General features: G+C 64.4%; 42 protein-coding genes (2 of these 42 only partly in view). 17 read left to right on the top strand and 25 right to left on the bottom strand.

From position 1 onward, the window contains the following. Positions 1–1,061, bottom strand: the 5' portion of a protein-coding gene (locus tag O3300_RS05960) for a pyridoxal-phosphate dependent enzyme (protein WP_369812263.1). 331 nt of this gene lie to the left of the window's left edge; 1,061 of the gene's 1,392 nt are visible here — the first part of the coding sequence; it begins with the start codon at positions 1,059–1,061; the stop codon falls past the left edge of the window. A gap of 293 nt (positions 1,062–1,354) precedes the next feature. On the opposite strand from O3300_RS05960, the gene O3300_RS05955 reads away from it, so the two are divergent. After that, on the top strand, positions 1,355–1,903 hold the full coding sequence (locus tag O3300_RS05955) for a thymidine kinase (RefSeq protein ID WP_099667472.1): 549 nt from the start codon (positions 1,355–1,357) through the stop codon (positions 1,901–1,903). Between the two features lie 126 nt (positions 1,904–2,029). Here O3300_RS05955 and O3300_RS05950 read toward each other — a convergent pair whose 3' ends face one another. Both O3300_RS05950 and O3300_RS05945 read right to left on the bottom strand, forming a co-directional pair. Next, complete coding sequence (locus O3300_RS05950) at positions 2,030–2,302, bottom strand: putative signal transducing protein (RefSeq protein ID WP_099667473.1); 273 nt, start codon at positions 2,300–2,302, stop codon at positions 2,030–2,032. A 51-nt stretch (positions 2,303–2,353) separates the two neighbouring features. Continuing rightward, positions 2,354–4,324: a methyl-accepting chemotaxis protein gene (locus tag O3300_RS05945; RefSeq protein WP_305052392.1), complete on the bottom strand. Its 1,971-nt coding sequence runs from the start codon at positions 4,322–4,324 to the stop codon at positions 2,354–2,356. Between the two features lie 521 nt (positions 4,325–4,845). On the opposite strand from O3300_RS05945, the gene O3300_RS05940 reads away from it, so the two are divergent. From O3300_RS05940 to O3300_RS05930, 3 genes are all read left to right on the top strand, one after another. Beyond that, entirely contained in the window at positions 4,846–7,113 is a 2,268-nt protein-coding gene (locus O3300_RS05940; RefSeq protein ID WP_289910528.1) for a carboxy terminal-processing peptidase, read from the top strand. A gap of 525 nt (positions 7,114–7,638) precedes the next feature. Further along, a complete protein-coding gene (locus O3300_RS05935) occupies positions 7,639–9,306 on the top strand; it encodes a ShlB/FhaC/HecB family hemolysin secretion/activation protein (RefSeq protein WP_305052391.1) in 1,668 nt (555 codons plus the stop codon). 42 nt (positions 9,307–9,348) lie between these two features. Then, the gene (locus tag O3300_RS05930; RefSeq protein WP_305052390.1) at positions 9,349–15,435 is read left to right on the top strand and encodes a YDG domain-containing protein; all 6,087 of its coding nucleotides are present in this window, start codon (positions 9,349–9,351) and stop codon (positions 15,433–15,435) included. Positions 15,436–15,459: 24 nt separating this feature from the next. Here the strand turns inward: O3300_RS05930 and O3300_RS05925 are convergent, their stop codons facing one another. After that, positions 15,460–16,401: a LysR family transcriptional regulator gene (locus tag O3300_RS05925; RefSeq protein ID WP_305052389.1), complete on the bottom strand. Its 942-nt coding sequence runs from the start codon at positions 16,399–16,401 to the stop codon at positions 15,460–15,462. 114 nt (positions 16,402–16,515) lie between these two features. On the opposite strand from O3300_RS05925, the gene O3300_RS05920 reads away from it, so the two are divergent. Beyond that, positions 16,516–17,730 carry an MFS transporter gene (locus O3300_RS05920; protein WP_305052388.1) on the top strand — a complete coding sequence of 405 codons (1,215 nt, stop codon included), beginning with the start codon at positions 16,516–16,518 and terminating at the stop codon, positions 17,728–17,730. Positions 17,731–17,893: 163 nt separating this feature from the next. Here the strand turns inward: O3300_RS05920 and O3300_RS05915 are convergent, their stop codons facing one another. Next, positions 17,894–18,577: a pentapeptide repeat-containing protein gene (locus O3300_RS05915; RefSeq protein WP_305052387.1), complete on the bottom strand. Its 684-nt coding sequence runs from the start codon at positions 18,575–18,577 to the stop codon at positions 17,894–17,896. Positions 18,578–18,885: 308 nt separating this feature from the next. Between O3300_RS05915 and alaC the strand changes: the two genes are divergently transcribed. Further along, a complete protein-coding gene (gene alaC, locus O3300_RS05910; RefSeq protein ID WP_305052386.1) occupies positions 18,886–20,103 on the top strand; it encodes an alanine transaminase in 1,218 nt (405 codons plus the stop codon). 185 nt (positions 20,104–20,288) lie between these two features. Here alaC and glpK read toward each other — a convergent pair whose 3' ends face one another. The 15 genes from glpK to araD form a co-directional block, all read right to left on the bottom strand. Continuing rightward, positions 20,289–21,779, bottom strand: coding sequence for a glycerol kinase GlpK (gene glpK / locus O3300_RS05905; protein WP_305052385.1), 1,491 nt, complete (start codon positions 21,777–21,779; stop codon positions 20,289–20,291). Beyond that, positions 21,776–23,335, bottom strand: a complete 1,560-nt coding sequence (glpD, locus tag O3300_RS05900; protein ID WP_305052384.1) for a glycerol-3-phosphate dehydrogenase — start codon at positions 23,333–23,335, stop codon at positions 21,776–21,778. The genes glpK and glpD overlap by 4 nt, the downstream gene beginning before the upstream one ends. Before the next feature lie 46 nt (positions 23,336–23,381). Then, positions 23,382–24,143: a TSUP family transporter gene (locus O3300_RS05895; protein WP_305052383.1), complete on the bottom strand. Its 762-nt coding sequence runs from the start codon at positions 24,141–24,143 to the stop codon at positions 23,382–23,384. A 7-nt stretch (positions 24,144–24,150) separates the two neighbouring features. Then, complete coding sequence (locus O3300_RS05890) at positions 24,151–26,172, bottom strand: alpha-glucosidase (protein WP_305052382.1); 2,022 nt, start codon at positions 26,170–26,172, stop codon at positions 24,151–24,153. An 82-nt stretch (positions 26,173–26,254) separates the two neighbouring features. Next, on the bottom strand, positions 26,255–27,652 hold the full coding sequence (locus O3300_RS05885) for a porin (RefSeq protein ID WP_305052381.1): 1,398 nt from the start codon (positions 27,650–27,652) through the stop codon (positions 26,255–26,257). Between the two features lie 65 nt (positions 27,653–27,717). Continuing rightward, on the bottom strand, positions 27,718–29,172 hold the full coding sequence (locus O3300_RS05880; RefSeq protein ID WP_305052380.1) for an NAD-dependent succinate-semialdehyde dehydrogenase: 1,455 nt from the start codon (positions 29,170–29,172) through the stop codon (positions 27,718–27,720). 23 nt (positions 29,173–29,195) lie between these two features. After that, complete coding sequence (locus O3300_RS05875; protein ID WP_092605534.1) at positions 29,196–29,984, bottom strand: SDR family NAD(P)-dependent oxidoreductase; 789 nt, start codon at positions 29,982–29,984, stop codon at positions 29,196–29,198. A gap of 27 nt (positions 29,985–30,011) precedes the next feature. Further along, the gene (locus O3300_RS05870) at positions 30,012–30,920 is read right to left on the bottom strand and encodes an SMP-30/gluconolactonase/LRE family protein (RefSeq protein ID WP_305052379.1); all 909 of its coding nucleotides are present in this window, start codon (positions 30,918–30,920) and stop codon (positions 30,012–30,014) included. Then, a complete protein-coding gene (locus O3300_RS05865) occupies positions 30,913–31,809 on the bottom strand; it encodes an aldose 1-epimerase (protein ID WP_305052378.1) in 897 nt (298 codons plus the stop codon). Before O3300_RS05865 ends, O3300_RS05870 begins: the two co-directional genes overlap by 8 nt. Positions 31,810–31,811: 2 nt before the next feature. Next, the gene (locus tag O3300_RS05860) at positions 31,812–32,642 is read right to left on the bottom strand and encodes a carbohydrate ABC transporter permease (protein WP_034755232.1); all 831 of its coding nucleotides are present in this window, start codon (positions 32,640–32,642) and stop codon (positions 31,812–31,814) included. After that, positions 32,639–33,553: a carbohydrate ABC transporter permease gene (locus tag O3300_RS05855; protein WP_099667487.1), complete on the bottom strand. Its 915-nt coding sequence runs from the start codon at positions 33,551–33,553 to the stop codon at positions 32,639–32,641. Before O3300_RS05855 ends, O3300_RS05860 begins: the two co-directional genes overlap by 4 nt. 76 nt (positions 33,554–33,629) lie before the next feature. Then, positions 33,630–34,892 carry an ABC transporter substrate-binding protein gene (locus O3300_RS05850; protein WP_305052377.1) on the bottom strand — a complete coding sequence of 421 codons (1,263 nt, stop codon included), beginning with the start codon at positions 34,890–34,892 and terminating at the stop codon, positions 33,630–33,632. Positions 34,893–34,940: 48 nt separating this feature from the next. After that, entirely contained in the window at positions 34,941–36,044 is a 1,104-nt protein-coding gene (locus O3300_RS05845) for an ABC transporter ATP-binding protein (RefSeq protein WP_305052376.1), read from the bottom strand. A 75-nt stretch (positions 36,045–36,119) separates the two neighbouring features. Continuing rightward, positions 36,120–36,932 carry an HpcH/HpaI aldolase/citrate lyase family protein gene (locus tag O3300_RS05840; protein ID WP_305052375.1) on the bottom strand — a complete coding sequence of 271 codons (813 nt, stop codon included), beginning with the start codon at positions 36,930–36,932 and terminating at the stop codon, positions 36,120–36,122. Positions 36,933–36,969: 37 nt separating this feature from the next. After that, positions 36,970–38,637 (bottom strand): L-arabinonate dehydratase, encoded by a 1,668-nt coding sequence (gene araD, locus O3300_RS05835; RefSeq protein WP_369812286.1) that lies wholly within the window; start codon positions 38,635–38,637, stop codon positions 36,970–36,972. Positions 38,638–39,067: 430 nt separating this feature from the next. On the opposite strand from araD, the gene O3300_RS05830 reads away from it, so the two are divergent. From O3300_RS05830 to O3300_RS05810, 5 genes are all read left to right on the top strand, one after another. After that, positions 39,068–40,102 (top strand): LacI family DNA-binding transcriptional regulator, encoded by a 1,035-nt coding sequence (locus O3300_RS05830; RefSeq protein WP_305052373.1) that lies wholly within the window; start codon positions 39,068–39,070, stop codon positions 40,100–40,102. Between the two features lie 280 nt (positions 40,103–40,382). Continuing rightward, positions 40,383–42,668, top strand: a complete 2,286-nt coding sequence (gene metE, locus O3300_RS05825; protein WP_305052372.1) for a 5-methyltetrahydropteroyltriglutamate--homocysteine S-methyltransferase — start codon at positions 40,383–40,385, stop codon at positions 42,666–42,668. Between the two features lie 233 nt (positions 42,669–42,901). Beyond that, complete coding sequence (locus tag O3300_RS05820; RefSeq protein WP_305052371.1) at positions 42,902–43,396, top strand: hypothetical protein; 495 nt, start codon at positions 42,902–42,904, stop codon at positions 43,394–43,396. 11 nt (positions 43,397–43,407) lie between these two features. After that, complete coding sequence (locus tag O3300_RS05815) at positions 43,408–43,641, top strand: hypothetical protein (protein ID WP_305052370.1); 234 nt, start codon at positions 43,408–43,410, stop codon at positions 43,639–43,641. Further along, a complete protein-coding gene (locus O3300_RS05810; RefSeq protein ID WP_305052369.1) occupies positions 43,641–45,230 on the top strand; it encodes an aspartate:alanine exchanger family transporter in 1,590 nt (529 codons plus the stop codon). The genes O3300_RS05815 and O3300_RS05810 overlap by 1 nt, the downstream gene beginning before the upstream one ends. Positions 45,231–45,242: 12 nt before the next feature. Here O3300_RS05810 and O3300_RS05805 read toward each other — a convergent pair whose 3' ends face one another. Further along, positions 45,243–46,451 carry an MFS transporter gene (locus O3300_RS05805; protein WP_305052368.1) on the bottom strand — a complete coding sequence of 403 codons (1,209 nt, stop codon included), beginning with the start codon at positions 46,449–46,451 and terminating at the stop codon, positions 45,243–45,245. Positions 46,452–46,603: 152 nt separating this feature from the next. On the opposite strand from O3300_RS05805, the gene O3300_RS05800 reads away from it, so the two are divergent. The 6 genes from O3300_RS05800 (at position 46,604) to O3300_RS05775 (ending at position 51,116) form a co-directional block, all read left to right on the top strand. Then, complete coding sequence (locus tag O3300_RS05800) at positions 46,604–47,191, top strand: TetR/AcrR family transcriptional regulator (protein ID WP_305052367.1); 588 nt, start codon at positions 46,604–46,606, stop codon at positions 47,189–47,191. Positions 47,192–47,288: 97 nt separating this feature from the next. Continuing rightward, on the top strand, positions 47,289–47,639 hold the full coding sequence (locus tag O3300_RS05795; protein ID WP_099667498.1) for a VOC family protein: 351 nt from the start codon (positions 47,289–47,291) through the stop codon (positions 47,637–47,639). 182 nt (positions 47,640–47,821) lie between these two features. Further along, on the top strand, positions 47,822–49,012 hold the full coding sequence (locus O3300_RS05790) for an acyl-CoA dehydrogenase family protein (protein WP_305052366.1): 1,191 nt from the start codon (positions 47,822–47,824) through the stop codon (positions 49,010–49,012). A gap of 16 nt (positions 49,013–49,028) precedes the next feature. Continuing rightward, positions 49,029–50,174, top strand: coding sequence for an acyl-CoA dehydrogenase family protein (locus O3300_RS05785; protein ID WP_305052365.1), 1,146 nt, complete (start codon positions 49,029–49,031; stop codon positions 50,172–50,174). Continuing rightward, positions 50,171–50,668, top strand: a complete 498-nt coding sequence (locus O3300_RS05780) for a MaoC family dehydratase (RefSeq protein ID WP_099667501.1) — start codon at positions 50,171–50,173, stop codon at positions 50,666–50,668. Before O3300_RS05785 ends, O3300_RS05780 begins: the two co-directional genes overlap by 4 nt. Next, complete coding sequence (locus O3300_RS05775; RefSeq protein ID WP_251348291.1) at positions 50,661–51,116, top strand: MaoC family dehydratase; 456 nt, start codon at positions 50,661–50,663, stop codon at positions 51,114–51,116. Before O3300_RS05780 ends, O3300_RS05775 begins: the two co-directional genes overlap by 8 nt. Positions 51,117–51,425: 309 nt before the next feature. Here the strand turns inward: O3300_RS05775 and O3300_RS05770 are convergent, their stop codons facing one another. The 4 genes from O3300_RS05770 to O3300_RS05755 all read right to left on the bottom strand — a co-directional run. Next, positions 51,426–52,349, bottom strand: coding sequence for a diguanylate cyclase domain-containing protein (locus tag O3300_RS05770; protein ID WP_099667505.1), 924 nt, complete (start codon positions 52,347–52,349; stop codon positions 51,426–51,428). Then, complete coding sequence (locus O3300_RS05765; protein ID WP_305052364.1) at positions 52,346–56,785, bottom strand: PAS domain-containing protein; 4,440 nt, start codon at positions 56,783–56,785, stop codon at positions 52,346–52,348. Before O3300_RS05765 ends, O3300_RS05770 begins: the two co-directional genes overlap by 4 nt. Positions 56,786–57,049: 264 nt before the next feature. After that, on the bottom strand, positions 57,050–57,412 hold the full coding sequence (locus O3300_RS05760) for a YgiW/YdeI family stress tolerance OB fold protein (RefSeq protein ID WP_099667507.1): 363 nt from the start codon (positions 57,410–57,412) through the stop codon (positions 57,050–57,052). A gap of 27 nt (positions 57,413–57,439) precedes the next feature. Then, positions 57,440–57,671 carry the 3' portion of a prepilin-type N-terminal cleavage/methylation domain-containing protein gene (locus tag O3300_RS05755; protein WP_289897521.1) on the bottom strand. The gene runs 341 nt beyond the window's last position, so only the last 232 of its 573 coding nucleotides appear in the window; its start codon lies beyond the right edge, outside the window; it ends in the stop codon at positions 57,440–57,442.

Genomic DNA, 57,671 nt, shown 5'->3' with positions numbered 1-57,671 from the left:
ACGCTGACGACGTCGCCCTCGTCGTAGCGGCGTCCGATCAGGTCGCGCAAGTCGCCGGACAAGGCCCGTTGCAACAAACCCTGGTCGCGCATCCAGCCGTCGTTGTAGACCTTCGACAGATAGCGCGTCCCCGTGTCGCACACGAAGGTGACGACGCGTTTGGGCGTGGTCTGTTCGCGGCAGTACTTGAGCGCGGCGGCCAGCAGGGTGCCCGTGGACGAGCCCCCTAAAATGCCTTCGGCGAGCAGCAGGGCGCGCGCGGAATCAAAGCTTTCCTGGTCGCTGATGGTGTAGGCCTTGGTGACGCTGTCCATGTCGGCGATCGAGGGAATGAAGTCTTCGCCGATGCCTTCCACGGCCCACGAGCCGCTCGTGTCCGATACCTTGCCCGTGTCGATGTATTCGGTGAGGATGGAGCCTTGCGGGTCGGCCAGCACGAATTCCAGCTTCGGCTGCGCCTTGCGGAAGTAGCGCGTCAGGCCCGTCAGGGTGCCGGAGGAGCCGACGCCGACGACGATGGCGTCCACGTCATGGCCGCTTTGCTCCCAGATTTCGGGCGCCGTCGTCGTTTCGTGGGCCAGCGGATTGGCGGGATTGTTGAACTGGTCGGCAAAGAAGGCGCCCGGCAGTTCGCGCGCCAGGCGCGCCGCGTAATCCTGGTAGTACTCGGGATGGCCCTTGCCCACGTCCGAGCGCGTGGTGTGCACTTCGGCGCCCAGGGCTTTCAGGTGCAGTACTTTTTCCGTCGACATCTTGTCGGGCACGACAAGGATCACGCGGTAGCCCTTGATGCGGCCTACAAGCGCCAGGCCGATGCCGGTGTTGCCGGCCGTTGCCTCGACGATGGTGCCGCCCGGCTGCAAACGGCCGTCGGCTTCGGCCGCTTCGATGATGGACAGGCCGATGCGGTCCTTGATGGAACCGCCGGGATTTTGCGATTCCAGTTTCAGGAACAGCTGGCACAGGCCCGTGTCGAGCCTGGTCACTTCGACCAGCGGGGTGTTGCCGATCAGCTTGTATAGCGCTGGCGGCCGGGATGGGGATGGCATTCGATCATTCATGGTGGCTCCTGTCAGAGAAACAGCCGCTCCGGATTGTGTCCCGAGCCGCCTTCCGTGCCGCGCAGTGTAGGCGGGTGCACGGGTGCGGCGAACGAATGTTTGCATGCTTGCATATGCGGCTTTCGCATATCGCTTGTGGCGTGCGCGCTTCGAGTATGCGCCGTTTTCAGCCCGCTTGCCGCGCCAACGGCACGACTATTAAGCTGCCGCAAGCCCGCCATTGCGATTTATAATCACGCCTCGAAAAGGAACTAAACAGTATCCTGAAAACCAGACGAACAGGGCAGGCGGCAGTGGCAAAACTTTATTTCCGGTATTCCGCGATGAACGCGGGCAAGTCGACGGCCTTGTTACAGGTCGCGCACAACTATGAAGAGCAGGGCCAGCAGGTGCGCCTGTACACGGCCGCCATCGACAGCCGCTACGGCGTGGGAAGGGTCACTTCGCGCCTGGGCCCGCAGCGCCAGGTCGATATCTTTCATGCCGACACGAATTTCCTCGACGCAATTCCCCAGGTCGCTTGCCTGTTGGTTGACGAAGCGCAATTTCTCAGCACGGCACAAGTGCAACAATTGCACCAGCTGGCGCAAGTGAAGGGCGTGCCCGTCATCTGCTACGGCTTGCGCACGGATTTCAAGGGCGAACCGTTCCCCGGCTCGGCCTATCTGCTGGCGCTGGCCGACGATATCGAGGAATTGAAGAATATCTGCACTTGCGGCAAGAAGGCCACGATGAACATCCGCGTGGATGAGCAGGGCCGCCGCATCAAGGAAGGCGAGCAGATCAGTATTGGCGGCAACGAGAGTTACCGCCAGGCGTGCGGACGCTGTTTCTATGCCTGATTTACAACACCTAGCAAAACCGTAGCGAGCGGAAGGAAGTTGTGGTTGAGAAGCGCAACTGTACGAAGGTACAGTGAGCATCGCAGACCGCAAATTACGACGCGCAGTAGGTTTTGACAGGTGTTCTTATTCGGCGACGGGCGCGCCTACATCGGCATCGTCCGCCAGCGCCAGGTCGCCCCGTTCGAAGGCGGCGAGGATGTCATTCGCCCGCGCCACGTCGTGTTCGCGCACCATCACGCGGGCGCCGCCGATGGCGGCCGCCAGCAGCATGTCGGCCTGCATGTGCTGGTCATCCGTCAGCAGCACGTCGATGCCGGCGGCGGCCAGGCAGCCGCGGATGACGTGCGCATCCGTGGGGATCATCAGCCGGGCAATTAAAACGTAGTCGTCGTGCATGGTGCCTCCTGGCAAGGTAGATTCATCCCCATCTTAGCACCGGGCCAGTCCTTACAGCTTGAACACGCCTACCACCTGGTTCAGTTCCTGCGCCTGCTCCTGCAAGGCGTCGGCCGCCGCGGCCGCTTCTTCCACCAGGGCCGCGTTCTGCTGGGTCACCTGGTCCATCTGGGCGATGGCCTGGTTGACTTGCTCGATGCCGCTGCGCTGCTCTTCGCTCGCCTGGGCGATTTCGGCCATGATGGTGCTCACTTGCTGCACGCTGGCCACCACCGTGTCCATGGTGGCGCTGGCCTGGCTCACTTGCGCATGGCCCAGGTCCACCGTGCTGGCGGACGCCTGGATCAAATCCTTGATGTCTTTCGCCGCTGCCGTCGAGCGCTGCGCCAGGGTGCGCACTTCCGTGGCGACGACGGCAAAGCCGCGTCCCTGTTCACCGGCGCGTGCCGCTTCCACAGCCGCGTTCAAGGCCAGGATATTCGTCTGGAAGGCGATGCCGTCGATGACGCCGATGATGTCGGCGATCTTGCCCGAGGAACTGCGGATGGCGTCCATGGTGCTGGCCACCTGCGCCACGGCCGCGCCGCCTGCCGCTGCCAGGCTGGACGAGTCATGCGCCAGCCGGCTTGCCTGTTGCGCGTGATCAACGTTCTGGCGCACGGTGGAGCTCAGTTCTTCCATCGAGGCGGCCGTTTCTTCCAGCGAGCTGGCTTGCTGCTCCGTGCGGCTCGACAAATCCAGGTTGCCGCTGGCGATTTCACCGGACGCCGTGGCGATCTGCCCGGCGCTGCCGCGTACATTGCTGACCACTTGCGACAGGTTGTCGCTGATGCGGTTCATGGCCAGCAGCAGGCGGCCGATTTCGTCCAGGCTGCTGGTATCGAGGTGCACCGTCAGGTCGCCGGCGGCGATTTGCGCGGCGGCCGTTTCGGCGGCGGCCAGCGGACGCGACACGAGAGTGCGCACGAGCCAGTACAGCAGCAGGGCGAAGACGAGCAGGGCGATGAAGCCGGAAATGGCCAGCTGGTTGCGCATCTGGCGTGCTTCCAGGGTGATCTCGTCCGTGAACGTGCCGCCCGCGATGATCCATTGCCAATCCTTGAATTGACGGTAAAACAGCTGCTTTTCGCGCGCGCTGGCACTTGTTTCGCCGGGCGCCGTCCACGTATAGCGCATGGCGCCGTCCTTTTGCGCCAGCATTTCCTGGATGAACAATCGGCCGTCGCTGGCCTTGAACTCGAGCGCGCTCTTGCCTTCGCTGTTCGGGTGCAGCACCAGGTGGCCGTAATTGGTGCCGGGCGCCGTGTCGACGATATAGATGTAACCCGTCTGGCCGATCTTGACCTGGCGAATCTTCTCTTTCAGCATGGCCAGATTCTTGCTGATATCGAGGCCGATGAACAGCACGCCCACCACCTTGCCGCCCGCATCGCGCACGGGGTCATATTGCGTGATGTATTGCTTGCCAAACAGGGTTGCCATGCCAACGAAGCGCTGGCCGGCGCGCAGCGGCGCATAGCTGGGGTGGTTGTGGTCGAGCTGGGTGCCGACGGCCCGTTCGCCATCCTGCTTTTTCAGCGAAGTGCTGATGCGCACGAATTCATCGCCGTTGGCGGCAAAAATGGTGGCGATCACGCCCGTCTGGGCCGTATAGCGGTCGACCAGGGACGTATCGAGGTTGAGCACCCTGTTGCCGTTGGCCAGGGCCGGCGTGGCCTTGCCGGCCACGGCCACCATGGCGCCCGTATCGATCGAGAACGGGCCGGGAAATTCGGCCGCGAACAGGCGGGCAAAGCTGGCCGCCTCGTTGACCATGGCGGTATGAAATACTTCCGTGGTCGTCATGACGCTATTGAGTTCGCTGGTGACGGCCGCTTCGGCGCGCTGTTCCAGGGCATTGGAGGTGCGGATGCTGATCAGGGTCGTCAGGCTGGCGAGGATCAGGCTGACCAGCGCAAACGTGAAGACGGTAATCTTGCCGCCGACACTCCAGTGGCGGGGGGAGAAGGAAATTGTAGGCATAGTGTGAGTCTGGCAAAGGGTAATCAGCTCGGCCATTCCTGGTCATGACATGACACGCGGGGAGGGGATCTGGTGGGGAATGCGCTTGAAACGGAGGCGCGCAGGCTGTCGGGCCGCGCACAGGCAAGCTGAATTTCAGGGCGCGATGATAGCATGTTGCTTGTGTTTTGTTACTAAGTGTTTCCCGCAGGAATCATTTCTTTTGCATAAAAACATCACCTGCATCAAGGATTGCAAAGACTGACTATTGACTTTTTTGATTTCAATAATGAATGTTTCTGTTCGTCACTGGCGGATGATGTGATTTTTGTCACGAATGTTTCACTTTGTAATGAATGACACGCTGCCTTTAATCCGCGTTTAAGCTTCCAGGAAGAAACTGATATTCCATGGGAGACTGCCAGGCCGTATCCTGTAGAATAATATGCAGACCAGTCGTGTATTCCCCTTACTGTCTTGCTGGCTGGCGCATGCCTATCTGCGCCGCCTGGAATTGATTCAACTAATTTTCGGAGAAGCCGATGAAGAAGCAAATGATGCTGGTCACCCTGGTGCTTGCCCTGTCAGCCCACGCTGGCGCAGCCCAGACGGACAAGAGCGCCGCTCCTCCGCTACCCATGAAGCCGCTGGCCCAGCAAACGCAGGCCGCCTTGTGGGCATCGCGCGTATTGACACGCGTCCATTACAAGGCCATGCCGCTCGACGACGCCATGTCGGAGAAAATCTTCGATCGCTACTTCAAGTCCCTGGACGCGGAAAAACTGTTTTTCGTGCAAGCCGACGTCGACCGTTTCGCGCCGCTGCGCACCAAGCTCGATGACGCCATCATCAATGAAGACTTGACGGCGCCGTTTGCCATCTACAACCTGTACCAGCAGCGTTTCGACGAGCGCATGGCGTATGCGCGTGAATTGCTGAAAACCAAGTTCGACTTCACGGCCGACGAGAGCTACCAGCTCGACCGCGAAAAGGCTGCCTGGCCGAAGAATGACGAGGAAGTGCGCGACCTGTGGCGCAAGCGCGTCAAGAACGACTGGCTGCGCCTGAAACTGGCGGGCAAGGAAGACAAGGCCATCCGCGAGACTCTGGACAAGCGCTATGAAAGCTACACGACCCGTTCGCGCAAGCTCAACAGCGAAGACGTGTTCCAGATTTTCATGAATTCGTATGCCATGTCGATCGAGCCGCATACCAATTACCTGGGCCCGCGCGCGTCGGACAACTTCGACATCGCCATGCGGCTGTCGCTCGAAGGCATCGGCGCCGTGCTGCAGACGCGCGACGAATACACGGTGGTGCGCGAAGTCGTGCCGGGCAGCCCGGCCGGCCTGTCGGGCAAGCTGAAAGTGGGCGACCGCATCGTCGGCGTGGGGCAGGGCGAAAGCGGCCCCATCACCGAAGTGCTGGGCATGCGCATCGACGACGTGGTGCAGCTGATCCGCGGCGCCAAGGATTCCGTGGTGCGCCTCGACATCCTGCCGGCCGACGCCGGCCCGGACGCCAAGCACGTGGTCTTGCCGCTGGTGCGCAAGAAAATCAGCATGGAAGAGCAGGCGGCGAAGAAATCGATCATCGAAGTGCGCGACAACGGCGTCAAGCGCCGCATCGGCGTCATCTCCCTGCCGACGTTCTACCAGGATTTCGAAGCGCGCCGCCGCGGCGACAAGGACTTCAAGAGCGCCACGCGCGACGTCAGCCGCTTGCTGGCCGAGTTGAAGAAAGACAAGGTCGACAACGTCCTGATCGACTTGCGCAACAACGGCGGCGGTTCGCTGAACGAAGCCGTTGAACTGACGGGCCTGTTCATCGACAAGGGCCCTGTCGTGATGCAGCGCAATGCCGAAGGCAAGGTCGAAGTGGAAAGCGATACGAATGCCGGCCTGGCCTGGGATGGCCCGATGGGCGTGCTGATCAACCGCGGCTCGGCTTCCGCTTCCGAGATTTTCGCCGCCGCCGTGCAGGACTATGGCCGTGGCGTCATCATCGGCGAAGGCAGCTTCGGCAAGGGCACGGTGCAAACCTTGTTCAACCTCGACCGTTTCGGCGGCAGCGAGAAAGCCCGTTTCGGCGAGCTGAAAATGACCATCGCGCAATTCTTCCGCATCAATGGCGGCACCACGCAGTTGCGCGGCGTCACGCCCGACATCAAGCTGCCAGCCATGTCGGACGCGGAAAACTTCGGCGAGTCGAGCTATGACAATGCCCTGCCATGGGTCGCGATCAAGCCGGCGCCCTACATACCGACGGGCGACCTGAAGGAGATCGTGCCGCTACTGGACAAGAAACATGATGCGCGCGTGGCCAAGGACAAGGATTTCCAGTACTTGCTCGATGACATAGCCCTCGTCGTCAAGCAGCGCAAGGAAAACCAGATTTCGCTCAATGAAACCGTGCGCCGCAAGGAGCGCGATGCCCAGGAAGCGCGCGCCAAGGCCCGTGAAAAACGCCTGATCGCGCAGATTTCGAACCCTGCCGACGACCTGGTGGTGATTCCGGATCCGAAGGACGTGCTGAAGGGCGCGAAAGCGGCCAACAAGACGGCCAAGCAGATCGCCGCCGTGAAGGGCGCCTTGCGCACGGACGACGGCTTGCAGGGTGACGAACGGGCGCTGAGTGCCGAACTGGACGCTGAAACGGCCGCGAAGAGCGCGAAGGATGTGCTGCTGAACGAAGCAGCGCGCATCCTGGCCGACGAAGTGGCGCTGATCAAGGCCGATAGCCGCATGGCGTCGAAGGTCTTGCCATATGGCGCGGACGGCAAGGCGACGCCGGTGACGGCAGCGAAATAAGGCTTGTGGTCGCGTAAGAAGCCGGTTCCTTGCGGAGCCGGCTTTTTTTTTGCGCCATCAGTTATCTGTCTGGCGTATTTCTATCATTCCAACAATCAATTGGATTGATATGCCGCGACGCAGCATAATGCACCCGTCTCCTCTATTCTCCTCCAAGAAAATAGATTCAGCCCGCTCCCGCAGCGGGCTTTTTTTTGTCTTGCTTTTTGCGTGGTGCCCGCCGCGTTTCCTCAAGTCTGTCCTCCGCATGCCGCTGCAAGCGTTCAATCCCGACTGAATTTGTCGGGAATCGCTCAGATTTGCTCCGTTATACATTTTCCATTCTTGTTATATTCCCACAAAGAAATTTTCTTTGGCTTTCTGTAATGGCAGCGCGGTCTAGCGCGGCAGCAAAGCGCGTTATCCGCCACGCAGTGCGCCGTCCCATGGCTGCCTGTGCCTGATGCATAGCGCCCGACGCCGGCACCGCATGCTTTTTCCTTTATTCATTCCGTCATGCCGCCAGCGGCGACCGAGAGGCTTATCTTGCGTTGTAAACTTCTTCCCCTGACCCTGCTGCCCTTGCTGGCGCTGATACAGACCGCCTGGGCCGTCGATCCTCCTGGTGCCGGCAGCCAGCTGCAGCAGATTCCCGCCGCCCCCCCGTTGCCGAAAGCGCCGCCCGCCATCCGCGTGCAGCAGGGCAATGTACCCGCCGCCACGGTGGGCGATACGACGCGCATCACCGTGCAGCGCCTGCAGATCGCGGCGCCGCCAGTCTTCACCGAGAGCGAACTGGTGGCCGCCTCGGGATTTACTGCGGGAAGCGAGCTGACCCTGGGCGAATTGCGCGCCATGGCGTCCAACATCGCCAGCTATTACCAGAACCACGGCTATTTCCTCGCGCAAGCCTATTTGCCCGCGCAAGATATCAAGGATGGCGTCGTCACGATCAGCGTCTTGCCAGGCCAGTATGGCCAAGTGCAACTGCGCAACCAGAGCAATCTGTCCGACGGCCTGGCCGGCACCGTGCTGGCGGGCCTGGACGGGCAGGTGATCGCCACGGCGCCGCTGGAACGCCGCTTGCTGCTGCTGTCGGACTTGCCGGGCGTGCAGGTCAGCTCGACCTTGGCTCCGGGGGCCTCGCTGGGCGCGTCCGACCTGATCGTCGACGTGCAGCCGGGCTCGCGCTTCAACGGCAGCATCGACCTGGACAACCAGGGCAACCGCTACACGGGCCGCAACCGCATCGGCGCCACCCTGAACATCAATGAACTGGCCGGCATCGGCGACGTGGCCACCGTGCGCGCGTTCACCTCGGCCGACGGCCTGAACTATGGCCGCCTGGCCTACCAGGGGCAGGCGGGCTTGCTGCGCCTGGGCGGCGCCTACACCTATATGGACTACAAGCTGGGCAAGGAATTTGCCGTGCTCGACGCCAAGGGCACGGCGAAGATCGCCAGCGCCTACGGCAGTTATCCGCTGATCCGCTCGCGCAGCAACAACCTGTATGCACAGGTCAGCTATGACGACAAGACTTTCCAGGACCGCACGGAGTCGACGGGCAGCGTCAACGACAAGAAGGCCAGGGTGTGGATGCTGAATCTGAATGGCGACAGCAAGGATGGCTGGGGCGGTGGCGGCGCCAGCACGTATTCGCTGACCTTTACCACGGGCAAGATCGATATCGGGACGCCGGCAACCTTGGCGCTCGACCGCGCGACGGTGAACAGCAACGGCCACTTCAACAAGCTGGCCTTTAATGGCGCGCGCGTGCAAAGCCTGGGCGGCGAGACGAGCCTGTTCGGCACCGTCAGCGGCCAGGCGGCGTCGAAAAACCTCGATGTGTCCGAAAAGATGGGCATCGGCGGCGTGGGCGGCGTGCGCGCCTATCCGGGCGGCGAAGCGTATGGCGACCAGGGCTATGTGCTGAATGTGGAGCTGCGCCAGAACGTGACGGCGTTCACGGCCTTTCCCGGCCAGCTGCAAGTGCTGGCGTTTGCCGACACGGGCACCGTCAAGCTGAACCGCGATGCCTGGAGCGCCGGCGAGAACCGCCGCACCCTGAGCGGCGCGGGCGTGGGCGTGACGTGGACGGGCGCCAACGCGCTCGTGCTGAAGGCGTATTACGCGCACAAGCTGGGCAATGCCAAGGCGACTTCCGCCCCCGATGCGGCAGGACGCTTCTGGCTGCAAGCCGTCAAGTACTTCTAAATTAATACAAGCTAATACAAGCTAAAACATCAGGACACTGCCATGAACCGCATCTACCGCTCCATCTGGAACCAGGCCACCGGCGCCTACGCCGCCGTTTCCGAAAACGTCAAATCCGCCGGCAAGCGTTCGATGCCGGGTAGCAGCGGGGGCGGCGCGCATTTCGCCCTGACCGGCATGGCGGCGGCGCTGATGCTCGGCTATGGCTCCCTGGCCCTGGCGGGGCCGGCGGGCGGCACGGTGGCGGCGGGCCAGGCGACGATCAACGGCGCGCCGGGCAATACCGTGATCCAGCAGGGCAGCCAGCATGCCGTCATCAACTGGGCCAGTTTCAATATCGGCAAGGGCGAATCGGTGCAGTTCCAGCAGCCCAACAGCAATGCGGTGGCCCTGAACCGCGTGCTGGGCAGCGACGGCACGACCATCCTGGGCAAGCTGTCGGCCAACGGCAAGGTGTTCATCGTCAATCCGAACGGCGTGCTGTTCGGCCACGGCGCGTCCGTGAACACGGCCGGCCTGGTGGCATCCACGCTGGATATCAGCAATGCCGACTTCATGGCGGGCAAGTATCAGTTTTCCGGCAATGGCAGCGGTAAAGTCTTGAATCAGGGCAACATCAGCGCGCCGGGCGGCTATGTGGCCTTGCTGGGCGCGAACGTATCGAACGAAGGCACGATCCAGGCACGCCTGGGCTCGGTGGCCCTGGCGGCGGGCAGGGCCATCACGCTGGACGTGGCGGGTGATGGCTTGCTGAACGTGGCGGTGGACCGGGGCGCCGTGGGCGCTCTCGTGAATAACGGCGGCTTGATCCAGGCCGATGGCGGCAGCGTCGTCCTGACGGCGCAGGCGGCGGGCGACTTGCTGAAAACCGTCGTCAACAACACAGGCGTGATCGAGGCGCACAGCATCGACACGCGCGGCGGCACGATCAAGTTGCTGGGCGACATGCAAAGCGGCACGGTGAACGCAGCCGGCACCCTGGACGCCAGCGCGCCTGTGGGCGGCAATGGCGGCTTCATCGACACCTCGGCCGCGCACGTGAAGATCGACGATGCGCTGAAGGTGAGCACGGCCGCGACGAAGGGCGCGACGGGCATGTGGCTGATCGATCCGACCGATTTCACGATCGCGGCATCGGGCGGCAACCAGACCGGCGCGTTTTACAGCAATGCGCTCAAGTCCAGCAATGTCACCATTGCAACGGTCGCCAGCGGCGGAGCGGCAGGCGATATCCATGTCAACGACACGATCAGCTGGTCGGCCAACAAGCTGACCTTGACGGCGCACAATAATATCAATATCAATGCGCCGCTGCGCGGTTCCGGCACGGCCAGCCTCGCGCTCGAGTATGGCCAGCGCGGTGTCGCGGCCGGCAATTTGTCCACCTACAACGTGAAGGCGGAAGTGGACTTGCCATCGGGTAATAACTTCAGCACCAGGCAGGGCACGGATGGCGCAGTCATCAGCTATACGGTGATCAACAGCGTAGGTACTGCTGGCAGCCTGAGCGCAGCCGATTTGCAGGGCATGAATGCTAACCTGGGAGGCAACTATGCACTGGGCCGCCATATCGACGCCAGTGCCACGCTCAACTGGGGCGGTGGCACGGGCTTCGTGCCTATCGGTGGCACAGGCACGCCATTCACGGGCAGGCTTGACGGCCTTGGCCATGACGTCACGGGATTGTCCCTCACCCGGCTGACGGACTATGCCGATGTCGGCATGTTCGGCGCCATCGGCGCGTCGGGGGTGGTGCGCAACCTCAATCTGGTCAATACCCGGATACAGGCGCCGGAAGGCAAGTACGGGCAGATCCGGATGGGCATGCTGGCGGCAAGAAACGCGGGCTTGATCGATAACGTCAGTGCGTACGGCGAGCTGAAGCTGACAGGGTCGATTTATGCAGGGGGCCTGGTGGGCGTGAATAGCGGCGTGGTCAACAATAGCCGCAGCAGCGGCAGTATCGAACACACTCCCAATTACGGTGGCGGAGCTGCCGGGCTGGTTGCCCAAAATGAACGTGGCGGCAGCGTCAGCAACAGTAGCAGCAGCATGAAAGTGACCGTTGTCAAGGGCAGGGCCGGCGGGCTGGTGCTTGAAAACGCTGGCGCCATCGCGAAGAGCTTTGCCACGGGCGACGTCGCGGGCGATACCTTTACGGGCGGCCTGGCGGCATTCACGTCTGGCAATATCAGCGACAGCTATGCGACGGGCAGCGTGACCAGCAATTCCATCGCCGGGGGATTGGCTGGCCGCATGAGCGGGACGATCAGCAACAGCTATGCGACAGGCAATGTCTATTCTTCCGGCGATGCGCAGTCCGAGCAAGGCTTTGGGGGCCTCGTCGGTGACGTTTATGCGGGCAGGATCAGCAACAGCTATGCCACCGGCAGCGTCAATGCGGGCAACTATGCGGGCGGCATCGTCGGCCGGAACCAGGGGATTGTGGACAATGTCTATTCCGTCGGCGCGGTCAATGCGCAGCACGACAACCGGGGCGGCATCGTTGGCTACAATGATTCCAGCGGCAACGTGAGCAATGCCTATTACAACAGCAGCGCCAACCACGGCCTGACGGGCCTGGGCCAAGGCAATGGCAGAACGAGCAATATCGTCGGCTTGACGGACCTTGCGATGGGTGATCCTGCAAGTTATCCAACATTCAATTTCACGACGACGGCTGGCGCCACGGGCAACAATTGGGTGACGGTGGGATCGAACGGCGGCATGAACGGCAAGGGCGGCACCTTGCCGATGTTCAGCGGCGAGTACTCGACCACCATCAATTCCGCGCACCAGCTGCAGCTGATGGCGATGGACAAGGCGGCTGCCTATACCCTGGGCAGCAGCTTCAGCGCGGGGGCGACGGCCGGCGGCGATATCTGGGGCGGCAAAGGCTTCGTGCCTGTCGGTGACGCCGCGTCGCCGTTCACGGGCAGCCTCAATGGCGCCGGCCACATCATTTCCGACTTGCGCATCTTCCGGCAGGGGAGCGCTGCAATCGGCCTGATCGGCAGTCTCGGCAAAAATGGCAGTATCTCGGACCTGGGCTTGAGCGACGCCCGGATCACCGGCGGCAGCGATGTGGGCGCGCTCGCTGGCGCGAACGCGGGCAAAATCAGCGGCAGTTTCGTTACCGGCAATGTCACGGGCGATGCGCAGGTCGGCGCCCTCGTGGGCAGCAATACGGGCGAAATTGTCGACAGTTACGCGCTGGGCAGCGCGACGGGCGGCGTGAATGTGGGCGGCCTGGCTGGCGACAGCCGCGGCGGCAGTATCCGTAACAGCTATGCGGCCGTTGCCGTCAGCGGCGCAGCCGGGCTGGGCGGGCTGGCAGGCGGCGCCTCCGCCGCCGATGCCACGGGCAGTTACTGGGATACGCAGATCAGCGGGCAGGCCGGCAGCCAGGGCGGCACGGGCTTGAGTTCGGCCGATTTGAAAAAACTGGCCAACTACAACGGCAGCAACGGCGCGGGCAGCCCGGCGTGGGACTTGAACAATACCTGGGTGATTTACGAAGGACAGAGCACGCCCTTGCTGCGTTCCTTCCTGACGCCCCTGGTGGTGACGGTGTCGCATAGCAGCAAGGTCTATGATGGCCTCGCCAGCGATCCGGTCACCGTAAGCTATTCCAGGGTGGTCGATCTTTCCCTGCTGCAAGGCTCGTTGACATATGACAATGCGTCCGGCAGCCCGGTCAATGCCGGCAATTATGTGGTGCGGGCCAGCGGCGTGTATTCCACGGCCCAGAATGGCTACCTGATTAGCTATGTCGATGGCGGCGTGACGATTACGCCGCGCCAGATCAGCCTGAATGGCGTTTCGGCGGGCAACAAGGTGTATGACGGCAACACCTCTGCCGTGCTGGCTGGCGGCAGCCTCAATGGCGTGCTGGGCGATGACGTGGCCAAGCTGAGCTTTTTGCTGTCCGGCTCGTATGCCAGCAAGAATGTCGGCAACAATCTCGCCATTACGGCCAGCGCCACGCTGGGCGGCAGTGCGGCCGGCAACTACACGCTGGCGCCAATCGGCGACTTCAGCGGCGCGATCACCAAGGCCACCATCAGCAGCGTGACGGGCATCAAGGCCGATGACAAGGTGTATGACGGCGGCCTGGGGGCCAGCCTGAGCGGCGCTTCCGCGGTCTTGCACGGCATGGTGAGCGGCGACAGTCTTGCCGTGGTCACTGCCAGAGGCAATTTCGCGGACAAGAATGCGGGCAGCGGCAAAACGGTGTATGTCAGCGATATCGTGCTGGCTGGCGCCGACAGCGGCAACTATATCCTGGCCGCCACGGACGCCGTCATCACGGGCACCATCCGGCCCAAGGCGCTGACGCTCGGCGGCGTCGCCGCGCAAGATAAAGTCTACGATGGCAATGCCGACGCGCGCGTGACGGGCGGCACATTGAGCGGTTTCGTCGGCTCGGAAAACGTGATCTTGTCTGGCCTGAGCGGCTATTTTTCGGACAAGAACGCCGGCAACGGCAAGGCCGTGACGGTGGGCGCCGTGCTGGCCAGCGATACGGGGCTGGCCAGCAACTACACGGTGACCAACCCGGACGGCTTGACGGCCAGCATCACGCCCAAGGCCCTGACGGTGACGGGCGTGGCGGCGCTCGACAAGGTGTATGACGGCACGCGCCTGGCCAGCGTCAGCGGCGGCGTGCTGTCCGGCCTGGTTGAAGGCGAGCGCCTGGACATCGCCGGGATGGCGGCCAGCTTCGGCGACCAGAACGCGGGCAAGGCCAAGGCGGTGACGGTGACGGGCACGACCCTGGCCGACACGGCAAGCGGCTTGGCCAGCAACTACACGGTGGCCAACCCGGACGGCTTGACGGCCAGCATCACGCCCAAGGCCCTGACGGTGACGGGCGCGGTGGCGCTCGACAAGGTCTACGATGGCACGCGCCTGGCCAGCATCAGCGGCGGCGTACTGTCCGGCCTGGTTGAAGGCGAGCACCTGGACATCGCCGGGATGACGGCCAGCTTCGGCGACAAGAACGCGGGCAAGGCCAAGGCGGTGACGGTGACGGGCACGGCCCTGGTCGACACGGCCAGCGGCTTGGCCGGCAATTACACGGTGACCGATCCGAACGGCCTGACGGCCAGCATCACGCCCAAAGCCTTGACGGTGACGGGGGCGGCGGCGCTCGACAAGGTCTACGACGGCACGCGCCAGGCCAGCGTCAGCGGCGGTGTGCTGTCCGGCCTGGTCGAAGGCGAACGCCTGGGCGTGACCGGGATGACGGCCAGCTTCGGTGACAAGAACGCGGGCAAGGCCAAGGCGGTGACGGTGACGGGCACGACCCTGGCCGACACGGCCAGCGGCTTGGCCAGCAACTACACGGTGGCGAACCCGGGCGGCTTGAAGGCCAGCATCACGCCGGCGGCGCTGACGGTGGGTATCACGGGTGTCAACAAGGTTTACGATGCAAGCGTCGCTGCCAGCGTGAACTGGCGCGACGACCGTCTTGCCGGCGACCAGCTGAGCATCAGCAGCAATGCTGCCCAGTTTGCCGACAAGAATGCGGGACAGGGCAAGACGGTACGCGTGGATGGCATACGCCTGAGCGGGCTGGACGCCGGCAACTATGTGGCCAACGCGGCGGCGGCGGCGCGGGCCGATATTACGCAGGCGAAATTGACCGTGACGGTGAACAATGCCGAGAAAGACCAGGGGCGCCCTAATCCTGTCTTTGACGTCGGCTATGCGGGCTTGCTGGGGGGCGACAGCGTGGCATCGGAACTGCGCGGCGAATTGCTGTTCAGTACGGAGGCTGGCGCGGGTTCGCCGGCCGGCAACTACAAGGTTGCCGCCGCCGGGCAGACGTCGAACAACTATGCGATCGGCTATGTCGCCGGCAGCTTGAAGGTGAAGCCGGCCGAAGCCTTGCGCAATGCGCTGACGGCAGCGGCCGCTTCCGTCGCCGCCGTGCCGTTGGCGGGCAATATGGTGGTCGCGGAGCATGCCCATGGCGGCAAAGCGGCAGCCGGCCCTGCCGCGCCTGTCGTGGCCAGCGTGGCCGGCCAGGCATCCCGCCAGGTGCTGCCGGGCTTGCAATTGAGCGTGCTCGACGGCGGTATCCTGTTGCCGGCCGGCATGAGCAGCGGCCCGGCCATGCCGTAACAGCCAGGGCCGTGCTTGTCCCGGCTAGCCGGCCCGTGCGGCAGCCGCCCTGCCAGGAGGCTGCAGATCCGTATTGGCTTCGAACAGGGCCGTGATCCAGCCCGCAAACGCCTGCAGCTTGGGCGTGGCCAGCCGGCCTTGCGGCGTCAGCAGGGACATGGGCATGGGCGTCGGCGGGTGATCCGCCAGCACGGCCACCAGGGCGCCGCTGTCGAGGTGCGCGCGCACCTGGTACACGGCCGCCTGCGCCAGTCCCAGTCCTTGCAGCGCGCAAGCGACGCTGGCGTCGGCGTCGTTGACGGCGATGGGGCCGGCCATCGGCACGCGCACCACCTCCTTGCCTTGCAGGAAATCCCAGTCGAAGGCGCGTCCCGTGCGGCCCGAGTAATGCATGATGCCCCGGTGCGCGGCCAGGTCGGTCAGGGTGTGCGGCGTGCCGTGCCGCGCCAGGTAGGCGGGTGAGGCGCACGTGACGAAGCGCATCAGGCCGACCTGTTTGCCGATGAAGGCGGAATCCTGCAAGGTGCCCACGCGCAAGGCGCAATCGATGCCTTCCTGCGTCAGGTCGACCAGGCGGTCAGTCAGGCTCAGCTGCAGTTGCACGTCCGGCCAGGCGGCGTGGAATTGCGCGATATGGGGCATGACGAGGCGCCGGCCCACCGTGTTGGGCAGGTTGATGCGCAGCAAGCCACGGGGTTTTTTCGCGTCCGGACCGCGGAACGCCAGTTCCGCCGTGTCGACGGCTTTCAAAATATCGAGGCAATGGCGGAAATACTCGGCCCCTTCCGGCGTCAGGGACAAACGGCGCGTGGTGCGCTGCAGCAGTTGCGTGCCCAGGTAGGCTTCCAGCTTTTGCAGGGTGGCCGTCAGCGCGGCGCGCGGCAAATTCAAGGTTTCGGCCGCCTTGGAAAAACTGTTGGCTTCGACGATGCGCACAAAGGTCTGCATGGCCTTGATCTTGTCCATGGGATAGCTTTCATTGTTCATATTATGTGAAAAGTGTAGGGCGATTATGCCCTAATTATCTTTGCCCCGGTTTTGCCTAGAATGGCCACATCCCTACCGAACCGAGGAAACAACATGAACAAGGCCTCACCTTCCGCTCCCCACGACATTGCGCCCGCCATGGTGCTGCTGCTGGCCATCGCTTCCGGCCTGATCGTCGCCAATCTGTATTATGCGCAAACCCTCGTCGGGCCCATCAGCGCCTCCACGGGCCTGTCGGCCAAGGCGGCCGGGCTGATCGTCACCCTGACGCAAGTGGGGTACACGCTGGGCCTGCTGTTTGTCGTGCCGCTGGGCGACTTGCTGGAAAACCGCCGCCTGATCGTCACGGCCTTGCTGGTGACGGCCACGGCCCTCGTGGCGGCGGCCCTCTCCACGGGCGCCATCGTGTTCCTGGCAGCCGCGCTGGCCATCGGTCTCGGGTCCGTGGCGGCGCAAGTGATCGTGCCGTTTGCCGCCCACCTGTCGCAGGAAGCGACGCGGGGCCAGACGGTGGGCAAGGTGGTCAGCGGCTTGTTGCTGGGCATCATGCTGGCCCGTCCCGTCGCTTCGCTGGTGGCGGCCCATGCGAGCTGGCACGTGGTGTTTGGCGGCGCCGCCGTGCTGATGGTCTTGCTGGCGCTGGTGCTGCGCCGCGCCTTGCCCGTGCGCCAGCCGGTGTCGAGCATACGCTATCCGGCCTTGATGGCGTCGCTGTGGCATTTGCTGCTGGGCACGCCCGTGCTGCGCCGCCGCGCCGCCTATCACGCTGGCCTGTTTGGCGCCTTCAGCCTGTTCTGGACCGTCACGCCGCTGGTGCTGGCCAGCCCCGCGTTCGGCCTGTCGCAAACGGGCATCGCCATCTTTGCCCTGGTGGGCATGGCGGGCGCCGTCGCTTCGCCGATCGCCGGCCGCCTGGCCGATGCGGGCCACACCTTGTCCGCCACGGCCGCCGCGCTGGCGCTCGGCATCGTCGCCTTTGCCTTGCCGATGCTGGCGCCCGAGTCGAAACACGTGGCGCTGGGCTTGCTGGTGGTCGCTTCCATCGTGCTCGACATGGGCGTGGCGGCGAATCTGGTGCTGGGCCAGCGCGCCATCTTCAGCCTGGGCGCGGAAGTGCGCGGCCGCCTGAACGGCCTGTATTTCGCCTTGTTCTTCGCCGGCGGCGCAGCCGGCTCGGCCATCGGCGCCTGGGTGTATGCCAGCTATGGTTGGCAAGCAACTTTGCTGACCGGCATGGCGTTTCCGGGCCTGGCCCTGCTGGTATGGCTGGGAGAATTTCTGCCGCTGGCTGCGCGCCGCACGGCTTGAAACCCTGATGGCGGCTCGTTATCACTGGCGGCTATTTCTATCATCATGAAGATAAAGTGGCGTGATATGCCGCGATGCCGCAAGATGCACTTGTCTCCTCTATCTCCTCCAAGGAAATAGATTCAGCCCGCTTCCGTAGCGGGCTTTTTTTTGTCTTTGCAGATTAAATCACCACCAGATCGAGCGCGCGCATGAAGTTCGCCGCCTGCGCATGCGTGATGACGGCGCCTTTCAGCAAGGACGCTTCGCTCAATTTGAACCCGTCGATATCGGCGCCGCGCAAGTCCGCGCCCTGGAACTTCGCCAGTTTGATGGTGGCGTTGCGCAGGCTGCCACCCTCAAAGATGGCGTCGCGGAAGTCGCAGCCGGCCAGGTAGGCGTCGGAAAAGTCCAGCTGTTTTAATATTGCCTTGCGGAACGAGAAGCCGCGCAGGTCGGCGCCCACCAGCAGGCTGTCTTCGAAGGTGAGGCCCAGGTGGGCCACTTCCTCGAACGAGGCGCCCGTCAGCTTGCAGCCGCGGTAGGTGGCCGAGGCCAGCTTGGCGCGCCGCCATTTTGTGTTGTTCAGGTCGCAGCCTTCGAAGCTGGCGTCGACGGCGTCGACGGATTCGAAATCGGCGCTGCCCGCGCGGCAGCGGCGCCAGGTGCTGCGCGCCAGCTTGCTGGCGAACAGATTGGTGTCGGCAAAGGTGCAGCGCTCGAAGGTACAGCCCTGCAAATCGAGGCGCGACAAGTCTTCGCCGTCGAACGCGCAATCGATGAAGTGGCGCACGGGCAGGGCCAGCTGCTGCTCGATGCCGGCGCGGTCCAGGGTCATGTTGCTTACTGCGGTGTCGTGTGTTGCCATCCGTTTTTATTCCTAATCAAAGCAGGGGAGGGATGGCGCGGCGGGAAAATGCACGAACCAGAACACCTCCCCGGCTGGTGTAACAGCCAAGGGTCAGCGCCGTGGGTCCGCGTGGGCGGGAGCATGCCGGACGGTGCCGGGCACTTACCGGGTTACCAACCGGTGCGCTCATTTTCGATCAGCGCGTATTGTAGCTTGTCCGAATCGGCCTTGCCAGTTCTTGCGAAGCCGGGTTAGTATCGTTGCAGGCGCAGCCACTGCGCCAACGTCGCTCGGACGGATCCGGGCGCTTACGTACAGAGATAACCATGACCGACAGCCAAGCTCCGCGCAGCTTTTCGCGCATCAATCGCCTTCCCCCCTACGTTTTCAATATCACCGCCGAACTCAAGATGGCCGCGCGCCGCCGTGGCGAGGACATCATCGACATGTCGATGGGCAATCCCGATGGCGCCACGCCGGCCCACATCGTCGACAAGCTGGTCGAGACGGTGAAACGTCCCGACACGCACGGCTATTCAGCCTCCAAAGGCATTCTGCGGCTGCGCCGCGCGATTGCCCACTGGTACAAGAAGCGCTACGAGGTCGACATCGACCCGGACAGCGAAGCCATCGTCACCATCGGCTCGAAAGAGGGCCTGGCGCACCTGATGCTGGCGACGCTGGACCGTGGCGACACGGTGCTGGTGCCCAATCCCAGCTACCCGATCCACATCTGGGGCGCCGTCATCGCGGGCGCCGATATCCGCTCCGTGCGCATGGGGCCGGGCGTGGATTTCTTTGCCGAACTGGAACGGGCCATCCGCGAAAGCTACCCGAAACCGAAGATGATGGTGCTGGGCTTCCCGTCCAACCCCACGGCGCAATGCGTGGAGCTGGAGTTTTTTGAACGGGTCGTCGCGCTGGCGAAACAGCACAATATCCTGGTGGTGCATGACCTGGCGTATGCCGACATCACTTTCGATGGCTGGAAGGCGCCGTCCATCATGCAGGTGCCGGGCGCGCGAGACGTGGCCGTGGAATTCTTTACCATGTCGAAAAGCTACAACATGGCGGGCTGGCGCATCGGCTTCATGGTCGGCAATGCGGAACTGGTGGCGGCCTTGGCGCGCATCAAGAGCTACCACGACTACGGCAGTTTCACGCCAGTGCAAGTGGCGGCCATCGCCGCGCTGGAAGGCGATCAAAGTTGCGTGACGGACATCTGCGCCCAGTACCAGCGCCGCCGCGACGTGCTGGTGAAAGGCTTGCATGAGGCGGGCTGGATGGTGGAAAAACCGAAGGCTTCGATGTATATCTGGGCGCATATCCCGCAAGCCTACCGCCACCTGGGTTCGCTGGAATTTGCCAAGCTGCTGCTGCAAAAAGCCAAGGTGAGCGTGTCGCCCGGCATCGGTTTCGGCGAATACGGCGATGAATACGTGCGCTTCGCCCTGATCGAAAACGAGGCGCGCGTCCGGCAAGCCTTGCGCGGCATCAAGAATATGTTGCGTTCCGGCGACGCAAAAACGGAAACGGCCACGTAAAAGTTGCCGTATGGAATTGTCTGTTGCCCCTAATATCACTGCTGCGTATTTCTGACATCACGAATATAAAGTGGTTTTATATGCTGCAACGCGGCATCATTCATTTGTCTCCTCTATCTCCTCCAAGGAAATAGATTCAGCCCGCTCCCGCAGCGGGCTTTTTTTTTGCCTGTCATTCCGCGCGGCTATGCGTCGCCGGCACCCGTAAACCGCCGCACCGCCACCTCCCACTGCTGCATCAGGCTGGCCGCCTGGTCGCGGCCGATGGTGGGCAAGAACGTCCTGTCGGCGCGCCAGTGGGATGCCAGCTCGTCGACGCCACGGTACTGGCCGATGGCCAGGCCCGCCAGGCAGGCCGCGCCCAGGGCCGTCGTTTCGATCACTTGCGGGCGCACGACGGGGATGCCCAGCAAGTCGGCCTGGAATTGCAGCAGCAGGTTGTTGGCGCAGGCGCCGCCGTCCACGCGCAGCTCGGTGATGGGCGCTTGCGCGTCGCGCGTCATCGCGCCCAGCAGGGCGGCGCTCTGGAAGGCGATCGCTTCGAGCGCCGCGCGGGCGATGTGGCCCACCGTGCTGCCCCGGCTCAGGCCCAGGATGGCGCCTTTCGCCGAGGGCACCCAGTACGGTGCGCCCAGGCCTGTAAACGAGGGCACGAAGACCACGCCGCCCGAATCGGGCACGGAGGCGGCCAGGCCTTCCGCTTCGCCCGCGTGGCCGATGGCGCCCAGGCCGTCGCGCAGCCACTGCACCACGGCGCCGCCGATGAAGACGCTGCCTTCGAGCGCATACGCGGGCTGCGCGCCCACCTGGCAGGCGGCCGTGCTGATCAATCCATGCTGCGATTGCGCGCACTGTTCGCCCGTGTTGAGCAGCAAGAAGCAGCCGGTGCCATAGGTATTCTTGGCCATGCCCGGCGTAAAACAGGTCTGGCCGAACAGCGCCGCCTGCTGGTCGCCGGCGATGCCGCCGATGATGACGGGGCTGCCCAGCACCGCCGCATCCGTTTCGCCATACACGTGGCTCGAAGGGTGGACGGACGGCAGCAGGCTGGCTGGGATGCCCAGCCAGTCGAGCAGCTGGGCATCCCAGCAGCCTTCATGCAGGTTCCACAACATGGTGCGCGAAGCGTTGGTGACGTCGCTCACATGCAGGCGGCCGCCCGTCATCTGCCATGCCAGCCAGGTATCGATGGTGCCGAAGGCCAGTTCGCCGCGCATGGCGCGCGCGCGGACGCCGGGCACGGCGTCGAGTATCCAGCGCAGCTTGGTGCCGGAAAAATACGGGTCGAGCACCAGGCCCGTCTTCGCATGGATGGCGCCGGCCAGGCCCCGCGCGCGCAAGTCCTCGCACTGGGCTTCCGTGCGGCGGTCTTGCCAGACGATGGCGTTGTAGACGGGTTCGCCCGTGGCGCGGTCCCATACCACCGTCGTTTCGCGCTGGTTGGTGATGCCCAGCGCACCGAGGGCGTCGGCCTGCAAGCCCGTCTTGGCCAGCACTTCGCGGCAGGTAGCCAGCTGGCTGTGCCAGATTTCCATGGGATCGTGCTCGATCCAGCCCGGCTGCGGGAAGAGCTGGCGAAATTCGCGCTGCGCCACGGCGACGATGGCGCCCGTTTCATCGAAGACCATGCTGCGCGAGCTGGAGGTGCCCTGGTCGAGGGCCAGCAAATACGTCATGCCGCCACCTCTTGCGCCGGATGGGCGGCCAGCCATTGCTGCAGGCGCGCCACGTCGGCCGGCGCGCAGCGCAACCCCAGTTTGCTGCGGCGCCACAGGATGTCGTCGCTGCTCCTGGCCCATTCCACCTCGACCAGATAGCACGCTTCGGCTTCGTACAGGCCGGGCGCCAGTTGCGCGCCCAGGTCGGCCATCGACGTGGCGCCCGTCAGCAGGCGTGCGGCGCGGCTGCCGTAGGCGCGCGCATAGCGGCGCGCCAGCGCGGGCGGCAGCCAGGCGTGGTCGCGCTGGAAGCGCGCGAGGAAACCGTCGAAATCATGGCTGTCCACGAGTTGATTCACCTGCTGCAGGTCGCCGCCGGGCAGGGGCGCGTGGGCCGTCCAGGCCGGAGAAGCATTGTCCAGCAGGGGCGCCAGCAGGCCCAGCGCTTCCTCGGCCAGCTTGCGGTAGGTGGTGATCTTGCCGCCCCAGATATTGAGCAGGGGCGCGCCCGTCGCCGCTGCGCCGCGCGCCACTTCCAGCAGGTAGTCGCGCGTGACGGCCGATGCGTTCTGCGCGCTGTCGTCGAGCAGGGGGCGCACGCCGGAATACGTCCACACGACGTCGGCGGGGCCGATTTCGCGCTTGAAATAGCGGTTCGCCGCCTGGCACAGGTAATCGATCTCCGCCTGGCTGATCTTCACCTGGCTCACGTCCCCCTTGTATTCCTCGTCGGTGGTGCCGATCAGGGTAAAGTCATCCTGGTAGGGGATGGCGAAGATGATGCGCTGGTCCGGGTTCTGGAAGATGTAGGCGTTCGGATGCTCGAACAGGCGCGGCACGATGATGTGGCTGCCCTTGATCAGGCGCAACCCCTGCGTCTTGCCGCCGCCGGCCGCGCCGGCAAATTGCGCCGTCCACGGTCCCGCCGCGTTGACGATGGCGCGCGCGCGCAAGCTCTTGCGCTGGCCCCCCTCGGCTTGCAGGGTGGCGTGCCAGGCGTCGCCGTCGCGGCGCGCGTCGACGCAGGCCGTGCGCGTGAGGATGTGCGCGCCGTGTTCCTGCGCGTCGAGCGCGTTGAGCACCACCAGGCGCGCATCGTCGACCCAGCCGTCGGAATACACGAAGCCCTTGCGGTAGCCGGCCTTCAGCGGCGCGCCTGCCGCGTGCTTGTCCAGCGCGATGCCTTGCGAGGCGGGCAGGAAGGCCCGTTTGGCCAGGTGGTCGTACAGGAACAGGCCCGCGCGTATCATCCAGGCGGGGCGCTGGGCGGCATCGTGCGGCATGACGAAGCGCATCGGCCACATGATGTGCGGCGCGGCGCGCAGCAGCACTTCGCGTTCCTGCAGCGCCTTGCGCACCAGCTTGAATTCATAGTATTCGAGGTAGCGCAGGCCGCCGTGTATCAGCTTGGTGGAGGCGGACGAGGTGTGCTGCGCCAGGTCGTGCTGTTCGCACAGCACCACGCGCAAGCCGCGGCCGGCCGCGTCGCGCGCGATGCCGGCGCCATTGATGCCGCCGCCGACGACCAGCAGGTCGCAGTCGGGGGGCAGGGAGGAAAAGCGGGAAGCGGACATGGAAGGTTCGTCTCGTAAAAAAGGTAAACAGTGAAAAGGCGCCGCCTCAGGCGGCCAGGGCCAGCACGGGCGGCAGCACCAGGGCCAGGCCGGCGATCAGCAGCAGCACGAAGACGGCGCGGCGCACGTGTTCGATGGGCAGGCGCGAAGGGTGGCGGCGCGCCAGCCACGTCAGCCCCGTCACCAGCGGCAAGGCTTCCAGGGTCAGCCACAGGGCCGTCAGGCTGAACTGGCCGTGCGCCAGCACGAGGGCCAGGCGCAGCACGGCATTCGCGGCAAACAGCACGATCAGCGAATGGCGGATCATGTCGGCCGGCCATGGCTGGCGGTACAGGTGGTACACCATGGGAGGGCCGGCGCTGGCGAACAGGCCGCCCATCACGCCGGACACGCCGCTGAAAAACAGGAAGGCGGGCAGGCCGGATTGCCGCCGGCGCGCGCTGGCGCGCAGCACCAGCATGAATGCGCAGACGACGATGGCGCAGCCGAGCAGGAAGCGCAGCAGGGTCACCTGTTGCGCGCTGAACCAGCCCAGCAGGGCCACGCCCGCGCCCACGCCCAGCAGGCTGACGGCCAGCGAAGGGCCGAACACGGGCCAGGCCAGCTGCGGGCGCGTGCGGCCAAAGGTGATGGCGGCATTCACCAGCACCAGCACGCTGACGACGTTGGCCACGTCGCCCAGGCTGGCCAGGTGCAGCACGGCCGTCAGGCCCAGCAGGATCAGGCCGAAAGCAAAGCCCGTCAAGTTCTGCGCGACGCTGGCCAGCGCCACGCAGGCCAGGAACAGCAGATGCGACGCCACGCTCATGCCAGGCTCATTTCGCCAGCGACAGGAAGAAATCCTGCTGTGCGCAACCGCGCCGCACGAAGACGGGCGGCTGGCCCAGGGGCGCGTCGACTTCCACGCGCTGGCCGCCTTCGAAGACGGCGCCGCTCCACAGGTGGATCCAGGCGTCGCCCTGCGGCAGGTAGGCGCTCCAGCGCGCAGCGCCCGCCGCATGCACGGGCGCCACCAGCAGGTCGGGGCCGAACAGGTACTGGTCCTGGATGGCGTAGGTGGCGCGGTCATGTTCATAGTGCAGGAACAGGGGGCGCTGCAGCGGCAGGCCGCGCGCCACGGCATCTTCGGCCAGCGCGCGGATGGTGGGCGCCAGCGCCACGTGCAGCCGTGTCATGCGGGCGAAGTGCTGGAACACCTGTTCATCCTGGTAAAACTGGAAGTTTTCGTCCGGGCGGTTGCCTTCGTGCGTGCGCATCATCGACGTGAAGACGGCCATCTCCGTCCAGCGCTGGAACAGTTCGGCCGTGCGCAGGTTGCCGAACAGGCTGGTGTAGCCGCCGATGTCGCTGTGGTGGTAGGCGTTGCCCAGCAAGCCGGACGACAGGGCGCCGCAGATCACCGTCTGCAAGCCGTCGTGGCGGCTGAAGTCGACCGACTGGTCGCCGGCCCACAGCAGCGGGCAGTGCGCCTGCACGCCCGTATAGCCGGCGCGCATGAAGAAGGTGGCGTCGCCCGTCTTGCCGGCGGCCTCGATGGCGCGCGCATTGACTTCGGCCCACAGGGTCGGCCAGGCGTTGTGCATCAGGCGCGCATCGACGCCATTGTGCAGGCGCAGGTCGATCGGCAGGTATTCGCCGAAATCGGCCATCCAGCCGGACAGGCCGAAGTCGAGCATTTCCTGACGCAGGATGCGTTCCTTGAACCACAGCGCGGCGGCCGGGTTGGTGAAGTCGACGACGCCGCAATCGAATTCGCCGAAGTCCACCAGGTAGGCGCCGCCATCGGTGGCCGTGGCCAAAAAGCCCTGCTGCAGCGCTTCCTGGTACAGGGTGCCGTCGTTGCACAAATACGGATTGACGTAGCCGAGGAAGCGGATGTCCTGTCTGGCCAGGTCGGCGATCCAGTTTTTCAGGTCGGGATAGCGCTGCGGCTGCCAGCGCCAGTCCCAGAACAAACGCTTGCCGAACGAGGTCTGGCGCAAGCCCACCCAGTCTTCGCACCACAGGGCGCTGACGGGCAAGCCGTGTTCCTGCGCCTGCGCGAGGATGGCGCGGGCATGCTCTTCGCCGCCTTTCAGGCCCAGCATGGCGCCATTTTGCAGCCAGGCGGGCAATTGCGGCTGGCGGCCGAAGCGTTGCGAGACCACGCCCACCAGGTCGACGAAGGAGTCGGCCAGCATGAATTCCAGGCGCTCGGGCATGGCCCAGAATTGCAGCTCGTGGAAGTCCGGTTGGCGGAAATCGAAGTCCGCATACGCCGTCGTCTCGGCATGCAGGCAGTAGCGCTGCGACGAGATGAAGCTCGGTTGCGGATAATTCGTGTGATAGTAGTCGCCGCCCGATTTCGACGTCACGTCCGCTTGCCACGTCAAATGGGTCGACTTGTCGCGGCCCACGCCCGGCTCGGACGTCCACAGGGGGAAGTGGCGGCCGCGCAGGTTGAAGTACGACATTTGCTCGCCGCAGCCCCACACATGCTCGTCCTGTTCTGCTGGCAGGCGCAGCCACAGCCGGTTCCAGCCCGGCGCCGCGTAGCGCACCACCAGGTGCACGCCATGCGGCGCCGCTTGCACGGCCAGCACCAGCTGCGGCGTGTCGCCCGCATGGCGCGCGAAGCTCAGGGTGGCGCCGTCGCCGTCCTGCGTGACGGCCAGCGTGCGCAGGGCGCTGCGCTCTTCGACGTAATCTTCGATGGCGAAGTTACCGCGGTACATTTCCATGCTTTCGCGGCCCTGGCCGACGAACACGCATGGCGCATCGGCGCCGTGGCGCAGCAGCAAGCGGCCGGCGCAGCGCAGGGCGACGCTGTCATTTTCCTGGTGTAGTGTGTACTGCATGACGATCAACTCCTGTGAAAACCGGCCGCCCGCATGGTGGGTGTGGGGCGGGCCGGCGGTGCCTCAACAAATAAGCACTAAATTAAAAGACGAGGAACATGCCGGCGGTCAGCTCGACGGGGCTGTAGCCGAAGTAGTTATTGTCCCCCCGGAACTGCAATACGCCCAGCTTGGCATGGCTGTTGTTGGCGATGCGCGTGGCGTACGCGTAGAACGACAGGGTCGGCTGGAAGTTGTACAGGTAGCCCAGCGAGTAGGCCGTCGACGTGGGCTTGCCCACGCCATCGCCCGTGTTGGTGCCGAAAGCGCCTTTGGCGTTGGCGCCGTCATAGCTGATGTGCGCAAGGCTGCCCTCGATGCGGTGCTTGCCGAGGTCGTAGGCGCCCGAGACGCCGAAGGCGTCGGCCGCATAGCCGCCCGCGTTCGACACGCGGTAGGAGGTGTAGGAGCCGCCCAAGGTAAAATCGTTCCACTTGTAGCGCGCGCCGACGATGTCCGTGACCTGGTTGCGCTTGAGGAAGTTCGGCGTGCCCCCCGTGCTGATGTCGTTGCTTTGCAGGTAATCCATGTGCGCATAGCCGAGGAACAGGTCGCCCTTCTTGTACAGCACGTTGGCGGCCCAGCTGCGGCCATCGTTTTCCAGGTCGGTGGCGGAAGATGCCTGCTGGCCGGCCGAATACGACACTTCCGCCGAGATGTTGTTCCAAGTGGGGCTGCGGTAGCGCAGCGCATTGCCGTAGAACAAGGCCGTGCCCGAGTTGTTGCCGGCCAAACTCGTCGTCTTGCTGGCGTTGTTTGTCACGGGATCCTTCAGGTAGCGGCCCAGGGATTCGGGACGCGTGAGCGAGAACAGGGCGCTGAAGTCGTTGGCGCCGTAATTGTGCGCCGAGGCCAGGTCGGCGCCCAGCGAGACCCAGAACGGCGCCATGTACATGGTGCCGCCTTCGATCGAGCCCCAGGTGGTCGAGGCAAAGCCGACGGTGGAACCCCGGTTGAACAGCACGGACGAGGTGGTGTTGTTTTGCGTGCCGCCGCCCGCATTGCCGTTGAACAAGTTCAAGCCCGTCTCGACGCCGAAGATGGCCTTGTACTCGTCGCTGAAGACCCAGGCGCCCGTGAGGCCCAGGCGGCTGGCCATCTCGCCCTGGTTCAGGCGGTGATTGGTCAGCTGGCGCCCGCTGGCATCCTTGCCGCGCGACACCGTATAGCCGATGTCGCCACGGCCGTACAGTTTCCAGTTGAAGCCGGTGGCGGGCTGCATGGGGGCCGCCGCCGACGTTGCCGGTGCGGCTGCCATCGCCGCCGGTGCGGGTTGCGCCGCTTTCGCTTCCATCTGCGCCACCCTGTCCTGCAACTGCGCCAGCATGGCCTTCATGTCGCTGAGTTCGTCAGCGCGAGCGTTAGCGCTAACAAATGGCGCCGTGAGAAGCACGCCGGTGATGGCCGCGGCCAGGGTGGTCTTGCGGAATGTCGTTTGCATGATCTTGTCTCCTGTGTTTTTTATGAGTATGGTTGCTGATCCCTGCCTTGCTTACATTGAAATAATCAAATTCCTCCCATGCACAAGTATTTGATATCGAGGAAGTCGTCCATGCCGTAATGCGAGCCTTCGCGGCCCATGCCCGAATGCTTGACGCCGCCGAACGGCGCCATTTCATTGGCGATCATGCCCGTGTTGATGCCGACCATGCCCACTTCCAGTTCTTCCGCCACGCGCCAGACTCTGCCCAGGTCGCGGCTGTAGAAATAGCCGGCCAGGCCGAACTGCGTGGCGTTGGCCATGGCGACGACTTCCTCTTCGCTGCCGAAGCGGAACAGCGGCGCCAGCGGGGCGAAGGTTTCCTCGGTGGCCACCAGCATGTCGCTGTTCGCTTCCAGCATCACGCTGGGCTCGAAAAAGCTGCCGCCCAGCGCGTGGCGCTTGCCGCCGATGGCCAGCTTGCCGCCCTTGGCCAGCGCGTCGGCGATATGCTGTTCGATCTTGCGCACGGCGTTTTCATCGATCAGCGGGCCTTGCGTGACGCCCGCGTCCAGGCCATTGCCCAGTTTCAGCTCTGTTACCTTGGCCACCAGGCGGGCGGCGAAGTCGTCGTAGATGCTGTCCTGCACGTAGATGCGGTTGGCGCAGACGCAGGTCTGGCCGCTGTTGCGGTATTTCGACATCAGCACGCCTTCGACGGCCGCGTCGATGTCGGCATCTTCGAAAACGATGAAGGGCGCGTTGCCGCCCAATTCCAGCGACAGCTTCTTGATCGTGCCGGCCGCCTCGCGCGACAGCCAGGCGCCCACTTCCGTCGACCCCGTAAACGTGATCTTGCGCACCAGGTCGTTGTGGCACAGTTCCGTGCCGATGGCCTGCGCCGCGCCCGTCACTACATTGAAGACGCCAGGCGGCACGCCGGCCCGCAGCGCCAGTTCGCCCAGGGCCAGGGCCGACAGCGGCGTTTGCGACGCCGGCTTCAAGACCATGCTGCAGCCGGCCGCCAGGGCGGGACCGGCCTTGCGCGTGATCATGCCGTTCGGGAAATTCCACGGCGTGATGGCCGCGCACACGCCAATCGGCTGCTTGATGACGACGATGCGCTTGTCATTCGACGGCGGCGCGATCACGTCGCCATATGCGCGCTTGCCTTCCTCGGCAAACCATTCCAGGTAGGCCGCGTTCGAGACGATCTCGCCCTTGGCTTCGGCCAGCGACTTGCCTTGCTCGCTGGTGAGTATCAGCGCCAGGTCGTCCGCGTGCTGCAAAATCAAGGCATGCCAGGCGCGCAGCACCGTGGCGCGCGCCTTGACGGTCTGCTTGCGCCACAGCCGGAAGGCCGCATGCGAGGCGGCGATGGCGCGCCGCGTCTCGGCCGCGCCCATGCGCGGCACGGTGGCGATCACTTCGCCGGTGGCGGGATTGGTGACGGCGATGGTGGCGCCGTCATCGGCGTCGCACCAGGCGCCGTCGATCAGGCATTGCTGTTTCAACAGGCTTGCGTCTTGCAGGTTCAACATGAGGGTTCTCCTTGAATGGGGGCTTAGCCAGCTACAGATACTTGCGCGAGGCCGGCATCGACGATGATGTTCTGTCCCGTGATGCCGTCCGAATCGTCGGCCGCCAGGAACAGGGCCGTGCGCGCCACGTGGCCCGCGTCGAGCCGGTATTTCAGGCATTGCAGTTCGATGAAGCGGCGGTCTTCTTCCGGGTCGCGCCACAGCGCGGCCTGGCGGTCCGTGGCGATGGCGCCCGGCGCGATGGCGTTGACGCGGATATTCTGTTCGCCCAGCTCGCGCGCCAGGGTGCGCGACAGGCCCGCGATGCCCGCCTTGGACGTGGTGTAGCCGACCAGGTTGGGGCGCCCGCGCATCCACGAAATCGAGCCCAGGTTGATGATGGAACCGCCGCCGGCGGCCGCCATGCCGGGCGCTACCTGCTGGATGGCGAACACGTGGTGTTTCAAGTTCAGCGCCAGGCAGTTGTCCCAGTATTCGGGCGTCAGTTCGGCCAGCGAATGGCGGTCGTCGCGGCCCGCGTTGTTGAGCAGCACGCGGATGGCGCCAAAGCGCGCCTCGACGTCGGCCAGACTGGCCTGGTAGGCGGCGATGTCGCGGATGTCGCTATAGACAAAATAGGGTGCGTGCCGGCACAGGGGCGCCAGGCGTGCGGCCAGGGCGGCGCTGGCGTCGCCATCGATGTCGCAAAAAGCCACTTGCGCGCCTTGCAGGGCGAAGTGTTCGACCAGCGCAGCGCCGATGCCGGAGCCGCCGCCGGAGACGAAGACCACGCGGTCCTGCAGGCTGGGGTAGAGAGTGATGTTGGCGTTCATGCTGTCCTCAGGGTGAAGATCCGGGTATCAATCCCGGTACAGGGGTTCGGGGCGGCCGGCCACGTCCAGGCGCACGGCAAAGAGGCCGCCGGCCTGCGGCTGGCGCGCCAGTTCGTCGTCGCTTGCGCCTTCGCGCGCGCTGGTGATGTACAGGGTGCGCAGGTCGGCGCCGCCAAAGGCGATCATGGTGGGGCGCGTGACGGGCACGCGCACGATGCCGATGATCTCTCCCTGCGGCGAAAAGCGCAGCACCCGGCCGCCTTCGTATTGCGCGCTCCAGTAGCAGCCTTCCGCATCGAGCGCCGCGCCATCGGGGCGGCCGCCATACACGGCGTCTTCGCCCTTGGCGGGCAGGCGGGCAAACACCTTGCGCTCGCCCGCCTGGCCGCTGGCCGCGTCAAACGCGTAACGGTAGATCACGTGGTTCGGCGTGTCGGACTGGAGCAGCGACTGGCCATCTTCTGCAAAGGCGAGGCCGTTGCTGACTTTCACGCCAAGATTCTGTTGCGGCCCCCAGCCCAGGCGCGTGGCGCCCCGTTCCAGGCAAAACATGGCAGCCAGTTCCGCCGTGCGCGGCTCATACATGGCGCCGGCCCAGAAGCGCCCGGCGCTGTCGCAGCGGCCATCGTTGAAACGCATGTCGGCGCTGTCGTAGGGCGCATCGGCCAGCTTGTCGAGCAAGCCTTCCTGCGGGTAGAAACGGTAGAAACCGTCGCGCAGGGCCGCCACCAAGCCGCCTTTTTCAGCCAGGGCAATGCAGCCCGGTTCGCACGGCACCCACCAGACGCGGTCGAGGCCGGTCGCCGGATCGTAGCGGTGCAGGCGGCGTCCGGCGATATCGATCCAGTACAAACACTGTTCGGCCACGCTCCACAGCGGGCATTCGCCCAGCTGGGCGCGCGCGTCGAGCACGAGTTCGGCTTGCCATTCACGCATGGGCCTCCTCCGCATTTTCCTGCATGGCCAGGCGCATGGCGATGTGCAGCGTCTCGCCGGGCGCCAGCAGGCGCATGCCCGTGTCGTGCGCGCCGCGCGCGGCCAGCGCAAATGCGTTATTCGCGTGCGTGACGGGTTCGATGGCGATGAAGCTGCGCTCGTCGTTGGGTGCGAAGCACACGAGGTGGCGGCAATTGTCGCTGGCCGACAGCTGCACGCTGTAGTCGCCGTAATCGAGGCTGGCGCGGCCCGTCCAGCCGCTGTAGCAATGGTCGCTGCGCCAGCCGGCCACCGGCTGCGGCGTGGCGAATGGCGACGCTTGCGCCACGGGCGCCAAGCCGGCCGGCAAGTGGTCGGCGCCCATGCTCCACACGCCATCCCATTGCGCCTGCAGGCGCAGGCCGGGCGCCAGCGGAAAGTAGGGGTGAAAACCCAGGCCGGCGGGCATGGCGCGCGTATCGTCATTGCGCACCGATAAGGTCAGGCGCAGGCCGGCGGCGTCGAGCAGCACGGTTTGCCGCGCTTCGCAGGCGAACGGCCAGTCGGCGTCGCCGCCGTGCACGAGCAGCAGTTCGGCGCTGTCGTCCGCACGCGCCGCAACGTGCCAGGCGCGCTGCCAGCCGAAGCCGTGGATGCTGTGCGGCTCGGGCGGGAAGTTGGCGCGCAGTGCATGCGCCTGTTCCTGCGCCTGCAGCACGGCGTTGCCGATGCGGTTCGAATACGGCGCCAAAGGGTAGCAGGCCATCTGCCGCACGTCGGCAGCGGCTGGCGCGGCGCGCAGGATGTCGCGCCCGCGCCAGCGGAAAGCCGCCAGCGCGCCGCCCGTGGCCGGGTGGACGTCGGCGCGGCAGTCGCCGTGCGCCAGGGTGAAGGGAGACTGGTGGTCCATTTTCAGCCCTTCAAGCCGCCCGAGGTCAGGCCGCTGACGACCTTTTCCTGGAAGATCACGATCAGCACGACGATGGGCACGATGGCTACCACCAGTGCCGCCGAAATGATCGGCCACGGGAAGGCGAACTCGCCCTGGTACAGCTGGATGCCGACGGGCAGGGTGCGGTAAGCCACGGCTGAATTCATCGACAGCGCCAGCAGGAACTCGTCCCAGGAATTCACAAACGCGAGGATGGCGGCCGTCGCCACGCCCGGCGCGGCCAGCGGCAGCACGATGCGCCACAGGGCGCTCAGGCGGGTGCAGCCGTCGAGCATGGCCGCGTTTTCGATGTCGCGCGGGATATCCTGGAAAAAGCTCACCATCATCAGGGTGCAGATGGGCAGGTTCAGCACCGTGTACGGCAGCACCAGCGCCCAGTAGGAGTTCAGCAAGCCCAGGCTGCGCATGATCTCGAACAGCGGCACCATCAGCGTCACCAGCGGGAACATCGACACGCCGATGATGGCCGTCAGGATCAGGCCGCGGAAGCGCAGGCGCAGGCGGGCAATCGCATACGCGGCCAGCGCGCTGATGAACAGGCTGAGCAGGGTCGACAGGCCGGCCACGATCAGGCTATTCGTCAGGAACGTCAGCAGCGGCTGGTCCTGGAAGGCGGAGATGAAATTGCCGATGGTCGGTTCGTGCGGCCAGTAGGTGATCGGCTTTTGCGTCAGTTCGCTCTCGGTCTTGAGCGAGGTAAACAGGATCCACAGGGCGGGGAAGACGCCGTTGAGGATGACGATCGCGGCGGCGAACCAGCGCAGGCGCTTCGATGAAAACAGGCCGCTCATTCTTTGTCTCCTCTTACATATTTCAGATACACAAACGTGGTGGCCATCGACAGCAGGAACATGAATACCGCCAGGGTCGAGCCGTAGCCCACGTCGAGGTAATCGACGGTATTGGACTGGATGTACATGGCCAGGGTCTTGGTTTCGTCTCCAGGGCCGGGCATGTTGTACGGAATATCGAAGGACTGGATGGCCGTCAGGGTGCGGAAGATCAGCGCCACCAGCATCGATGGCACCAGCAGGGGCAGGGTCACTTCCGTGAATTGCTTCCATTTGCTGGCGCCGTCCACTTCGGCCGCTTCATACAGCGAGGCGGGGATGGTTTGCAGGCCGGCGAGCAAAATGAGGGCCATGAACGACGAGGTTTTCCAGATGGTCGTGATGCAGATGGCGGCCATGGTCAGCGCGGGCGAATTGAACCAGATCTGCGGTTCCCAGCCCAGGCCAGGGACCAAGAGGTCGATGCGGCGGATGATGTCGTTCACCAGGCCGTATTCGCTGTGGAAGAACCAGGCGAAGATCAGGCCGACGAAGGCCAGCGGCAGTGCCCACGGCAGCAGCAGCGCCAGGCGCACGGGCCAGCGGTACTTGAACGGCATGTTGGCCAGCATGGCCAGGCCCAGGCCCGCCACCAGCGCGCCCGGTACGGTGACGACGGTGATGATGACGGTGTTTTTCAAGGACTTCCAGAACAGCGCGTCTTCCAGCGCCATCTTGTAGTTGTCCAGGCCCACGAAACTGGGCAGGCTGCCGCCGGACAGGCGGATGTCGAAAAAGCTGTTGTAGATCAGTTTGCTGACCGGGTAGGCCACGATCAGCAGTAAAAAGAGAATCGCCGGCGTCAGCAGGACCCAGGCCAGCGTTGTTTCGCTGGGGTCCGTGATGCGGCTTTTCAGGGTGCGTTGCCTCATGATTTCCTCGTCTGTTGCGGTGTGCGTATGCGTGTGCCGCCCGCGCCGCCGTCGTGGCGGCACGGGTTCGGTCTCCTTAGCGCAGGATGCGCTTGACCCGGTTTTCGATTTCGCCCACGGCCGCCGCCGGCGTTTTCACGCCCGCCATCACGGCATTCGTGTTGACGCGCACGGCTTCGGACACTTCGCTGTAGCGCGGCGTGACGGGACGTGAACGGGCGCTTTGCACCACCGGCAAGGCATCGGCGAACCAGCCATTGGCGGCCAGCACTTCCTTGTCCTGGTAGACGGAGGGGTAGACGGGCAGGTTGGACGCCTTGAGGGCCAGCTGCTTCGACACTTCCGGGCTCGACAGCCAGCGCACCAGCTTGGCGGACGCCTCCTTGTTCTTCGAGAACGAGGACACGGCCCACTGCCAGCCGCCGATGCACGAGGCCGGCTTGCCGCCCGCCATGGCCGGCAGGCTGACGACGCCGACTTTATCTTTCACGCTGCTGTCGGCGCCATCCTGGAAGTGGTTCCAGGCATAGCCCCAGTTGACGGCGAACAAGACATTGCCTGCCTGGAACTCCTTGCGCGTATCGTCGGTGGCCACTTCGGCAATGTTTTTCTTTGCCACGCCCTGGTCGACGAGCTTGCGCCACATGGCCAGGCCCGCTTCCGCCTTGGGCTTGTCCAGGGTCAATTTGCCGTTGGTGACCAGTTCGCCGCCCTGGCTCCAGTACGGCAACAGGAAGGTGCAGACGGCGCCTTCGATGGCCTTGCCCTGGAAGCTGATGCCTTGCAATTCCGGATTCTTTTCGCCGGCCTGGATGGTGCGCGCCACGCTGGCCAGCTCATCCCAGGTTTTCGGCGCCGCCAGCTTGTACTTGGCCAGCAAGTCCTTGCGGTAATAGAGGAACATGGCGTCGGCAAAGGCGGGCAGGGCCACGACCTTGTTGTCGACCATATTCGCTTGCTTGTAGGCGGGCAGGTACTGGCCCATGATCTTGTCGCGGTCGGCGCCCAGGTATTTATCCAGGCTTTCGATCCAGCCGGCCGACGCGTACTGGGCCGGGCGGATGATATCGATCAGGAACACGTCCAGGGTGGTATCGCCGGCCGACAGCACCGTGTTCAGGTATTTCTGCTGCAATTCGGACGTGGCGCCGCCCGTTTCCAGGTCGATCTTGACACCGGGATTGGCGGCCATGAACTTGGCGAACAGTTCGCGCATGACTTCGGGGCGCTCCTGGCCGCCGACGAACACCTTGACCGTTTGCGCGTGGGCGCTGGTGGCCAAGCCGGTGGCGAGGACGAAAGTGGCGCCGAGCGCCAGGACGAGGGATTTGATACGCATGATGTTGTCTCCTGTTTTTTTGGAATGGGTATGCCGGTCGTTCGCGGCTTATCGGGAGGGCAGTACCGCGCCCCCTTGCGGATCGAACAGATGGAATTTCTCCATGTCCAGCTGTACCGTTACTTGCTGTCCCGGCGCCAGGGCGAAGGTGGGCGGCAGGCGCGCCGTCAATTCGCCCCCTTCGCACTGGAAGATGACCAGGGTTTCCGCGCCCAGCGGTTCGACCACCACGACTGTCGCGGCCAGGGCGGCGCTGGCGGGACTGGCCGCTTCCAGTGTGATGTCTTCCGGGCGGATGCCGAATTCCACTGCGCGGCCGTCGAGCTTGCCGCATGCGGCCTGGCGCTCGAGCGGCAGGGCCAGGCGCGCCGCGCCCAGGACGATCTCGGCCTGGCCGGTGCCGTTGCGCGCCACCTTGGCGCCGAGGAAGTTCATCGGCGGCGAGCCCGTGAAGCCGGCGACGAATTTCGACACGGGTTCGTTGTAGATCTGGTCCGGCGTGCCGACCTGCATGATGTTGCCGCCGGACAGCACGACGATGCGCTCGGCCAGGGTCATCGCCTCGACCTGGTCATGCGTGACGTAAATGGTGGTGGCGCCTATGCGCTGGTGCAATTTCTTGATTTCCGTGCGCATTTCCGAGCGCAGCAGGGCGTCCAGGTTCGACAGCGGCTCATCGAACAGGAACAGCTTGGCCTGGCGCACGATGGCGCGGCCCATGGCCACGCGCTGGCGCTGGCCGCCGGACAGGGCGCGCGGCTTGCGGTCGAGTAAATGGTTGATTTTCAGGATGGTGGCGGCGGCGCGCACGCGCTGTTCGATTTCCGCCTTGGGGAACTTGCGCAGTTTCAAGCCAAAACCCAGGTTGTCGAACACGGACTTGTGCGGATACAGCGCATAGTCCTGGAACACCATGGCGATATCGCGCTCGCGCGGCGGCAAGTCGTTGACGACCTGTCCCTCGATGGAGATGGTGCCGCCCGTGATCGATTCCAGGCCCGCGACCATGCGCATCAGTGTTGATTTTCCGCAACCCGAAGGGCCCACGAAGACGACGAATTCGCCTTGCTTGATTTCCAGGTCGATGCCATGAATGACTTCGACGCCGTTGTCGTACTTCTTGACAACCTTTTCCAGTTTTACACCTGACATGCTTGTCTCCAAAAGATGCGAATGACGCGTCTGAGCGCGTTATGTGCGTTGCAACAGTGTGTTGCAACAGAACAATTAGTAGGCGCCCGTGTCGAGGGCTTTCGCCAGCGACGGTTTCAGGGCCGTGATAAAGGCGTTGGCCTGGCGCATCATCATGCCCATGTCCGAGGCGATGGCCACGTAGTCATAGCCGTAATGGATGAAAGTGTGCACCATTTCCGGCGATGGGCCGACAATGCCGATGGGTTTGCCGATGGCGCGGGCGCGGCGGGCCGCGTCGGCAATGGCCGCCTGCACGTCCGGGTGGCCGATATTGCCGATATGGCCCATGGCGGCCGACAGGTCGCCAGGTCCCACGAACAGGGCGTCGACGCCATCGACGGCGGCGATCTCTTCCAGCTGCGCCAGGGCGGCCGGGGTTTCCAGCTGGATAATCGAGAAGACGGCGCCGTTGGCGCGCGTCGCGTAGTCGGGCACGGTGCCATAGCGGCTGGCGCGGTGCATGGCGGCAAAACCGCGCGTGCCGGGAATGGCCTGGCCCGGTTGTGGATAGCGGGTGGCGGCCACGGCGCTGCGCGCTTCGGCGGCGTTTTCCACGAACGGGAACATCAGGGTTTGCGCGCCGATGTCGAGCGCGCGCTTGATCTGCACCAGGTCGTTCCAGGCCAGGCGCACGACGGGGCAGGCCGGCGTGCCGCCGACTGCCTGCAGGATCTGGTAGGCGTCCTGATAGTCGATGGGCACGTGTTCCATGTCCAGCACCAGCCAGTCGAAGCCGGCGCAGCCCATGGCTTCGGCCGTGACGGGCGTGCCGGCCATCAGCCAGCTGCCCAGCGGTACTGCGTTGTCCGCCAGCAAGGCGCGGAAAGGGTTGTCCAGGATATCCATAGTTGTGCTCTCTATATAGGTAGGGAAGGCGGCGGCGTCAGAAAATCGGCGGTTCCGGCGTGGCGGCGTTGCCCAGCAAGAAGTCCAGGTCGCAGCCCTGGTCCGCCTGCGTCACGTGCTCCATGTACAGTTTGGTGTAGCCGCGCGCATATTTTTGCGCCGGCGCCTGCCACTCGGCGCGGCGGCGCGCCAGTTCCTCGTCCGTCACATCCATGTTCAGGCTGCGCGCGGCGATGTCCAGTTCGATCATGTCGCCGTTGCGCACGAGGGCCAGCGGGCCGCCGACGGCCGCTTCCGGCGTGACGTGCAGCACGCAAGTGCCGTAATGGGTGCCGCTCATGCGCGCGTCGGAGATGCGTACCATGTCGCGTATGCCTTGCTGCAGCAGCTTTTTCGGCACGGGCAGATTGCCCCATTCCGGCATGCCGGGCGCGCCGATGGGGCCGCCATTGCGCAGGATCAAGACCGTGTTTTCATCGATATCCAGGTCGGGCGCGTGGATCTGCGCCAGCATTTCCGCGTTCGAGTCGAACACGAGAGCGCGTCCCCGGTGTTTGGCGAACTTCGGATTGGCGGCCGACGGCTTGATGACGGCGCCGCCGGGACACAGGTTGCCGCGCAGCACGGCCAGCGCCGCGCCGTCGGCCACCGACTGCGACACCTTGCGGATGACGCTGTCGTCCAGGCAGACGGCGTCGGCGATGTTCTCGCCCAAGGTACGGCCCGTCACCGTCAGCGCCGTCAAGTCCAGCTGCGGCATGATTTCCTTGAGCAGGGCCGGCATGCCGCCCGCATAGAAGAAATCTTCCATCAGCTTGTCGCCGGATGGGAAGAGGTTGGCGATGACGGGCACTTTTTGCGCCATCGCATCCATTTCATCGAGCGACAGGGCCAGGCCGGCGCGCCCGGCAATGGCGACCAGGTGGATGGCCGCGTTGGTCGAGCCGCCGAGCGCCATGTAGGCCGCCACGCCATTCGACAGCGCGGCGCGGGTGAAGAAGCGCGACGGCTTCAAGTCTTCCCACACCATGCCGACGATGCGCTCGCCGCATTGCGAAGCCATGCGCACGTGGTTGGCGTCCATGGCGGGAATGCTGGTGGCGCCCGGCAAGGTAAAGCCCATCGCTTCGACGATGGACGTCATGGTGGACGCCGTGCCCATGGTGTTGCAGGTGCCGGGCGAGCGCGTCATCTTCGCTTCCAGCTTGATCCACTCGGGCTTGGCGATGTCGCCGGCCACGTAGTCGTCCCAGAATTTCTTGGTATGCGTGCCCGCGCCCACGCTCTGGCCACGGTAGCGGTCGTTGAGCATGGGGCCGGCAGGACAAAAGATGGCGGGGATGTCCATGCTGATGGCGCCCATCAGCATGCCGGGCGTCGTCTTGTCGCAGCCGCCGAGCAGCACGGCGCCGTCGATGGGTAGCGAGCGCAGCAGTTCTTCCGTTTCCATGGCGAGGAAGTTGCGGTAGATCATGGTGGTGGGCTTGACCATCACTTCGCCCAGCGACAGGGCCGGCAGTTCGACGGGGAAGCCGCCGGCCAGCAGGATGCCCCGTTTGACGGCTTCGGCCCGTTCGCGCAGGTGCGAGTGGCACGGCGACAGGTCGCTCCAGGTATTGATGATGGCGATGACGGGGCGGTCGAGGAATTCCTCGCGGCGCAGGCCCATCTGCTGCAGGCGCTGGCGGTGGGCGAACGAGCGCATGTCGTCTGGGGCCAGCCAGCGCTGGCTGCGCAGGGATTCCAGCGTGCGGCGGGAGGTAGCGGAGCTCAATGTGTGTCCTTTTTGGTTGCCTGGCGCGCTGCGTATGGCGTTCCAGTGCGGCTGTCTCGGGTCTTGCCTGTCGCCTTTGTTAGCGCTAACATTACAAGTACAGCGAAATATAATTTGAATCGCCAGGGGCTGTCAACAGATTTAATGCAGGGAGATTGCGCGCCGGCTGGCATCTTGCCGCGCGCAGCCATTACACTATCGGCATGATTTCAATGGCACCAATTTCCAGGGTGGAACTTCTGCGGCCCGGCCGGCATGCCTCGCGGCACGCAGCGGCGCAGCGGCGCCACTCTGGCATCCCCTGTGCCGCCGGCCATGGCATGATGCGTGGTGATCACCGATTTTTGAGAAGGCAGTACCCATGAACGACCCAGTACGCAAGCGGCGTGGCCTCGGCCGCAGCACCGTGTTCGATGTGGCCAAATTGGCACAGACCTCGGCCATTTCCGTGTCGCGCTATTTCAAGGAGCCGGACCGCGTGTCGCAGGAAACGCGCGAGCGCATCAAGAGCGCCATCGACCAGCTCGGCTACATCCGCAACGAGGCGGCCGGCGGTCTGGCGTCGACCCAGGGCCGCATCGTGGGCGCCATCGTGCCCAGCGTATCGAACTCCATCTTTGCGGAAACCATCCAGGGCTTGTCGACCACCTTGTCGCAGCACAATTACCAGTTGCTGCTGGCCACCCACGATTACTCGATCGAGACGGAAGAGAAGGTGGTGCGCGCCTTTCTCGGCTGGTCGCCGCGCGCGCTGGTGCTGACGGGCGCCGACCACAGCGCCGCCACGGAAATCTTGCTGGCCGGCTTGCAGATTCCCGTCATCGAAACGTGGGATATCCGCCCCGAGCGGCCGTATCCGCAAATCGGTTTTTCGCACATCGCCACTGGGCGCGACATGACCTTGTATTTGCACGCGCAAGGCTACCGGCGCATCGTCTACGTCGACAGTGGCATCGGCAGCGATTTCCGCGCGCGCAAGCGGGCCCAGGGCTATGAGGAAACCATGCAGCAGCTGGGTTTGCGTGCGGAAATCGTGCAAGCGTCGGTGACGGCGCCGCTCGATGCGGGCGGACAAGTATTCAGCGAGCAAATGGCGCGCGCCGAGCGTCCCGACGCCCTGTTTTTTGCCAACGACAACATGGCGGCCGGGGCCATCTATGAAGCGGCGCGCCTGGGCATCCGCATTCCCGAGCAATGCGCGGTGGCGGGCTTTGGCGACTTCCCGTTCTCGGAAAAACTCATGCCGGCGCTGACGACGATCCGCGTGCCCCGCTATGACATCGGCCGGCTGGCCGCGCAAGCCATCCTGCAGCGCCTGGGCGAAGTGGACGAGGGCGCCGCGCCGCCAGCCCTGGCGCCGCTGGCCTACCAGCTGATCGCGCGGGCCAGCGCTTGAGATGCCCAGGCTGCGACAGATATTGATGAATCATATTTCCATCATCACAACATGCAATTGGCTTGATATGCTGCGATGCGGCATCATTCATCTGTCTCCTCTACTTCCTCACAGGAATTAGATTCAGCCCGCTCCCGCAGCGGGCTTTTTTTTTGCCCCGCCGGTGTTCGAGCATGTATTCGCATGAGTGAAAATAATGGATGTATGAAGTTTTACCATTATTTTTCATGGATGAAAGCCACTATGATGCATTCATACTTCACTAGGAGGCACTACCGCCATGACCGTCACCACACACAATCTGGGCTACCCGCGCATCGGCGCCAAACGTGAATTGAAATTCGCCCTGGAAGATTACTGGAAGGGCGGCAGCACCTTGGCTGCGCTGGAAGGGCAGGGGGCCGAATTGCGCCAGCGCCACTGGCAAGACCAGGACGCGCTGGACCTGGCGCCTGTCGGCGACTTTTCCTTCTACGACCAGGTGCTGGACTTGAGCTTTACCCTCGGCAACCTGCCGCAGCGCGTGCGCCACCTGACTGGCGCGGCGCTCGATAACTATTTCCGCGTGGCCCGCGGCCGCTCGGCCAGCGACAGCGATTGCAGCTGCGTCCACGCCGGCGAAATGACGAAATGGTTCGACACCAATTATCACTACATCGTGCCGGAATTTTCGGCCGGCACACAATTCAAGCTCGACAGCAGCCGCCTGTTGCAGCAACTGGCGCAGGCGCGCCAGCTGAACGTGAAGGCCAAGCCCGTGCTGATCGGCCCCGTCACTTATTTGTGGCTGGGCAAGGCCAAGGACGATTCCGACAAGCTGGCGCTGCTGCAAGGCTTGCTGCCCGTCTACGTGCAACTGCTGCAGGAACTGGCCGCGCAGGGCGTGGAGTGGGTGCAGATCGACGAGCCGATCCTCGTCACGGAACTGGGCGGCGCCTGGCAGCAGGCGCTCGTCACGGCCTACGCTGCCTTGAGCAAGGTCAACGGCGTCAAACTGCTGCTGGCCACGTATTTCGGCAAGCTGCAAGACAATCTGGCGCTGGCGTGCACGCTGCCCGTGCAGGGCTTGCACCTGGACGCCGTCAACGCCCGCGAGGAAGTCGAGCAAGTGATCGCCCAATTGCCAAGTTCCAATGTCTTGTCGCTGGGCGTGGTGAACGGCCGCAATATCTGGAAGACGGACTTGAACGAGGTGCTGGCGTGGCTGGAACCCGTGCACGCCAGGCTGCAGTCGCGCCTGTGGATCGCGCCGTCGTGCTCCCTGCTGCACGTGCCCGTCGACCTGGACAGCGAACAAAAGCTCGACACGGAGATCAAATCCTGGCTGGCTTTTGCCCGTCAAAAGCTCGATGAAGTACACACCATCGCCGGCGCCCTGAACCAGGGCCGCGCCTGCGTGCAAGCGGCGCTGGATGCTAATCATGCGGCCGTGCAAGCGCGCCGCCAGTCGCCGCGCGTGCATAATCCTCAAGTCAAGGTGGCCGTGGCCCGCATCGACGCCAGCCTGGGCCAGCGCGCCAGCGGCTATGCCGAGCGTGCCGCCAAGCAAGCCGCGCTGCTGCAACTGCCGCTGTACCCGACGACGACCATCGGCTCGTTTCCGCAGACGGCGCCAATCCGCCAGGCCCGCAGCCAGTTCCGCAGCGGGCAGCTGGATGAAGCCGGCTATAAAAAGCTGATGCAGGCGGAAATCGCCCATTGCGTGCAGGAACAGGAAAGCCTGGGCCTGGACGTCTTCGTGCATGGCGAGGCGGAACGCAACGACATGGTGGAATACTTCGGCGAACAGCTCGACGGCTACGCCTTCAGCCAGTTCGGCTGGGTGCAATCATACGGTTCGCGCTGCGTGAAGCCGCCCATTTTGTTCGGCGACATCAGCCGCCCGCGCGCCATGACGGTCGAGTGGAGCACCTATGCCCAGTCGCTGACGGACAAGCCGATGAAAGGCATGCTGACGGGCCCCGTCACCATCCTGAACTGGTCCTTCGTGCGCGACGACCAGCCCCGTTCCGTGTCGTGCCACCAGCTGGCGCTGGCCATGCGCGCCGAAGTGCAGGACCTGGAACAGGCCGGCATCAGCGTGATACAGATCGACGAAGCGGCGCTGCGCGAAGGCTTGCCGCTGCGCAAGTCGCAATGGGCCGAGTATCTACGCTGGGCCGTCGAATCGTTCCGCATCACGGCCAATGGCGTGGCCGATGAAACGCAGATCCACACGCACATGTGCTATTCGGAATTCAACGACATCATCGCGCAGATCGCCGACATGGATGCGGACGTCATCACGATCGAAACGTCGCGTTCCGACATGGAATTGCTGGATGCCTTCGATGATTTTAACTACCCGAACGAAATCGGCCCCGGCGTCTACGATATCCACTCGCCCAATATTCCGAGCCAGGAACAGATGGTCAAGCTGATGCGCAAGGCGGCCGAACGCATCCCCGCGCACCGCCTGTGGGTCAACCCCGATTGCGGCCTCAAGACGCGCGGCTGGAAAGAAGTCATTCCCGCGCTGGCCAATATGGTGGCGGCAGCGAAAACCTTGCGCGGCGACAAGGTCTGAGGATGGCGGGGCAGGGGAGGCCTGTAGAGATATAGCGGGATCGTATTTCTATCATCACAACATGCAATTGGATAATGATGCTGCGATGCGGCATCATTCACCTGTCTCCTCTATCTCCTCCAAGGAAATAGATTCGGCCCGCTTCCGTAGCGGGCTTTTTTTTTGCCCGTTTCCATCGGCTGATCGCTTACCATACCGTCACGTAATCCTACCCTCAAGAAGGAAACCGCCCGATGATTTCTCCGTTACGCGCCGCCGGCATGCTCGCGCTGATGGCGCTCGGCGCCTGCTCGGCGGAAAAGCACCCGCTCGACCGCCATCTGGCCCAGTTGCGCCCGGTCACGGTCGCAGCGTTGCCCGACATGGGGTGGCCGGCCGGCACGGCGCTGTGCCCGCTGGGTCTTTATCAGAGCGAGCTGAGCGAATCGGCGCCTCATGCAGACCGCGTCAACGCCTTCCTGAAGCAAAAGCAATTTCTGGGGGATGAAGGCCATTGGTCGCTCATCGTCGTCAAGCCGTTGCCGGCGGGGGACGGCGGTATCGAGCAACTGTTTTTCACGCGTGCAGACTATGACGTGCTCAATGATCCGCAAGTCATCGCGCGCGATGCGCAGACCGTGCCGGCAGGGTTTGCGCCGCAGACTTGCGTAAGCGTGGAGCAAGCCCGCGTGCTGGTGACGCGCGAACAACGATCGCATCGAAAACTCCTCATTTTTGGAACGGCTTAGGTCAGATATTGATGAAACATATTTCCATCATCACAACATGCAATTGGATTTATATGTTGCCATGCGGCATCATTGCACCTGTCTCCTCTACTTCCTCACAGGAATTAGATTCAGCCCGCTCCCGCAGCGGGCTTTTTTTTGCCCGTTTTACATGCAGAAAGCTGCGCACGCTTGCTTGCCATCATCGCCATCGTGTTGCTTTTGTGCATGCTAAACTGGGCCTTCCCCAGACCAAGGTTGCCTGATGCATCAATTATTTCGCCACACGCTGGAGTCCACGCCCATTCTCGCCCTGTTTCTCGTCATCGGCGCCGGTTATGCGCTGGGGCGCATCAGCGTGTTCGGCTTTTCGCTGGGCGTGGGCGGCGTGCTGTTCGCGGGGCTGGCGCTGGGCGCGTTTGCTCCCGGTGCCGTGCCGCCGCCGATGGTCGGCTCCATCGGCTTGCTGCTGTTTCTGTATGGCATAGGCGTGCAGTATGGCGTGCAGTTTTTCGCCGGCTTGCGCGGCGCGGGGCAGAAACATAACCTGATCGCCTTTGCCGCCGTCATGGGAGGCCTGGCCGTGTCCGTCTGGGGCGGGCAGTGGATCGATATCTCGCTGCGCATGGCCAGCGGCGTGTTTGCCGGCGCCATGACCAGCACGGCCGCCCTGCAGGCGGCGCTGGAAGCGTCGCACGGCAATGGCGACGCGGCCGTCGGCTATGCCGTCGCGTATCCGTTCGGCGTCGTCGGCCCCATGCTGGGCCTGTACCTGGCGGGGCGCATATTAAAACCCGTGCTGACGCCGCCGCCGGCACCTATCGTCGTGTCCGAAATTACCATCGATGAAGCCAAATTGGCGGGTGCGGCCCTGTCCGAACTGGCCGATGGCCCCCTGGCGGGCGTGCAAGTGATCGGCGTGCGCCAGGGCCACCAGAACCGCTTGCCCGATCCTGGCCTCGTGCTCGGCGTGGGCGATGCGCTGATGGTGTCGGGCACGGTGGCGGGCGTGGAAGCGGCGCGCACGGCGCTGGGCCACCTGGATACGGGCCGCCTGATGAAGGACCGCAGCGCGTTCGATGGCACGGAAGTGTTCGTATCGGATGCGGAAATCGTCGGCGTGCCCCTGGGCGAGCTGAATCTTGGGAAAGATTTTCCCCTGCAGATCGCCTTCATACGCCGTGGCGACGCCATGATCCTGCCGCACCCGTTCCTGACCCTGGAATTCGGCGACAGGGTGATGGCCATTGCACCGGCGAAACATGCGGCCGACGTGCGCAAGCTGTTCGGCAATTCCATCACGGCCACGGCCGAGTTCAGTTATGTGTCGCTGGGCATGGGCATGGTATTGGGTGTATTGCTGGGCCTGGTGCCCATCCCCTTGCCGTGGATCGGTTCGTTCAGCCTGGGCCTGGCGGGCGGTCCGCTGGTGATGGCGCTGATCCTGGGGCGCCTGGGCAGGGTCGGCAAGATCAGCTGGCGCTTGCCGCTGTCGGCCAACTTGGTCATGCGCAACTATGGCTTGACGATTTTCCTCGCCTCCGTCGGCATGGCGTCCGGCTTGCCCTTCGTGCAGCAGGTGGGCGCCGATGGCTTGCCCATGCTGGCGCTGGGGGCCGTGACGGTGCTGGTGGTGGTGGCCCTCGTCGTGATCCTGGGCAAGATATTCCTGCGCCTGCCGTTTCCCGAGCTGCTGGGCATCGCGGCCGGCGCCACGGGCAACCCGGCCGTACTGGTGTTCGCCAACCGCCTGGCCAAGTCGGACCGCCCGAACCTGGGCTACGCCATGATCTTCCCCAGCATGACCATCGTCAAGATCGTGGCCGTGCAGGTGCTGCTGCATCTGTACGGGTGATGGCGGCCAGCGTCAATCGCTTGCAGGGCGGAGTTGCTTGTTGGCTTCAATAAAACGGATGCCAAAAGCCAGCAGCAAGGCAGCTGCGGCGCATCCTGCGGCAAGCCACAGGTTGGCTGAGAGGCCCAGCCTGTCCACTGCCTGGCCACCGGTCCACGCCCCGAGCGCAATGCCGATATTGAAGACACCGACATACAGCGCGGCGACGATCTCCACGGCTCCGGGCGCCGCCTTCAGCATCAAGGTCATCAGGCCGACCGATACGCCGCCGTAGGCCAAACCCCAGGCCAGCAACACCACGCCGCCGCCGATGCCGGAATCGCCGATCGCCAGAAACAGCAGCGGCGTGAGCAGCAGGCCGCCCGAGATGGCGATGATGGTAGTCGCTGTGCGCCGCACGGCAACCACGCCTACCAGGAAGTTTCCAATGATGCCCGCGCAGCCATAGGCAAACAGCAGCGCGCCCAGCCATTGCGTATCAAACCCCGACACGGACAGTAGTAGCGGGCGCACGAAGGTAAAGGCCATGAAATGGCTGCTCACCAGCAACAGAGTCAGAAGCAGCCCCGCCTGCAACTGCCTGTTGCGCAGCTGTTTGCCGAATTGGCGCCAGGTCGTCGAACCGGCCGCGGGCAGGGCGGGAATGAAGGCCAGATGCAGCGCCAGTACCAGGCTGCTGAACAGCGCCATGACGCCGAAGGCCCAGCGCCATCCCGCAACGTCGCCGATTTGTGCGCCTAGCGGCACGCCCAGCACGGAAGCGGCCGCCACGCCACCGAAGATGATCGACGTTGCCAGGCCGGTCGAGCGGGCAGGAACCAGGCGGGAAGCGAGGCCGCCGGCGATGGCCCAGATGCCGCCCATGCAAAAACCGACGAGAACACGGGCAGCCAGCATCCACGCCATGTTTTGCGCCAGGGCCGAGGCAATGTTCGCGATCACCAATAGTGTCAGCAAACCACAGAGAATCTTGCGCCGGTCCAGGTTTCCTGATGCGACCACGACCAGCGGCGCGAACAAGGCCGCCAGCAATGCTGGCAGCGAGATCATCAGGCCGGCGGTTCCCGTGGAGGTGTCCAGCGTGTCCGCAATCGGCGTCAACAGGCCGACCGGGAGCATTTCCGTCGTCACGACCGAAAACGTGGCCATGCCGACCGCGCCGACCGCCAGCCATGGGTGGCGGACAGCGGTTTCTGTGGCAACGTGGGGAGACGTACTCATGGTTCATATCCTTCATGTGATCATGCGATATACGGCGCCCTGCTTGCAGCGAAGGGGCGTCAAAGTGATAATACATACAGCGCGTATGAATAGTATATATACATACGCAATGAATGTAAATAATCATACGCTGCGTATGTAAGGAGAGAGCAATGGTTCGCCGCACCCGTGTGGAAATGGAAGAAACCCGTGCATCGTTGCTGGCCACGGCCCGCAAAGTGTTTAGCGAGCGCGGCTATGCCGACACATCGATGGACGACCTGACCGCGCAGGCAGGCCTGACGCGTGGCGCCCTGTATCATCACTTCGGCGACAAGAAGGGCTTGCTGCTGGCCGTGGTGGAGCAGATCGATGCGGAAATGGATGGCCGCCTGCAAGCCATCTCCGACAGCGCCGCAGACTCGTGGGAAGGCTTTCGCCAGCGCTGCCGTGCCTATCTGGAGATGGCCCTGGAGCCGGAAATTCAGCGCATCGTCTTACGCGATGCCAGGGCGGTTTTAGGCGGCGCCTCACCGGACTCGCAGCGCCATTGCCTCGAGTCGATGCAAAAGCTTATCCAGCAGCTGATTCAGCAAGGCATCGTGGTCGACGCTTGCCCAGAGGCATTGGCTTCGTTGATCTACGGCAGCCTGGCAGAAGCGGCGTTCTGGATCGCAGACGGTGAGGAAGGCAATGCGCGCCTGATAAAAGGAGTGGCAGCGTTGGAATTGCTGTTACGGGGGATGTTGCTTCAAAGGTAATTGTGTACAGTGGCAATCTCGCCAGAAGCGGACACGTCTGGAGACGTGGATGACGATATTGAGCAGGGTTGGACTTATATAGACATGGAGGAAAAATATGCAAGTCAAGCGTATCGTTGCAAATTTCCCGGCGTCGGATCCGGGCCTGGCGCGGACGTTTTACGAGGATGTGCTGGGTCTGAGCCTGTTGATGGACCATGGCTGGATCATGACGTATGGTTCGCAAAGCGAGATGAGCGTGCAAGTGAGCTTCGCGACGCAAGGCGGCTCGAACACCGCTGTGCCCGACCTTTCCATAGAAGTCGATGACGTGGATGCCGCATTGGCACGCATGCGTGTGGCGGGGTTTCCCATTGAATATGGTCCTGTCGATGAACCTTGGGGTGTCAGGCGGTTTTTCGTGCGCGACCCTTTCGGCAAGCTCATTAATATCCTGTCGCACATATAGGCGAAGTGCCTGCGGCAGCAGGCAATCAATTCCACCCGCTTCCCTTGCGCGCCAGCCTGTGTAAAACCCCTGGCGCCGCTTCCAATCTGTTGTACAATCATTGAGAACGGTCGTGCTTTTTTGTGCGCTGAGCTTCCTTGCGTGCAGTCATCACGGCAACCGATAAGAACAAGGAGACAGACATGGACCTGCATTACACGGCCGAGGAGACGGCGTTCCGCGACACGGTGCGCGCCTTCCTCGACACCCATTTGCCGGCGGACTTGCAGCGCAAGGTGCGCCAGCATCTGCGCCTGAACCGCGACGATTACGTGCGCTGGCACAAGATTGTCGCAAAGCAAGGCTGGGCCGCGCCGGCCTGGCCCGTCGAACATGGCGGCACGGGCTGGACGGCCGTGCAGCGCCACATCTGGGAAGACGAGTGCGCGCGCGCCGCCACGCCGCCCATCCTGCCCTTCGGCGTCAACATGGTGGCGCCCGTCATCATGGCCTTCGCCAACGCCGAACAAAAAGCCTATTATCTGCCGCGCATCCTCAACTGCGACGACTGGTGGTGCCAGGGCTACTCCGAGCCGGGCGCCGGTTCCGACCTCGCTTCCCTGAAAACCACGGCCCAGCGCGACGGCGACCATTACATCGTCAACGGCCAGAAAACCTGGACGACCCTGGGCCAGCACGCGGACATGATCTTTTGCCTGGTGCGCACGGATAGCACGGTGCGCAAGCAGGAAGGCATCAGTTTCTTGTTGATCGATATGAAAACGCCGGGCATCACCGTGCGTCCCATCATCATGCTCGATGAAGAGCATGAAGTGAACGAAGTCTTCTTCGACAACGTGCGCGTGCCCGTCAGCAACCTGGTGGGACAGGAAAACAAGGGCTGGACCTATGCCAAGTATCTGCTGGGGCACGAGCGCACGGGCATCGCCGCCGTGGGCCGCTCCAAGCGCGAATTGACTTTCCTCAAGCAACTGGCCATGCAGCAAACCAAGCGCGGCGCGCCGCTGCTGCACGATCCCGCCTTCGCCGCCAAGGTCGCTACCCTGGAAATCGAACTGATGGCGCTGGAAATGACGGTCTTGCGCGTCATCAGCGATGAAGGCAAGGGGCCGGGACCGCAGGCGTCGATGCTGAAGGTGCGCGGCTCGGAACTGCAGCAGCAACTGACGGAACTGATGGTGGAAGCCATCGGCCCGCAAGCCTTGCCCTTCGATCCCGCTTTCCTCGATGGCGGCGCGCAGCACAGTGCCGCCGGCGACGACCTGGCCGCGCCGCTGGCCGCGTATTACTTCAATTACCGCAAGACATCGATCTATGGCGGCTCGAATGAAATCCAGAAAAACATCATCACGCAGATGATCCTGGGCCTGTAAGCCAGAAGGAGACGACATGGACTTCCATTTTAATCAGGAACAGCAGCAATTCGCCGATGCGCTCCGGCGCTGGGTCGACAAGGATTACTCGTTTGAAACGCGCAAGCAGATCGTCCACTCGGCCACGGGCGTCTCAAGCGCTGCCTGGGCCACCCTGGCCGAACTGGGCATGACGGCCTTGCCGCTGCCGGCCGCGGCGGGCGGCTTCGACGGCACGGCCGTGGACATGCTGCTGGTGATGCAGGAACTGGGGCGCGGCCTCGTGGTCGAACCGTATTTCGCCACCATGCTGGGGGCGCGCTTCCTGACCCTGGCGGGCGGTCATGACGCCGTGCTGGAGCAGGTTGCCGGCGGCAGCCTGAAGCTCGCCTGCGCGCTGGGCGAACGCCAGTCGCGCCACGATTTACATGACATCGCCACCACGGCAACCGCCAGCGGCGACGGTTTCGTGCTGGACGGCGAGAAAACCGTCGTCATCCACGGCGCGCAGGCGGGCGCACTGATCGTTTCCGCGCGCAGCGGCGGCGGCCAGGACGGCACTGACGGCATTTCGCTGTTCCTCGTGCCTGTGGATGCGCCGGGCGTGACCGTGCGCGACTGCCGCACCATCGACGGCCAGCGTGCCGCCACCGTCACCCTCGTGCAAGTGGTGCTGGGGCATGACGCGCTGATCGGTCAGGCGGGGCAGGGCTGGGCCGTGCTGGACGCGGCCGTCGATTACGGCGCGGCCCTGCTGTGCGCGGAAGCCGTGGGCGCCATGGACGCCATCTTCGCCGCCACGCTCGAGTATCTGAAAACGCGCCAGCAGTTCGGCGCGCCGATCGGCAAGTTCCAGGCCCTGCAGCACCGCATGGCCGACATGTTCATCCACCTGGAGCAGGCGCGCTCGATGGCCATGCTGGCCGCCGCCAAGGTCGACAGCGCCGACGCGGCCGAGCGGCGCCGCACGGTATCCGCCGCCAAGGCGAGGGTGGGCCTGGCCGCCACCTTTGTCGGCCAGCAAGCCGTGCAGTTGCATGGCGGCATGGGCGTGACGGACGAATTGCCTGCCGCCCACCATTTCAAGCGCCTCTCCATGATCGCCCTGACCCTGGGCGACGTGGAGCACCATATCGAGCGTTTTATCGCCCAGCCGGGCTTTTTGCCGACGGAGACCGCATGACCGCATTGACCGGAATCAAACCCAAGCACTGGTATTTCGAAGATTTTACGCAAGGCCTGGAAATCGACCTGGGCCAGCGCCACGTGACGGAGCGGGAAATCATCGCCTTCGCCACGGATTTCGATCCGCAGCCGTTCCACGTCGACCATGCGGCCGCCGAAAAAACCATCTTCAAGGGCGTCATCGCCAGCGGCTGGCACACGTGCGGCATGATGATGCGCCTGGTGGTGGATAACCTGCTCAAGCACTCGTCCAGTATGGGCTCGCCCGGCCTGGACAGCATCCGCTGGCTCAAGCCCGTGCGCGCTGGCGACACCTTGCAGCTGACCTACCAGGTCAAGGAAGTGCGCCCATCCACGTCGAAACCGGACCGCGGCATCGTCATTTCCGTATGGAGCGTGCGCAACCAGCACGGCGAAGTGGTGACGACGGTGGAGGGCATGGGCATGTTCGGCCGCCGCCCGGCGGAGCCAGCGGAGCAACACCATGCGTGATATCGCCGGCATCGCCGGTTTCCAGGCCCTGGCGGGACAGCACGTGGCCGTTTCCGACTGGCTGACCATTACCCAGCAGCGCATCGACACCTTTGCCGACGCGACGGACGACCATCAGTGGATCCACGTCGACGCGGAGCGCTGCGCGCGCGAGTCGCCCTACGGCTGCACCGTGGCGCACGGTTTCTTGACCTTGTCCCTGTTGCCCGCCATGCTGCAGGGGGCCTTGCACATGGCCGGCATCCGCATGGCCATCAACTATGGGCTCAACAAGGTGCGCTTCCCCGCGCCCGTGCCCGTGAACAGCCGCCTGCGCGCGCGCCTCGACATCCTCTCCGTCGACGACTTGCCGGAAGGGGCGCAAGTCAACTGGGCCGTCACAATGGAGCGGGAAGGCGACACGAAACCTGTGTGCGTGGCGGAGTTTTTGATGCGGTGTTATCCCTGAGCAGCAAGTTGAACCCGCTTCGCCGGCCGGCAGGCAGTCGTGCGCTTCTGCGCGTGCGCCAGGTGTACGCTGGTGGCGCGCCGGCGTTTTCCGGCGAAGGAGGCGATGATGTCCAACAAGGCAAACAGTGGAAATAGCGGCGCCGGCAAGGGCGCCACGGGCAGCGGCAAGGCGGCCAACAGTGGCAGCGGCGCTACGGGCAGAGGTCCTGGCCCGGGAAATGCGGGCGGCTGGCCCAGCACGACGGGACGGCCATCGGGGACCAATCGTTCCAATGCCGCGCCGGCAAGGAGCCGCTAGCCTGCCCGCTCACTCCTCTTCCGACGCGCAATACCTGTCCCGCCCCGTATGCTTGGCGCGGTACAGCAGGGCGTCGGCGGCGCGGATCAGGGTGCTGGGGTCCATGCCTTCCGTGGGCATGACGCTGGCCATGCCCAGGCTGACGGTGACGTGCGGGCCGACGCTCGATTTGGCGTGGGGAATGTCCAGCGCGCGCACTTCGTCGAGGATGCGCTGGGCCACCACTTCGGCGCCGTCGCGCGTTTCCTGCGGCAGCAGGATGATGAATTCCTCGCCGCCATAGCGCGCCAGCAGGTCGGGCGGGCGCACGGCGCAGCGGCGCAGGGCGGCGCTCACCTGCTGCAGGCACAGGTCGCCCGCCTGATGGCCGTACGTATCGTTGTAATCCTTGAAATGGTCGATATCGGCCATGATGATGGCCATCGGCACGCCGTCGCGCGCGCAGCGCCGCCATTCGCTGTCCATCGTGTCGTTGAAGCTGCGCCGGTTGGCCACGCCCGTGAGCGAATCCGTCAGCGACAGTTCGCGCATGGCGTCGGCCTGCCGCTTGATGGTCAGCTGGCTGCGCACGCGGGCGCGCACGACGGCCGCGTTGAACGGTTTCGTGATGAAATCGACGGCGCCCGCTTCCAGCGCCCGCGTCTCGTCCTCGGGCTGGTTCAGGGCCGTGACGAAGATGACGGGGATGGCGCTCAGCAGGGCCGATTCGCGCAGCGCGCTGCACACGGCGTAGCCATCCATGCCGGGCATGACGGCGTCGAGCAGGATCAGGTCCGGCAGTTGATTATGCGCAATTTCCAGCGCCTTCACACCGCTGAGGGCGAACAGCACGTCGTGCTCTTCGCGCAGCAGCTGGTGCAGGATCTGGATGTTTTCCATGGCGTCATCGACGATGAGGATGCGCCCGTTCATGGCAAGGTTGGTCCAGCTCACTTGTTTTCCTCTCGTTTCAGCTGATCGAGCACGAGTTTTTCCGCCTCGGCAAAATTCAGCGTTTCAATCGCATGTGCCATCGCCAGCGCCGCTTCCCGGTCTGACTGTTGCAGGGCGGGGTGCAGCGCGTGAAATTGCGCCAGCGCTTTCAGGTTGTTGTTGCGGATCAAGACCAGCAATTCGGCCAGGCCGGCGTGCAGGTCGACGGGCCCGCTGCCGGGCGCGGCCGCCGCCGGCTGGCTGCGCCGCAGGGGCGAAGGCAGGGTGCGCGCCGCTTCGATGACTTCGGCCATCGCCTGTTCCAGGCGGCCCAGCATGGCGGACGTGGCGTGCGATTGCCCCGTTTTCAGCGTTTTCTCCGTCTCGGCGGCCAGGCTGGCGATCTGCGTGGCGCCCAGGTTGGCCGCCACGCCGCACACGCGGTGCAGCAGCTGCGCCGCCTGCTGCGCCTGGCCGGCGGCCAGCAGGCGGCGCGTTTCCTCGACGGCGTCGCCTTGCGAATTCTCAAAGCGCTTGAGCAGGGCCAGGAAGGCGCCGTAGTCGCCGCCGAAGCGGTGCAGGGCCGCCGCCAGGTCGATGCCGGGCACCGTGGCGGGCAAGTCCAGCGTCCGCGCGACGGCATCGGCTGCCTGCACGGCGCTGTCGCCACCCAAGGGCGCCGGCACCAGCCGGGTCAGCGTCTGTATCATCTCGTCGACATCGATGGGCTTGGCCACATGCGCATTCATGCCGCTGGCGATGGCGCGCAGGCGGTCTTCGTCCATGGCATTGGCCGTCATGGCGATGATGGGCAAGTCCGGCAAGCCCAGGGCGCGGATGGCCAGGGTGGCGTCGTAGCCGTTCATGACGGGCATCTGCAAATCCATCAGCAGCACGTCCCAGGCGTCCGGCGTGCTGGTGAGCAAGTCGACGGCCAGCCGGCCGTTGGCGGCCACGGTCACGCGCGCGCCCGAGTGCAGCAGGATGTATTGCGCCACTTCCTGGTTGATTTCATTGTCTTCCACCAGCAGCACGCGCATGCCTGTGAGCAAACCCGACAAGGGACTGGACACGGGCAGCGCAGAAGGCGTGCTGCGGCCTTCGCGCACGGCCGTCACGGCCGCCAGCAGGCGCGCCGGGGTGGCCGGCTTTGAAACGATGCCTGCCAGCATCAGGCTGTCGGCCAGGCGTTCGAGGTTTTCGCTATCCTGGTCGGCCACCAGCATGATCACGGGCGGCAGTACCAGGCGTTCGTCGGCGCGCGCCTCGGTGAGCATGGAAATGCCATCGATGCCGGGCATGGCCGCGTCGAGCAGCACCAGGTCCGCCGCCGGCCCGCCGCTGCTGTGGGCGCGCAGCAGGGCCAGGCCGGCCGCGCCGCTGTCGGCGCTGCGGCTGTGCCAGCCCTGCGCCGCGCACCACTCTTCCAGCATGGCGCGCACGCTGGCGTTGTCGTCGATGATCAGCAGCGACTGGACCCTGGGCGCGCTCTTGCCGGGCGGTTCGGGCGGCGGCGCCACCTTGTCGAAGCGGCAGCGGAAGCGGAAGTCGGAGCCCTTGCCCAGCGTGCTTTTCACGCTGAGGGTGCCGCCCATCAATTCCACCATGCGCCGGCAGATGGCCAGCCCCAGTCCCGTGCCCCCATATTTGCGGCTGGTGCCGCTGTCGCCCTGGGAAAACGCGTCGAAGATGCGTTCCTGCTCGGCCGCGCCGATGCCGATGCCCGTGTCGCGCACGGAAAACTCGAGGGTGGCGCTGTCCGCATCCTCGGCCACCTTGTCGATCGACAACACCACTTCGCCATGCGAGGTGAACTTGACGGCGTTGCCCATCAGGTTGATGAGGATTTGCTCCACGCGCAGGGCGTCGCCGATCAGCTCGTCCGGCACGCCGGGGGCGAGCACGAACACGGGTTCCACGCCGCGCGCCCAGGCGCTGCTGGCCAGCAAGACACCCACGCTGCCCAACATGCGTTCGAGCTGGAAGCGGCGCTGTTCCAGCACCATCTGTCCCGCCTCGATCTTGGAAAAATCGAGCACGTCATTGACGATATTGAGCAGCGACTGCGTCGCCATCTGGATCTTGCCCACATAGCTGCGCTCGCGCCGTTCCAGCGGCGACTCTTCCAGCAGGCGCGCCAGGCCGATGATGGCGTTCATCGGCGTGCGGATTTCATGGCTCATGTTGGCGACGAATTCGCTTTTCGCGACGCTGGCGGCCTCGGCCTTGTCGCGCGCGCGCACCATCTGCTCGTTGAGTTCATGCAGGCGCAATTCCGTGCGCTTGAGTTCGGAAACGTCCGAGGCCAGCACGAAGAAGCCGCGCACGCCGCCGCCGTCGTCGAAATCGGGGATGTAATTGGTCCACGTGTGGCACACCTGGCCGCCGGGATCGAGCAGGTCGCGCTCGAAGCTTTGCGGCCGGCCCGCCAGCACGCCCTCGACGTGGGGCGCATACACGTCGAACAGTTCCTGCCCCAGCAATTCGCTCATGTGGATGCCGGCCAGTTCGGCGCTGCTGCGGCCAAACCATTCGTTATAGAATTTATTTGCAAATCGGCAACGCAAATCGGCGCCCCAGTACGACACCATGCCGGGCAGGTTGTCGGTGACGGTGCGGATGAAGCGTTCGTTCTGTTCCAGGCGCCACGTGGTGGCGTGCAGCACCTCGGTGGCGCGCTTGCGTTCCGTGATGTCGATCGATACCCCCAGCACATGGCTGGCGCGCCCCGCATCGTCGCGCAAGACCACCTTGCGCGTGGTGAAGTGGCGCGTGGTGCCGTCGGCCGTATTGATCGCTTCCTGTTCGATTTCCACCATCTGCCCCGTGGCCAGCAGCTTGCGGTCGGCGCTGACGAAGGCGGACGCCTGCTGCGGCGGGAAGAAATCGTGGTCCGTCTTGCCCAGCAATTGCTCGCGCGAGCGTCCCAGGGTCAGTTCCGCGTGGCGGTTGACCATTTCAAAGCTCAGCTTGTCGGCGCGCTTGACGAAGACCATGGCCGGGATGTTTTCGATGATGGTGCCAAACAAGTGTTTCGAGCGGCGAAATTCCGCTTCGCTGCGCTTGCGCTCGCTAATGTCCAGCCACAGGCCCGATACGCCCAGCAATTGCTGTTCCGGGCCGAAGATCGGGTGGTACGAGACGATCCAGTGACTCAATTGCTCGCGCTGCTGGCCGCTATGGCCCTTCAATTCGATGTCGACGATGGGCTGTCCCGTCCCGAGCACCTGGCGCACGCAGCGTTCCACCTCCGCCCGCACGGCGTCGTCGAACAGCATGGCGCCCACGGGACGGCCCAGGTGCTGCGCCACGCTGGCCCCGTTGATGGCGGCCAGGTAGTGGTTGATCATGACAATGCGCAAGTCCAGGTCCACGAACAGCATGCCGATCGGCGCCGTCGCGTATACGGTTTCCAGCAGGCGCGTGGATTTCCCCAGGGCCAGCGTGCGTTCGGCCACCAGACTTTCGAGCTGCGTGCGGTGACGCCGCAGGTCGCGTTCCAGCGCGCCCAGGGCGCTGGCCATGTCGGCCGATTCGCGGTCCGCGTGCCGGTTCGAGAGCAGGGGTTTGCCTTGCGCCAGCGCATGGATCTGCTGCGTCAGTTCCTGCAGGGTGCTGGCCAGGCGGCCGCCCACGCGCCAGGCCAGGGCGAAGCCGGCGCCCAGCAGCAGCGCCAGGATGAGGGAACCCGTGACTACCGAGCGCAGCAGGGCTTGCGCCACCGTGCTGGTGCGCATGGTGACGGCCACCGTCCAGGCGGCGTCCGGGGCGCGGCGAAAGCCCGTATACACGTCGATGCCTTCCAGGGTGGCATGGCGCAGCACGCCTTCGCGCGCCTGGCGTATCTGTTCCAGCAGGGGCGCCGCGCTGCGCTGGCCCACATAGCGCTGCGGCGCCAGCGTGCGCGCCACGTTGATGCCGTCGGCATTGATGATGGCCGCGCCCAGGTAGGCTGGCAGGTGCAGCTCGCGCAGCAGCACGGACAGGTAGTCGGGCGGGTACAGGGCCGTCAGCACGTAGGCGCTACCCTGGCTGCGCGGCAAGGGCAGGTTCAGGGCCAGCTGCGGCAGGCTGTCGGGCGCCTTGGTCAGGCTGGTCAGCCGCGGCTTGCCGGAGTCGCGCGTGCGCTCCATGCTGGCGGCCCATTTTTGCGGCAGGGGAGGCGGCGCCTGGCTGGCGGGCAGGGTCGTATTGATCAGCTGGCGGCCCTTGGCGTCGGAGACGATGAAGGCGCTGACGGCCAGGCCAGGCTGCAGCAGGCCGGCGGCCAGGGCCCGCAGGGCGCCGATGTCGTCCGCTTGCAGGGCGGGCGAGCCGGCCAGGATGCGCGCGGCCATCTGGGCGCCGTTCAAGTCGCGTTCGACGGCGGCTGCCACCGCGCGCGCCGCCTGCGCCGTTTCGCTGACGACATGGTCGCGTTCGCGCGTGTAACTTTGCGCCACGAGCAGGAGAAACACGAGCGCCGTCGGAATGACCCAGGCAAGCACCAGCCATGAAATTCTTGAGCGTATCGAAGGCAAATCTTGCACCCGGAAAGCTCCCAGAATGGATGAGTCGACAGGCAGGCTCACGCTGGCGCTGGCTGACCTTGAATGAAAAGATGCTAGACGAAATTGATTCTTCTGACAAGCCTAGTTTCTGGAATGGAAAAAAGGTTGCGCAAGGCATACAGAGGAGGGGAAACGCCCATCCCGCCGTGGCGGCGGGATGGCAAGGCGGCTTTACGGCACCACGGTCAGCACGTCGACATCGATTTCCGGGCTTTCCATGAAATCCTTCTCCACTTCGCCGCGGATTTCCACTTGGGTCTTGGCGTCGATCTTGCGGTTCATGAAGACCTTGTCGTCGATGTCCACGCGGATTTCCGCCGTGCCGTCGGAGAACGTGTATTTCTCCTTGCCCACTTTGCGCAGCAAATGGCCGCGCAGCACGACGGCCTGGTCGTCGACGGGGTTTTTCAGGATGGCGGCCACGCTGCTGGGTGCGGCCGGGCCGGCCGTCGGGCCCACGTATTGGGCGTGCGCGCTGCCGGCCAGCAAGGCGCAGGCGGCCAGGGAGACGATGAGTTTGCGGTGCAGTGGCATGGTATTCCTTTGATAGTGACTGACGGCTCAGAAGAAGACGGCGGTGCGGGGGATGATAGCACCGGCATTGCCATAGGGCATGTTCGCCCGGACGCTGCCCGTGCTGGCCACGCCATCGTCGAGTTTGCTGTCGATCTGCTCCGCGTAGCTCTCGGGCAAGTTGTCGAAACGGATGCCGTTGCCGGCGCGGCCGCCCACTTCGTCGTTGTACAGGTAGACGGCGCCGCCCTGGGCGCTGGTCATGAATTGCGAGGTGCCG

The sequence above is a fragment of the Janthinobacterium sp. SUN206 genome (genome assembly GCF_030587305.1).
Taxonomy (GTDB): domain Bacteria; phylum Pseudomonadota; class Gammaproteobacteria; order Burkholderiales; family Burkholderiaceae_D; genus Janthinobacterium; species Janthinobacterium kumbetense.
The sequence above is the reverse complement of the archived record's forward strand: the minus strand, read 5'-3'. Positions and strand labels throughout refer to the sequence as shown.

Coding starts and splice junctions, on each gene's coding strand:
- O3300_RS05950 (WP_099667473.1), bottom strand. CDS start 2,302: ATGCACGACGACTACGTTTTAATTGCCCGGCTGATGATCCCCACGGAT.
- O3300_RS05945 (WP_305052392.1), bottom strand. CDS start 4,324: ATGCCTACAATTTCCTTCTCCCCCCGCCACTGGAGTGTCGGCGGCAAG.
- O3300_RS05940 (WP_289910528.1), top strand. CDS start 4,846: ATGAAGAAGCAAATGATGCTGGTCACCCTGGTGCTTGCCCTGTCAGCC.
- O3300_RS05930 (WP_305052390.1), top strand. CDS start 9,349: ATGAACCGCATCTACCGCTCCATCTGGAACCAGGCCACCGGCGCCTAC.
- O3300_RS05925 (WP_305052389.1), bottom strand. CDS start 16,401: ATGGACAAGATCAAGGCCATGCAGACCTTTGTGCGCATCGTCGAAGCC.
- O3300_RS05920 (WP_305052388.1), top strand. CDS start 16,516: ATGAACAAGGCCTCACCTTCCGCTCCCCACGACATTGCGCCCGCCATG.
- O3300_RS05915 (WP_305052387.1), bottom strand. CDS start 18,577: ATGGCAACACACGACACCGCAGTAAGCAACATGACCCTGGACCGCGCC.
- alaC (WP_305052386.1), top strand. CDS start 18,886: ATGACCGACAGCCAAGCTCCGCGCAGCTTTTCGCGCATCAATCGCCTT.
- glpK (WP_305052385.1), bottom strand. CDS start 21,779: ATGACGTATTTGCTGGCCCTCGACCAGGGCACCTCCAGCTCGCGCAGC.
- glpD (WP_305052384.1), bottom strand. CDS start 23,335: ATGTCCGCTTCCCGCTTTTCCTCCCTGCCCCCCGACTGCGACCTGCTG.
- O3300_RS05895 (WP_305052383.1), bottom strand. CDS start 24,143: ATGAGCGTGGCGTCGCATCTGCTGTTCCTGGCCTGCGTGGCGCTGGCC.
- O3300_RS05890 (WP_305052382.1), bottom strand. CDS start 26,172: ATGCAGTACACACTACACCAGGAAAATGACAGCGTCGCCCTGCGCTGC.
- O3300_RS05885 (WP_305052381.1), bottom strand. CDS start 27,652: ATGCAAACGACATTCCGCAAGACCACCCTGGCCGCGGCCATCACCGGC.
- O3300_RS05880 (WP_305052380.1), bottom strand. CDS start 29,172: ATGTTGAACCTGCAAGACGCAAGCCTGTTGAAACAGCAATGCCTGATC.
- O3300_RS05875 (WP_092605534.1), bottom strand. CDS start 29,984: ATGAACGCCAACATCACTCTCTACCCCAGCCTGCAGGACCGCGTGGTC.
- O3300_RS05870 (WP_305052379.1), bottom strand. CDS start 30,920: ATGCGTGAATGGCAAGCCGAACTCGTGCTCGACGCGCGCGCCCAGCTG.
- O3300_RS05865 (WP_305052378.1), bottom strand. CDS start 31,809: ATGGACCACCAGTCTCCCTTCACCCTGGCGCACGGCGACTGCCGCGCC.
- O3300_RS05860 (WP_034755232.1), bottom strand. CDS start 32,642: ATGAGCGGCCTGTTTTCATCGAAGCGCCTGCGCTGGTTCGCCGCCGCG.
- O3300_RS05855 (WP_099667487.1), bottom strand. CDS start 33,553: ATGAGGCAACGCACCCTGAAAAGCCGCATCACGGACCCCAGCGAAACA.
- O3300_RS05850 (WP_305052377.1), bottom strand. CDS start 34,892: ATGCGTATCAAATCCCTCGTCCTGGCGCTCGGCGCCACTTTCGTCCTC.
- O3300_RS05845 (WP_305052376.1), bottom strand. CDS start 36,044: ATGTCAGGTGTAAAACTGGAAAAGGTTGTCAAGAAGTACGACAACGGC.
- O3300_RS05840 (WP_305052375.1), bottom strand. CDS start 36,932: ATGGATATCCTGGACAACCCTTTCCGCGCCTTGCTGGCGGACAACGCA.
- araD (WP_369812286.1), bottom strand. CDS start 38,637: ATGCGCTCGTTCGCCCACCGCCAGCGCCTGCAGCAGATGGGCCTGCGC.
- O3300_RS05830 (WP_305052373.1), top strand. CDS start 39,068: ATGAACGACCCAGTACGCAAGCGGCGTGGCCTCGGCCGCAGCACCGTG.
- metE (WP_305052372.1), top strand. CDS start 40,383: ATGACCGTCACCACACACAATCTGGGCTACCCGCGCATCGGCGCCAAA.
- O3300_RS05820 (WP_305052371.1), top strand. CDS start 42,902: ATGATTTCTCCGTTACGCGCCGCCGGCATGCTCGCGCTGATGGCGCTC.
- O3300_RS05815 (WP_305052370.1), top strand. CDS start 43,408: ATGAAACATATTTCCATCATCACAACATGCAATTGGATTTATATGTTG.
- O3300_RS05810 (WP_305052369.1), top strand. CDS start 43,641: ATGCATCAATTATTTCGCCACACGCTGGAGTCCACGCCCATTCTCGCC.
- O3300_RS05805 (WP_305052368.1), bottom strand. CDS start 46,451: ATGAGTACGTCTCCCCACGTTGCCACAGAAACCGCTGTCCGCCACCCA.
- O3300_RS05800 (WP_305052367.1), top strand. CDS start 46,604: ATGGTTCGCCGCACCCGTGTGGAAATGGAAGAAACCCGTGCATCGTTG.
- O3300_RS05795 (WP_099667498.1), top strand. CDS start 47,289: ATGCAAGTCAAGCGTATCGTTGCAAATTTCCCGGCGTCGGATCCGGGC.
- O3300_RS05790 (WP_305052366.1), top strand. CDS start 47,822: ATGGACCTGCATTACACGGCCGAGGAGACGGCGTTCCGCGACACGGTG.
- O3300_RS05785 (WP_305052365.1), top strand. CDS start 49,029: ATGGACTTCCATTTTAATCAGGAACAGCAGCAATTCGCCGATGCGCTC.
- O3300_RS05780 (WP_099667501.1), top strand. CDS start 50,171: ATGACCGCATTGACCGGAATCAAACCCAAGCACTGGTATTTCGAAGAT.
- O3300_RS05775 (WP_251348291.1), top strand. CDS start 50,661: ATGCGTGATATCGCCGGCATCGCCGGTTTCCAGGCCCTGGCGGGACAG.
- O3300_RS05760 (WP_099667507.1), bottom strand. CDS start 57,412: ATGCCACTGCACCGCAAACTCATCGTCTCCCTGGCCGCCTGCGCCTTG.